49 protein-coding genes and 1 tRNA gene (2 of these 50 cut by a window edge) are annotated in these 57671 nt (G+C 60.9%); 25 read left to right on the forward strand and 25 right to left on the reverse strand.

The genetic code is table 11. The annotated features are described in order from the left end of the window. The 5 genes from CWR53_RS01250 to CWR53_RS01270 form a co-directional block, all read right to left on the reverse strand. Positions 1-562, reverse strand: partial view of a methyltransferase gene (locus tag CWR53_RS01250; RefSeq protein WP_100850619.1) — the 5' end (the start) only. It extends 644 nt beyond the left edge of the window; 562 of the gene's 1206 nt are visible here — the first part of the coding sequence; its start codon is at positions 560-562; its stop codon lies off the left edge, out of view. 113 nt (positions 563-675) lie between these two features. Beyond that, positions 676-1365 carry an ABC transporter permease gene (locus CWR53_RS01255; RefSeq protein WP_078477838.1) on the reverse strand — a complete coding sequence of 230 codons (690 nt, stop codon included), beginning with the start codon at positions 1363-1365 and terminating at the stop codon, positions 676-678. Then, on the reverse strand, positions 1362-2057 hold the full coding sequence (locus CWR53_RS01260) for an ABC transporter permease (RefSeq protein WP_058606101.1): 696 nt from the start codon (positions 2055-2057) through the stop codon (positions 1362-1364). Before CWR53_RS01260 ends, CWR53_RS01255 begins: the two co-directional genes overlap by 4 nt. Before the next feature lie 54 nt (positions 2058-2111). Further along, positions 2112-2864 (reverse strand): ABC transporter substrate-binding protein, encoded by a 753-nt coding sequence (locus CWR53_RS01265; RefSeq protein ID WP_058639938.1) that lies wholly within the window; start codon positions 2862-2864, stop codon positions 2112-2114. An 11-nt stretch (positions 2865-2875) separates the two neighbouring features. Continuing rightward, complete coding sequence (locus CWR53_RS01270; protein WP_058606102.1) at positions 2876-3649, reverse strand: ABC transporter ATP-binding protein; 774 nt, start codon at positions 3647-3649, stop codon at positions 2876-2878. Between the two features lie 638 nt (positions 3650-4287). Here CWR53_RS01270 and gabP point away from each other — a divergent pair. After that, on the forward strand, positions 4288-5673 hold the full coding sequence (gene gabP / locus CWR53_RS01275) for a GABA permease (protein ID WP_078477839.1): 1386 nt from the start codon (positions 4288-4290) through the stop codon (positions 5671-5673). A 664-nt stretch (positions 5674-6337) separates the two neighbouring features. Here the strand turns inward: gabP and CWR53_RS01280 are convergent. The 6 genes from CWR53_RS01280 to CWR53_RS01305 all read right to left on the reverse strand — a co-directional run bounded on the left by CWR53_RS01280 (position 6338) and on the right by CWR53_RS01305 (position 11829). Next, complete coding sequence (locus CWR53_RS01280) at positions 6338-6781, reverse strand: hypothetical protein (protein ID WP_058639911.1); 444 nt, start codon at positions 6779-6781, stop codon at positions 6338-6340. Positions 6782-6868: 87 nt separating this feature from the next. Beyond that, positions 6869-7849 carry a polyphosphate kinase 2 gene (gene ppk2, locus CWR53_RS01285; RefSeq protein WP_058604238.1) on the reverse strand — a complete coding sequence of 327 codons (981 nt, stop codon included), beginning with the start codon at positions 7847-7849 and terminating at the stop codon, positions 6869-6871. A 224-nt stretch (positions 7850-8073) separates the two neighbouring features. Next, positions 8074-8149: transfer RNA gene (locus CWR53_RS01290), tRNA-Phe, on the reverse strand. Between the two features lie 91 nt (positions 8150-8240). After that, positions 8241-8513 carry an oxidative damage protection protein gene (locus CWR53_RS01295; protein ID WP_058639172.1) on the reverse strand — a complete coding sequence of 91 codons (273 nt, stop codon included), beginning with the start codon at positions 8511-8513 and terminating at the stop codon, positions 8241-8243. Then, the gene (mutY, locus tag CWR53_RS01300; protein ID WP_100850620.1) at positions 8513-9577 is read right to left on the reverse strand and encodes an A/G-specific adenine glycosylase; all 1065 of its coding nucleotides are present in this window, start codon (positions 9575-9577) and stop codon (positions 8513-8515) included. Before mutY ends, CWR53_RS01295 begins: the two co-directional genes overlap by 1 nt. Next, positions 9574-11829 carry an AsmA family protein gene (locus CWR53_RS01305; RefSeq protein ID WP_100850621.1) on the reverse strand — a complete coding sequence of 752 codons (2256 nt, stop codon included), beginning with the start codon at positions 11827-11829 and terminating at the stop codon, positions 9574-9576. The genes mutY and CWR53_RS01305 overlap by 4 nt, the downstream gene beginning before the upstream one ends. A 284-nt stretch (positions 11830-12113) precedes the next feature. Here CWR53_RS01305 and CWR53_RS01310 point away from each other — a divergent pair, with 284 nt between their 5' ends. The 7 genes from CWR53_RS01310 (at position 12114) to hisF (ending at position 18507) form a co-directional block, all read left to right on the forward strand. Further along, on the forward strand, positions 12114-13775 hold the full coding sequence (locus CWR53_RS01310; protein ID WP_100850622.1) for an OFA family MFS transporter: 1662 nt from the start codon (positions 12114-12116) through the stop codon (positions 13773-13775). Between the two features lie 359 nt (positions 13776-14134). Further along, positions 14135-15088 carry a transposase gene (locus CWR53_RS01315; protein WP_100850623.1) on the forward strand — a complete coding sequence of 318 codons (954 nt, stop codon included), beginning with the start codon at positions 14135-14137 and terminating at the stop codon, positions 15086-15088. A 294-nt stretch (positions 15089-15382) separates the two neighbouring features. Next, complete coding sequence (gene hisB, locus CWR53_RS01320) at positions 15383-15976, forward strand: imidazoleglycerol-phosphate dehydratase HisB (RefSeq protein ID WP_023532883.1); 594 nt, start codon at positions 15383-15385, stop codon at positions 15974-15976. Beyond that, positions 15977-16615 (forward strand): imidazole glycerol phosphate synthase subunit HisH, encoded by a 639-nt coding sequence (hisH, locus tag CWR53_RS01325; RefSeq protein WP_058604243.1) that lies wholly within the window; start codon positions 15977-15979, stop codon positions 16613-16615. Continuing rightward, positions 16616-16876 carry a DUF2164 domain-containing protein gene (locus CWR53_RS01330; RefSeq protein ID WP_027914086.1) on the forward strand — a complete coding sequence of 87 codons (261 nt, stop codon included), beginning with the start codon at positions 16616-16618 and terminating at the stop codon, positions 16874-16876. It begins immediately after the preceding gene. Between the two features lie 27 nt (positions 16877-16903). After that, positions 16904-17653, forward strand: coding sequence for a 1-(5-phosphoribosyl)-5-[(5-phosphoribosylamino)methylideneamino]imidazole-4-carboxamide isomerase (gene hisA / locus CWR53_RS01335; protein ID WP_058604245.1), 750 nt, complete (start codon positions 16904-16906; stop codon positions 17651-17653). An 83-nt stretch (positions 17654-17736) separates the two neighbouring features. Beyond that, entirely contained in the window at positions 17737-18507 is a 771-nt protein-coding gene (gene hisF / locus CWR53_RS01340; protein WP_058604246.1) for an imidazole glycerol phosphate synthase subunit HisF, read from the forward strand. 39 nt (positions 18508-18546) lie between these two features. On the opposite strand, the gene betA is transcribed toward hisF, so the two are convergent. The 3 genes from betA to betI all read right to left on the reverse strand — a co-directional run bounded on the left by betA (position 18547) and on the right by betI (position 22548). Next, complete coding sequence (gene betA, locus CWR53_RS01345; protein WP_058604247.1) at positions 18547-20238, reverse strand: choline dehydrogenase; 1692 nt, start codon at positions 20236-20238, stop codon at positions 18547-18549. Between the two features lie 145 nt (positions 20239-20383). Beyond that, positions 20384-21856: a betaine-aldehyde dehydrogenase gene (gene betB, locus CWR53_RS01350; protein WP_100850624.1), complete on the reverse strand. Its 1473-nt coding sequence runs from the start codon at positions 21854-21856 to the stop codon at positions 20384-20386. 38 nt (positions 21857-21894) lie between these two features. Beyond that, entirely contained in the window at positions 21895-22548 is a 654-nt protein-coding gene (gene betI / locus CWR53_RS01355; RefSeq protein WP_023533018.1) for a transcriptional regulator BetI, read from the reverse strand. Positions 22549-23080: 532 nt separating this feature from the next. On the opposite strand from betI, the gene CWR53_RS01360 reads away from it, so the two are divergent. Both CWR53_RS01360 and CWR53_RS01365 read left to right on the forward strand, forming a co-directional pair. Beyond that, complete coding sequence (locus tag CWR53_RS01360; protein WP_258313230.1) at positions 23081-25027, forward strand: BCCT family transporter; 1947 nt, start codon at positions 23081-23083, stop codon at positions 25025-25027. Between the two features lie 84 nt (positions 25028-25111). Further along, entirely contained in the window at positions 25112-29764 is a 4653-nt protein-coding gene (locus tag CWR53_RS01365) for a dermonecrotic toxin domain-containing protein (protein ID WP_100850626.1), read from the forward strand. 125 nt (positions 29765-29889) lie between these two features. Here the strand turns inward: CWR53_RS01365 and CWR53_RS01370 are convergent, their stop codons facing one another. The 4 genes from CWR53_RS01370 to gpmI form a co-directional block, all read right to left on the reverse strand. Continuing rightward, complete coding sequence (locus CWR53_RS01370) at positions 29890-30657, reverse strand: divergent polysaccharide deacetylase family protein (RefSeq protein ID WP_100850627.1); 768 nt, start codon at positions 30655-30657, stop codon at positions 29890-29892. A gap of 7 nt (positions 30658-30664) precedes the next feature. Then, the gene (locus tag CWR53_RS01375) at positions 30665-31981 is read right to left on the reverse strand and encodes a S41 family peptidase (protein WP_058604251.1); all 1317 of its coding nucleotides are present in this window, start codon (positions 31979-31981) and stop codon (positions 30665-30667) included. A gap of 76 nt (positions 31982-32057) precedes the next feature. Continuing rightward, positions 32058-33359, reverse strand: coding sequence for a murein hydrolase activator EnvC (locus tag CWR53_RS01380; RefSeq protein WP_100850628.1), 1302 nt, complete (start codon positions 33357-33359; stop codon positions 32058-32060). 120 nt (positions 33360-33479) lie between these two features. Next, positions 33480-35015: a 2,3-bisphosphoglycerate-independent phosphoglycerate mutase gene (gpmI, locus tag CWR53_RS01385; RefSeq protein WP_058604253.1), complete on the reverse strand. Its 1536-nt coding sequence runs from the start codon at positions 35013-35015 to the stop codon at positions 33480-33482. 207 nt (positions 35016-35222) lie between these two features. On the opposite strand from gpmI, the gene CWR53_RS01390 reads away from it, so the two are divergent. From CWR53_RS01390 to secB, 3 genes are read left to right on the forward strand one after another with little or no spacing between them, the layout of a single operon-like run. Next, complete coding sequence (locus tag CWR53_RS01390) at positions 35223-35636, forward strand: rhodanese-like domain-containing protein (RefSeq protein WP_023532978.1); 414 nt, start codon at positions 35223-35225, stop codon at positions 35634-35636. A gap of 1 nt (position 35637) precedes the next feature. Then, positions 35638-35892, forward strand: coding sequence for a glutaredoxin 3 (grxC, locus tag CWR53_RS01395; RefSeq protein WP_023532936.1), 255 nt, complete (start codon positions 35638-35640; stop codon positions 35890-35892). Between the two features lie 41 nt (positions 35893-35933). Further along, on the forward strand, positions 35934-36419 hold the full coding sequence (gene secB, locus CWR53_RS01400; RefSeq protein WP_023532907.1) for a protein-export chaperone SecB: 486 nt from the start codon (positions 35934-35936) through the stop codon (positions 36417-36419). A 103-nt stretch (positions 36420-36522) separates the two neighbouring features. Here the strand turns inward: secB and trmL are convergent, their stop codons facing one another. Beyond that, positions 36523-36984, reverse strand: a complete 462-nt coding sequence (gene trmL / locus CWR53_RS01405) for a tRNA (uridine(34)/cytosine(34)/5-carboxymethylaminomethyluridine(34)-2'-O)-methyltransferase TrmL (protein ID WP_058604254.1) — start codon at positions 36982-36984, stop codon at positions 36523-36525. Here trmL and CWR53_RS01410 point away from each other — a divergent pair. Next, positions 36983-37420 carry a hypothetical protein gene (locus CWR53_RS01410; RefSeq protein WP_058604255.1) on the forward strand — a complete coding sequence of 146 codons (438 nt, stop codon included), beginning with the start codon at positions 36983-36985 and terminating at the stop codon, positions 37418-37420. The genes trmL and CWR53_RS01410 overlap by 2 nt on opposite strands. 299 nt (positions 37421-37719) lie before the next feature. Here the strand turns inward: CWR53_RS01410 and ntrC are convergent, their stop codons facing one another. The 4 genes from ntrC to glnA all read right to left on the reverse strand — a co-directional run bounded on the left by ntrC (position 37720) and on the right by glnA (position 42593). After that, positions 37720-39156 (reverse strand): nitrogen regulation protein NR(I), encoded by a 1437-nt coding sequence (ntrC, locus tag CWR53_RS01415; protein WP_058604256.1) that lies wholly within the window; start codon positions 39154-39156, stop codon positions 37720-37722. Next, positions 39153-40238: a nitrogen regulation protein NR(II) gene (glnL, locus tag CWR53_RS01420; protein ID WP_058604257.1), complete on the reverse strand. Its 1086-nt coding sequence runs from the start codon at positions 40236-40238 to the stop codon at positions 39153-39155. Before glnL ends, ntrC begins: the two co-directional genes overlap by 4 nt. Before the next feature lie 254 nt (positions 40239-40492). After that, positions 40493-41035 (reverse strand): chorismate mutase, encoded by a 543-nt coding sequence (locus CWR53_RS01425; protein WP_058604258.1) that lies wholly within the window; start codon positions 41033-41035, stop codon positions 40493-40495. Between the two features lie 151 nt (positions 41036-41186). Then, positions 41187-42593 (reverse strand): type I glutamate--ammonia ligase, encoded by a 1407-nt coding sequence (glnA, locus tag CWR53_RS01430; RefSeq protein WP_023532915.1) that lies wholly within the window; start codon positions 42591-42593, stop codon positions 41187-41189. A gap of 469 nt (positions 42594-43062) precedes the next feature. On the opposite strand from glnA, the gene thiI reads away from it, so the two are divergent. The 5 genes from thiI to CWR53_RS01455 all read left to right on the forward strand — a co-directional run bounded on the left by thiI (position 43063) and on the right by CWR53_RS01455 (position 48801). After that, entirely contained in the window at positions 43063-44517 is a 1455-nt protein-coding gene (gene thiI / locus CWR53_RS01435) for a tRNA uracil 4-sulfurtransferase ThiI (RefSeq protein ID WP_100850629.1), read from the forward strand. 126 nt (positions 44518-44643) lie between these two features. Further along, a complete protein-coding gene (gene typA, locus CWR53_RS01440; RefSeq protein ID WP_100850630.1) occupies positions 44644-46464 on the forward strand; it encodes a translational GTPase TypA in 1821 nt (606 codons plus the stop codon). Between the two features lie 353 nt (positions 46465-46817). Beyond that, a complete protein-coding gene (locus CWR53_RS01445; protein WP_100850631.1) occupies positions 46818-47402 on the forward strand; it encodes a 2OG-Fe(II) oxygenase in 585 nt (194 codons plus the stop codon). Positions 47403-47408: 6 nt separating this feature from the next. After that, the gene (locus tag CWR53_RS01450; RefSeq protein WP_100850632.1) at positions 47409-48209 is read left to right on the forward strand and encodes a hypothetical protein; all 801 of its coding nucleotides are present in this window, start codon (positions 47409-47411) and stop codon (positions 48207-48209) included. 43 nt (positions 48210-48252) lie between these two features. Beyond that, entirely contained in the window at positions 48253-48801 is a 549-nt protein-coding gene (locus CWR53_RS01455) for a hypothetical protein (protein WP_058604261.1), read from the forward strand. A gap of 438 nt (positions 48802-49239) precedes the next feature. Here the strand turns inward: CWR53_RS01455 and CWR53_RS01460 are convergent, their stop codons facing one another. Next, positions 49240-49644, reverse strand: coding sequence for a YkgJ family cysteine cluster protein (locus CWR53_RS01460; protein ID WP_016712459.1), 405 nt, complete (start codon positions 49642-49644; stop codon positions 49240-49242). Positions 49645-49829: 185 nt separating this feature from the next. Here CWR53_RS01460 and CWR53_RS01465 point away from each other — a divergent pair, with 185 nt between their 5' ends. From CWR53_RS01465 to CWR53_RS01485, 5 genes are all read left to right on the forward strand, one after another. Further along, positions 49830-52280, forward strand: coding sequence for a glycogen/starch/alpha-glucan phosphorylase (locus tag CWR53_RS01465; RefSeq protein WP_100850633.1), 2451 nt, complete (start codon positions 49830-49832; stop codon positions 52278-52280). Positions 52281-52522: 242 nt separating this feature from the next. After that, on the forward strand, positions 52523-53533 hold the full coding sequence (locus tag CWR53_RS01470) for a class 1 fructose-bisphosphatase (protein ID WP_023532920.1): 1011 nt from the start codon (positions 52523-52525) through the stop codon (positions 53531-53533). Positions 53534-53536: 3 nt separating this feature from the next. Next, positions 53537-54133: a DUF924 family protein gene (locus CWR53_RS01475; protein ID WP_100850634.1), complete on the forward strand. Its 597-nt coding sequence runs from the start codon at positions 53537-53539 to the stop codon at positions 54131-54133. Between the two features lie 500 nt (positions 54134-54633). After that, positions 54634-54888 (forward strand): outer membrane protein assembly factor BamE, encoded by a 255-nt coding sequence (bamE, locus tag CWR53_RS01480; RefSeq protein WP_058604263.1) that lies wholly within the window; start codon positions 54634-54636, stop codon positions 54886-54888. Then, the gene (locus tag CWR53_RS01485; RefSeq protein ID WP_058604264.1) at positions 54885-55457 is read left to right on the forward strand and encodes a lipocalin family protein; all 573 of its coding nucleotides are present in this window, start codon (positions 54885-54887) and stop codon (positions 55455-55457) included. The genes bamE and CWR53_RS01485 overlap by 4 nt, the downstream gene beginning before the upstream one ends. Positions 55458-55560: 103 nt before the next feature. Here CWR53_RS01485 and CWR53_RS01490 read toward each other — a convergent pair whose 3' ends face one another. After that, a complete protein-coding gene (locus CWR53_RS01490; RefSeq protein WP_058604265.1) occupies positions 55561-56925 on the reverse strand; it encodes a formimidoylglutamate deiminase in 1365 nt (454 codons plus the stop codon). 143 nt (positions 56926-57068) lie between these two features. Between CWR53_RS01490 and hutC the strand changes: the two genes are divergently transcribed. Beyond that, a protein-coding gene (gene hutC / locus CWR53_RS01495) for a histidine utilization repressor (RefSeq protein ID WP_375335478.1) crosses the window boundary here: on the forward strand, positions 57069-57671 show its 5' portion. Its footprint extends 108 nt past the window's final position; the window shows 603 of its 711 coding nt (coding positions 1-603); the start codon lies at positions 57069-57071; its stop codon lies beyond the right edge, outside the window.

Below are 57671 nucleotides of genomic sequence, written 5' to 3' on the forward strand. Positions count from 1 at the left end.
GCTCGGCGCTGCCAGGGGCCATCACGTCCTGGTGGATGTGTTGCACGGGCAAGTGGTGATGGGCACTGAGCGCTTGGCCGGCGGCCACCAGCTCGGGATCGTACTCCAGGCAGGTCAGGCGCTGGCCGGGTTGCAGCAAACGTCGGCCCAGGTGGCCTTTGCCCGAGCACCAGTCCAGCCAGTGACGCGAGGGTGCGCGGAAGGCGAGGTGACGGGCGAAGGCTTCGATCTGCTGCCATTTGCGGCCAGGCACATTGACGTCAAGCCGGTGCGCGGCGGCGGGCAGCGCACAGGCTGGCAGGTCACCCAGAGCGCTGAGCGTCTGGGCGGCATCAGCCAGCTGTGGATAAGGTGCGGGCAGTGCGTGCGGGTCGACCTCACCCTCGGCATCGGCCAGGGTGTTTTGGCGCAGATGTCGCGCCAGATCCGGGTAGGTGCCTTCCCAATCCAGTCGCAGGCGGGTGAATGGCCTGGGTTTCCACAGCGCCTGATGCTCGATCAAAAACCGATCAAGCGCCTGAAAGCGTTCGAGCAGAAGGTGGCTGTGGAGGGAGGTAGGCATTGGGAGCGCTGTCGATAGAAGGTGTTCAGGCCTTGCTGCCGGCTGAACCCGCTTTCACCCTTGCATCCACATGCTAGGCAAACACGGGCCAGCCGGCTGCGGCCGGTAAAGGATCAGCGCCCTTGGCAGGCGTCCACGCGCAACCAGCGCTCCAGCAGCTTGAAGCCCTGCACCAGCATGAACGAGATCAGCAGGTAGAACAGGCCAGCGGCGAAGAAGATTTCCACCGGCAAGTACGTGCGGGCAATGATGGTCCGCGCCATGCCGGTCAGTTCCAGCAGGGTAACCGTACTGGCCAGTGCGCTGGCCTTGAGCATCAGGATCACTTCGTTGCTGTAGGCCGGCAGGCCGATGCGGGCAGCCCGGGGCAACATGATGTAGATCAGCGTCTTGGCCCGGGACATGCCCAGCGCCCGCGCAGCCTCGATTTCGCCCTTGGGAATGGACTGCAAGGCGCCGCGCAGGATTTCGGCGATGTAGGCGGCGGTGTGCAGGGTCATGGTCAGCACGGTGCACCAGAACGGGTCGCGCAGGTACGGCCACAGCGCGCTGGCGCGCACGGCGTCGAACTGGGCCAGGCCGTAGTACACCAGAAACAACTGCACCAGCAGCGGGGTGCCGCGGAAGAAGAAGATGTAGCTGAACGGCACGGCGCGCACGTACCAGTGCCGCGAAGAGCGGGCGATGCCCAGCGGAATGGCCAGGATCAGGCCGGCCACGACCGCGATGGCCACCAGCTCCAGGGTCAGGGTAGCGCCCTGGGCCAGGCGTGGCAGCCACTTGATGATCACTTCCCAGTTCATTGTTCGGCCCTCGCGAAGCCGCGAGCGGCGCGTTGTTCCAGGAAATGCATGCCGGTCATGGCAATGACGGTCAGGCTGAGGTAGATGCAGGCCGCGACCATGTAGAAGGTGAACGGCTCCTTGGTCACGGTCACGCCGATCTGGGCGTGGCGCATGATTTCTTCCAGGCCGATCACCGACACCAGCGCGGTGTCCTTCATCAGGATCATGAACAGGTTACCCAGGCCGGGCAGGGCGATGCGCCACATCTGCGGGAGGATGATCCGCGACAGGATGCGGCCCTTGGACATGCCCAGCGCCAGCCCGGCTTCGCGGTGGCCTTTGGGGATGGCCAGGATGGCGCCCCGGAACACCTCGGTGGCGTAGGCACCAAAACACAGGCCAAGGGCAATGACGCCAGCGGCAAAGGCACTGAGCTCAAGGCCGGGCATGTGCAGGGCTTCACCCAGGGCGTTCATCAGGCCCACGGTGCCGAAGTAGATCAGCAGCACCCACAGCAGTTCGGGAATACCCCGTACCAGGGTCGAGTAGAAACCGCCAAGCCATTGCAACGGCTTGATCGGGGAAGTCTTGGCCAGGGCGCCGAGCAGGCCCAGCACCAGCCCTAACAGCAAGGCGCACAGCGCCAGTTTTACGGTCATCAGGGTGCCGGCCATCATGGCCGGACCGAATCCGTGCAAGTCGATATTCATGGGCAGGTCATTCTAGGGAGAGGCGCGCCACCGGGGCGCGCCAATCGGGGCGGATCATTCGATGCTGAACGGGAAGTACTTGTCGTTGATCTTCTTGTACGTACCGTCGGCCTTGATTTCGGCCAGGGCCTTGTTCAGGTCGTCGCGCAGCTTGGTGTCACCCTTGCGCACGGCGATGCCGATCTTGTCGCTGTCCATCACCGGCTCGCCCTTGAACTCGTAGTTCATGCCGTCCTTGCTCTTGAGCCACTCGTACTGCACGTACTTGTCGGCCAGGATGCCGTCGATACGGCCGGAGACCAGGTCCAGGTAGGCGTTTTCCTGGGTGTCGTACAGCTTGATGTCCACACCGCTGTAGTTGTCTTCCAGGTAGGTGCCGGCCAGGGTGGCGCGCTGGGTGCCGATGACCTTGCCCTTGAGCGAGTCTTTGTCAGTCTTGAAGTCGACGTTTTTCGGCGCGATGAACTGCAGCTTATTGGAGTAGTACGGGTCGGTGAAGTCCACCGCCTGCTTGCGCTCGTCGGTGATCGACAGCGACGAGATCAGGAAGTCGAACTTCTTGGCGTTCAAGGCCGGGATGATGCCGTCCCAGTCGGAGGTGACGACCGAGCATTCGACCTTCATCTTGGCGCACAGGGCATCACCGATGTCCTTGTCGAAACCGACGACGTTGCCGCTGGCGTCTTTGTTGTTGAACGGTGGGTAGGCGGCTTCGATACCCATGCGCAGTTTTTCCGCGGCCATGGCATTGGCCGACATCACCAGGGTGGCAGCGGCTGCCAGGAGAAACTTCTTGTAGGTGTGCATGTATTGCTCCGTTAGCGGTGGCTGGACATGAATTGCTTGCAACGCGCCGAGGTCGGGTTCTCGAAGACCTGCTGCGGCGATCCCTGCTCTTCGACCAGGCCCTGGTGCAGGAAGACCACTTCACTGGACACCTGGCGGGCAAAGTTCATCTCGTGCGTCACCAGCAGCATGGTACGGCCTTCGTCGGCCAATGCGCGGATAACGTTAAGCACTTCCTGGACCATTTCCGGATCGAGGGCCGAGGTGGGCTCGTCGAACAGGATGACCTTGGGCTTCATGGCCAGGGTACGGGCAATGGCGGCGCGCTGCTGCTGGCCACCGGAAAGCTGGGCGGGGTAGCTGTGGCGCTTGTCGTAGATCCCCACCTTGTTGAGCAGCGCTTCGGCTGCCTCGACGGCTTCGGCCTTGCTTTGGCCAAGTACGCGGCGTGGGGCTTCGATGATGTTGTCGAGGATCGACATGTGCGGCCACAGGTTGAAGTTCTGGAAGACGAAGCCGATTTCGCTGCGCAGGCGGTTGATCTGGCGGTTGTCGGCAGCCATCAGGTCGCCGTTCTTCGCCGCCTTGAGCTTGAGGGCTTCCCCGGCCACGAGGATTTCGCCCTGGTGCGGGTTTTCCAGCAGGTTGATGCAACGCAGCAGGGTGGATTTGCCGGAGCCGGACGACCCCAGGATGGAGATCACGTCACCGTCGCGTGCGGTCAGCGAAATGCCCTTGAGAATTTCCTGCTCGCCATAGCGTTTGTGCAGGTTGCGGATTTCCAGCGCGGGCGTGGCCTGAGCCATGTGCGGTCCTCATGTGTTCGGGTGCGTTCCCAGCTGTTGGCGGCCTTCCTGGCGTGCGCCAAGCTAGCATAGCGGCATTATGACGGCCAACAGGGTCGCCGGGCACTCTGGGCATTGGTGGGGCAGTTTGTCGCATCGTTGCAGCGCAACGTCGCGCAGATGTCCACAAGGGAGGTTGCCCGGCACCAGAGCCATGATGAAAAAAGGCGCGATGGTGCCAGTTTTGACGGGCTCAGGGAAGCGCTTTCGGACCATGTGCCCGTGAAACCTGACTGCCCGGGCAGCCTGTCGAGCCACCCTGGTGCAGCCTTTTTGACCGCCGCCTTGGCCTAGGGTTGTACCGAAGGGTTGCGCCCTGTTTGCCTTGTGATGGTGCGAAGGTGTTACCGAGGGGCACCTTTGGTGCATTTGTAAGTGAGTATTTCGGTAATGAGCGCTTTTGATGGCTAATCGGCCACGCGTTGACGCTTTTTGCCCTAGCCCCCGCCGTTGCTGGTCTTGAGAGTGGCCTGGTCGAGTGCGCGTAGCACATGGCGCGGTTATTGCCAGTCTCCAATCAAGGGTTGCCGCTGTGCATGCTCCAGACGCGAGCCGCGCATCTGCAACCGACGTGATCTACTCCTTGCAAAGGTAGTTTTATGAGCGGCAACAATTCCAATGACCTCGCTCAGGGGCTTAAACAACGGCATGTGACCATGCTGTCCATCGCTGGCGTCATCGGCGCAGGCCTGTTCGTCGGTTCCGGCCACGCCATTGCAGCGGCGGGCCCGGCGGTGCTGCTGGCCTATGCCGCTGCCGGTACGCTGGTGGTGCTGGTCATGCGCATGCTCGGTGAAATGGCAGTGGCTTCGCCCGACACCGGTTCGTTCTCCACCTACGCCGACCGCGCCATCGGGCGCTGGGCAGGGTTCACCATCGGCTGGTTGTACTGGTGGTTCTGGGTGCTGGTCATTCCGCTGGAAGCCAACGCCGCTGCAGCCATCCTGCATGCCTGGTTCCCGGCCGTGGACCTGTGGGCGTTCTCCCTGCTGATCACCTTGGCGCTGACCGTGACCAACCTGTTCAGCGTGAAGAATTACGGTGAGTTCGAATTCTGGTTCGCCCTGCTCAAGGTGCTGGCCATCATCGCGTTCATCGTGGTCGGTTGCGTGGCCATGTTCGGCCTGGTACCCACCAGCCAGGTCAGCGGTGCCAGCCACCTGTTCGACACCCAGGGCTTCATGCCCAACGGCCTTGGCGCCGTGCTGGCTGCCATGCTGACGACCATGTTCTCGTTCATGGGCACCGAGATCGTCACCATCGCCGCTGCCGAGTCCAAGGACCCGGGCAAGCAGATCAGCCGCGCCACCAACTCGGTGATCTGGCGGATCTGCCTGTTCTACCTGGTGTCGATCTTCCTGGTCGTGGCGTTGGTACCATGGAATGACCCGGCGCTGGCCGAAGTCGGCTCGTACCAGACCGTACTCAGCCGCATCGGTGTGCCCAATGCCAAGCTGATCGTCGATATCGTGGTACTGATCGCCGTGACCAGCTGCCTGAACTCGGCGCTGTACACCTCCTCGCGCATGCTGTTCTCGCTGAGCAAGCGTGGCGATGCCCCGGCGATGGCCCAGCGCACCACCAAGGCGGCTACGCCATACGTGGCGGTGTTGCTGTCCACTGCGGCGGCGTTCCTGTGCGTCTTCGCCAACTTCCTCGCGCCGGCCCAGGTCTTCGAGTTCCTGCTGGCAAGCTCTGGCGCCATCGCGTTGCTGGTGTACCTGGTGATTGCCGTTTCGCAACTGCGCATGCGTGCCAAGCGCGAGGCCAGCGGTGAGCAGATCGCGTTCAAGATGTGGCTGTTCCCAGGGCTGACCTGGGCGACCATTGCCTTTATCGTGGCGGTACTGGGGGTAATGGCACTGCGTGAGGACCACCGCATCGAGATCATCGCGACGGCACTGCTGAGCATCGCCGTGGTGGCTGCGGGGCTGCTGGTGCACCGCAAGCGCGAAGCTGGTGGCCAGGCGGCAGTGGTCAAGTAAGGCAGCGGCGACCGCTCGCTTGCCCTCTGGTGCAAGCAGCGGCTCTACGCGGAATCTGCAAGCTTGCACAATGCCATGTAGCGGTCCTTGCCGAGTGGCCGGGCCGGCCGCGGCATATCTGCTCAGAAGCTGAAAACCTGGGGCCGCTGTGCGGCCCATCGCGGCACGAGGCCGCTCCTACAAGATGGCGTCAGCAAGCTATCTGCTGTATGCAGTCGCCATCGGCATGCCTAGCACTTCCCACACAGCAGCCATCGCCATGCATGGCACTTCCTTGAAGCAGAGTGCCATAACCTTTCAAGGCTTTTGACTCAGCGATAGGTTGGCACTGCAAGCCGCTACTGACCCTGCAGCATTGAGGTCATCGGCAGCTCACCAGCTTGTCGTTTTGCCTTGCAGGATCAACTGTATCTGCAGGATAACCCGCTCTTGTGGGAGCGGCCCTCGTGCCGCGATGGGCCGCAAAGCGGCCCCGACAATATCAATTCAGAAGCTGAAATCCTGGGGCTGCCGCGCAGCCCATCAGGGCCGATCAGGCGCCCCGGCAAGGCCCACACATGGGATGGTTTCCAGCTGTGTGCCGGGGAGTCCTTCAAAAAAGCTTCAGCCCTCCCAGCTACTTGCCGGGACGGTTCGCCCTGCGACGAACCGCCCCTGACAGCAATCAACCAAACTGCTTCTGCTGTTGCTGCTGCTTGGCCACCAGCTCGGACGCAGCCAGGTAAGCCTGTTGGAACTCATCGCTTTCCAGCCACGCCATGGTCGTGTCTTCGTCCGCGCCATCGAGCCATGCACGGTAGGCGTTGAATACCATCACGATATAGTCGGTCGCGTGTTCTTCCTTATGGCCCTTGAGCACCAAGGCCAGCAGCGGGTCCACCAGGAACACCGAGATCATCGGCACCAGGCCGCCTTCCTGCGCTTCTTTCATCTTCTTGAACAAAGGGTCGTAACTGGCCGACGCCATGGCCTTGTCGAACACCTGCTCGACGCTGGCGCTATCGCCTGCGCTGGCCTTCACGGCCTGGCCGCTGCGTACCATGCGGTTCTGCTTGGCCTTGGTGGCGGCGCGCTTGGCGCGTTTTTGTTGCTTGGTAGAGGTGGCCATGGGCAATCCTTGGGTGGGGCTTGAAAGTGCGCGTATTGAAGCGCAGTTGCCCGCGAAACCCAAGTGCCATGCACGCACCGGTGGCCGTCAACTGGCGATCGCGTCGTCCTCCTCGAACCCGCGCGATGCCCGGCCGACCAGCAAGGGGTCCGGCGCGTAGGCCACGCTCAAGTCCTTGTCCGGGTAGTCCAGCGAATGCAGGAAGTGGCGGATGCAGTTGATGCGCGCACGCTTCTTGTCATCTGACTTGATCACCGTCCACGGCGCGTCGGCGGTGTCGGTATGGAAAAACATGGCCTCCTTGGCGGCTGTGTAGTCGTCCCATTTGTCCAGGGACTTGATGTCGATGGGCGACAGTTTCCAGTGCTTGAGGGGGTCATCACGGCGCGAGATGAAACGGCGCAGTTGTTCCTCGCGGTTCACCGAAAACCAGTACTTGAACAGCAGGATGCCGCTGTTGCACAGCATCCGCTCAAGGTCCGGCGCCTGGCGCATGAACTCCAGGTACTGAAGGGGCGAGCAGAAATCCATCACCTTCTCGACGCCGGCGCGGTTGTACCAGGAGCGGTCGAAGAACACCATTTCTCCCGCCGTGGGCAGGTGCTGCACATAGCGCTGGAAGTACCACTGGCCTTTCTCCTGCTCCGACGGCTTTTCCAGCGCAACGATGCGAGCGCCCCGGGGGTTCAGGTGCTCCATGAACCGCTTGATGGTCCCGCCCTTGCCTGCAGCGTCCCGCCCCTCGAACAGAATCACCACCCGCTGGCCTGTTTCTTTCACCCAGCTTTGCACCTTGAGCAACTCGATCTGCAGGGCGTGCTTGGCCCTTTCGTACTCCTGTCGACGCAAGCGCTGCGGGTAGGGGTAGCCTAATGGCAAGCGCGCCGATGTGCTGTCTTCGCTGCTGCCCTTGGGGGCGGTGGCGACTTCCAATGCGGCGGGCGCCTGGCTGATCGCGGTAATGGCAGGTTCGGGTTTGCGCGGGCGGGGGCGGCGAGTGCGCGGCTTGGCCTTGGGGGCAGCGTTCTCGAGGGGTGGGGAAGTCTGGAGAGGGGCGTCTTCGCTCATGGAGGTCCTTGCAAGGTGGTTCGAATGTTTACCTTGAATGCTAAGGACGACAGGGGGCTGGCTTTTTGATGTTGGTCAACTTGGCCGGGATGAGTACTGCTGCTCGAAGGCTACCCATGACGAAGGGCGGTCCACCAGCACTTTTCGACAGGCAACAAAAAACCCGCACTGGGCGGGTTTCTTGTGTCGCTTCGGGTAACTTTGCAACCACCAGAAGCTGAAGGTGGTGCCCAGAGACGGAGTCGAACCGCCGACACGAGGATTTTCAATCCTCTGCTCTACCGACTGAGCTATCTGGGCGACGAGGTGAATTAAATAGACTTTCAGACTGCTCGTCAACGACTTTTTGAAAAAAATATTAAATTAATTCCGTCGCTTACGTTCCCCGAGGTCACTGCGAGGGCGGCACGTAGCCTTCTGCCTGGGCGTATTCTTCGCCGGCGAAAAACTTGTCCATCTCGGCCTGGAGGAATTTGCGGTCCTCGCCATTCATCATGTTCAGGCGCTTTTCGTTGATCAGCATGGTCTGGTGCTTCTGCCAGTCGGTCCAAGCCTTCTGCGAGATGTGATCGAAGATGTCCTGGCCCTTGGCCCCCGGATAGGGTGGGCGGTCCAGGCCGGGCAGTTCTTCGTTGTACTTGCGGCACATCACGGTGCGGGTCATCAGGCATCTCCTGCAATCAGTTCGTCGGCTGCGCGTTTGAGCAGCTTCTTCACCGGGGCGGCCAGGCCCAGGCGCGGTGGGGTGGCCAGGTTATACCAGAGCCAGTCGGCCTCGACCATGTGCCCTTCGACCGGGTCGACGTGCACCAGCCAAGGCTCGATGGCCAGCTGGAAGTGGCTGAAGGTGTGGGTCAGGTTGTCCAGGGCGCGGCTGCGGCCCAGGCGCAGGCCGTGCTGGTTGGCCAGGTCGTCGAGCTGGGCGATGTCGTCGAGCTCCGGCAAGCTCCACAGCCCGCCCCACAGGCCACTGGACGGGCGACGGTACAGCAGGATGGCGCCGTCGTCGTTGGCCAGCAGCGGCATCAGCGTGCGCCGCTGCGGTAGCGCCTTGCGCGGTTTGGGCTCGGGGTAGCGGGTTTCTTCGCCGTGCAGGTGCGCCTCGCAGCCGCGCCGTACCGGGCAGAGCAGGCAGGTGGGTTTGCTGCGGGTGCACAGCGTCGCGCCCAGGTCCATCATTGCCTGGGTGTAGTGGTTGGCACGAAGCTTGGGCGTGAAGCGCTCGGCGGAGGCCCACAGTTGGTTGGCCACCTTCGGCTCACCGGGGTAACCGGCCTGGGCGGTGAACCGGGCCAGCACCCGCTTGACGTTACCGTCCAGGATCGGCGCACGAATGCCCATGCTGATGCTGGCGATGGCGCCGGCTGTGGAGCGGCCGATACCGGGCAGCTCGGTGAGCTGCTCGACGCTGCGCGGAAACACCCCGCCATGCTGCTCGACCACGATTCTTGCAGCCTTCTGCAGGTTGCGGGCGCGGGTGTAGTAGCCCAGGCCCGTCCACAAATGCAGCACCTCGTCCTCGGGCGCCTCGGCCAGCGCCTGCACGGTCGGTAGCGCGTGCATGAAGCGGTCGAAATAGTTCAGCACCGTGCTGACCTGGGTCTGTTGCAGCATGATCTCAGACACCCATACCCGATACGGGTTGATGCCCTGTTGCCAGGGCAGATCGTGCCGACCGTGTGCGTCGTACCACGCCAGCACAGCGCTGGAAAACTGCTCGGGTGTCATCGCTTGAACAGCCCCTTGAGCGCGTCTTTGAGTTCCGGGCTCACTTTGTCTCCGAGTTTTTCATCGAGCTTTTCGTCGATCTTGTCTTTGAGGCGGTTGCCTGCGAGTTTGGCAGCGACCTTGCCCATGCCGTCCTTGTCCAGACGGCAGGCCTTGGCGCCCAGCTCCAGTGGGCCACGGCAGCGCAGCGGTACTTCCACACCCACGTATCGCTCGTTGACCTGGCAGGCCGGGTCGGGCATGGCCCGCTGGTCGCCCTCGACGATCACGCCCACGTTGTAGTCCATGCCCAATACCCGCAGGTCCACGTCACCATGGCCGTTGACGGTCAGGCCTGGGATTCGCACCTTAAGGTCAGGGTTGCTGGCCACGCCATTGCGAATCACCACGCTGCCACGCAGCTCCTGGAACGGGGTGTCCTTGCCGCGCGGCTCGCCGCTGAGCGACTTGCGGTTGAGCGTGGCGATGGCCTGGCACAGTTGCTGTTCGAGGTTGGCATTGACCAGCACACCGTCATTGATGGTGAAGTTGGCCGTGCCGTTGAGCGTGTCCACCAGCGCTTTCTGGCTGTTACCGGTGGCGGTCAGGTCGCTGGACAGGGTCAGCAGGCCCTTGACCGGCGGCGTCTTGTCTTTGTCGTCGGTCTTGATGAAGTGCTCGACCGGTACTCGCTGGATGCGGGTATTGACCCCCAGCTGTGGCACGGCGGGGCGCACATCGACCGTGCCCTTGGCCTCGAAGGTGCCGTTGTACAGGTCACCGCGCAAGGTTTGCAGGGTCAGTAGCCCACCCTGGCCATTGGCTGTCAGGCGGGCGTTGCCGATGGGCAGCTTGTCCAGCGTCAGCGAACCGAAGCTCAGGTCTGCCTGCAGGTCGAGGGCGCGCAGACGGTCCACCGGCAGCAGTTTGTCAGTGCTCCAGGCGCCCTGGGTGGGCGCGTCGGGTAGCGGTGTGCTGCCTGCACCGGCCACGGCACTGGCTTCTTGCTGCTGTACCTGGGCCTTGCGCGCAGCAGTGGCGCCCTTGGCCTCTTCACTTTTGGCCGGCAGGTACCGGTCGGCATCGAAGCTGTCGCCCTTCAGTTGCAGGCGCAGGGCTTGCCTGGCGAAATCTTCGATCGCCACGCGCCCGGTGAAGGTGCTGCTGTCCAGTTTCACCGACAAGTCTTCCAGGGCGATGCTGGCAGGGGTGCCTTGCAGGCGCGTGACCAGTTCGAGCTTGCCGAAGGCGGCCGGGTCCTGGGTGGCGGGCAGCGGATGGCCGATACCGCCCAGGAACGTGCGCAGGTCGAACTGCGCAATGGACAGGCCACCACTTAGCTGCGGCGTCTTGTCCAGCTCACGCAGGTTGAGTTCGCCCAGGGCGCGCAGCTGGTTGGCCGACAGTTTCAGGCCGTTCCATGACGCCACGTTGGCGGCCTGGTCGAGCAGCAACTGGCCCTGGGCGGCGAAGGTCACGGTCTTGCCGCCGGTAGGCTCGCCGGAGGTTTCACCCGACAGGCGCATGTCTTCGAAGCTGTAGCGCTTGAGCGCACGGTCCAAACGCAGCTCGCCGGCCAGTTCGGTGCGAGCCTTGATGTTGGGCTGGCTGGCGCTGATGAATGCGCTGGCCTTGAGTGGAATATTGGCGCCTTCGTGCACCGCGCCAGTGCTGAGCTGAATGCTTTCGGCGTTGTAGCTGACGCCGCTGCGTGCGTCGGTGTACTGCACGCGTGCATTGTTCACGGTCAAGCTGTCGATATCGAGCTTGACCGGTCGGTCTGCGCTGGCGGTGCCGGAGCGCTGATCGCTGTTTTCGGTGCCTTGCGCATCCACTGGCGCAGGGGTCTTGCCTTCGGCCGACGCGGGCAATGGCTTGCCGAAGTCCTCCCAGTTGCCATGCCCCTGTTCGTCACGGGTCAGGATCAGGTTCAGCCCTTCGACGCGCACATCGCTCATCTGCACCTCGCGGCGCAGCAGCGGCAGTACCCGCACCGACAAGCCCAGCATCTGCAAGTCGGCAAAGGGCGACTTGGGCGCATTCAAGGTGGCGATGCTGGCGTCATGCAGCTCCAGCCCCAGCCATGGGAACAGGCTCCAGCCAATGTCGCCGTTGAGGGTCAGCTCCACATGAGCCTTGTCGCGCGCCAACTGGCGAATCTCGTCTTTGTAGTCGTTGGGATCGAACAGGTGGGTCAGGGCAAAGCCCAGCGCCACGATGATCAGCAACAACCCGAGAAGCCCTAGGCCCAGGATTTTGCCGAACGCTTTCATGGGCGAGTCCTTAACTATCGGAATGTGAATTCAAGCGCGAGAGTATAGCGCCGCAGCGGCCGTCCCTGTTTATTCGCCTGGATATACCGGCCATTTCCTACATGCCAAGCAGATGCTACGGCTTTCGACAGCGGTGATCATGGCAGTTCAGAAAGATCGGCTACAGCGCCTGACCGTTTCAGCCGAAATAAAATGGGCGATATCAGATTGCTTTCATGTGATCGGATACTGCACCCTTGCGCCGCTTTGCCTGCCTCCACAACTTATAAAAAAGGATCATCTCCATGAGCCGTACCGTGACGGCGGATGCCCTGGCCAGTGCGCCAGGCTTCCTCTCCAAGGAACGCATCATCGCCCGGCCGGGCTTCAACCGCTGGCTGGTGCCCCCGGCTGCTCTGGCCATTCACCTGTGCATCGGCATGGCCTATGGCTTTTCGGTGTTCTGGCTGCCGTTGTCGCAAGCCTTGGGCATTACGGCGCCGGTGGCATGCGCGCCAGACATGAGCTTCATTGCCCGGTTGTTCAGCGCCGAGTGCGACTGGCCCATTTCGATGCTCAGCTGGATCTACACCCTGTTCTTCGTCTTCCTCGGCTGTTCGGCCGCCGTGCTGGGCGGTTGGCTGGAGCACGCCGGCCCGCGCAAGGCCGGGTTGGTCTCGGCGCTGTGCTGGTGTGGCGGCATGCTGATTTCCGCCATCGGGGTGAAGACCCATCAGCTGTGGCTGATGTGGCTGGGTTCCGGCGTGATCGGCGGCATTGGCTTGGGCCTGGGGTACATTTCGCCCGTTTCCACCCTGATCAAGTGGTTCCCGGACAAGCGCGGCATGGCCACCGGCATGGCTATCATGGGCTTCGGCGGCGGAGCCATGGTGGGTGCACCGTTGGCCACGGCGCTGATGGGCCATTTTGGCAACGTGCACGAGGTGGGCGTATGGCAGAGCTTCGTGGTCATGGCCGCGATCTACTTCGTGTTCATGACGGCCGGCGCCCTGGCGTATCGCATCCCGCCCACCGGCTGGAAGCCCGAAGGCTGGAGCGCACCGGCCAAGAAGGCGGGCAACGGCATGGTCACCGATCGCCATGTGCACGTCAGCGTAGCCTGGAAAACCCCGCAGTTCGTTTTGGTCTGGCTGGTGTTGTGCCTGAACGTGTCGGCCGGTATCGGCATTCTTGGCATGGCCTCGCCACTGTTGCAGGAAGTGTTCGCAGGCAAGCTGCTGGGCAACGAACTCACCTTCAGCCAGCTCAATGCCGCGCAATTGGCGCAGATTGCCGCCATTGCGGCGGGCTTTACCGGCTTGTTGAGCCTTTTCAACATCGGCGGGCGGTTCTTCTGGGCGTCGTTCTCCGACTATATCGGGCGCAAGAATACCTACTTCGCCTTCTTTGCCTTGGGCGTTGGCCTGTACAGCCTGATCCCGAACATGGGCCACTTGGGCAACGTGGCGCTGTTCGTGGCGGCGTTCTGCATCATCCTGTCGATGTATGGCGGTGGCTTCTCCACGGTACCGGCCTACCTGGCCGACCTGTTCGGCACGCAAATGGTCGGCGCCATCCATGGGCGCCTGTTGACAGCCTGGGCCGCCGCCGGGGTGCTGGGGCCTGTATTGATCACCTACCTGCGCGAGTATCAGTTGGCGGCTGGCGTCGAGCGTGCGGCAGCGTACGACATGACCCTGTACATCCTCGCTGGCCTGCTGGTGCTGGGCTTCATCTGCAACATGCTGATCCGTCCGGTGGCCGACAAGCACTTCATGACCGATGCGCAACTGGCCGCCGAACGTGCGTTGAGCCACGACAAGGGGGCTGACGGCGCGCGGTCCCTCGAATGGAAGGCCGCACCTGGCAGCCTGCCGCTGGTGCTGCTGGCCTGGGCCGTGGTGGTGGTGCCGTTGGCCTGGGGCGTCTGGGTGACCCTGCAGAAGACCGCCGTATTGTTCCATTGATCGGGCCAGTCGAAGCTTTGCCACGGGGCCGTTGTGCCGGGCTCCGCGGCGTCGATGCTGTAGGCAAGTGCAACAGGGCCCCATCCAGTGGCGTAATGCTGTTCACTCAAGATTGTAGGGGCCGTTTCACGGCCCATCGCGGCACTAGGCCGCTTGTATGGTTAGACTTGAAGGGGTGGTGGGACGCGAAAGCCGATTCTGACTGTCAGCAGCAGTACAGACTGTGGGAGACATCGCCCCACCCCTTCCACCAAAGCGCCGATAAAGAATGCATCGTTTTTGAACGACGATAGAAGCAAGCCAGCGCCTCTTGGTGAAACCCCCTTCAAGCCCTAGAACCATAACGTGAGGAGCCACCCATGGCAATGCAGGTAGATCGGTTAATCGTGGGTGTAGATGTCGCAAAAGCGGAGCTGGTTATTCATCACGACGACCGCGATGAAATTATCAAGATTAAAAACGCTAAGCCAGAAATCAAGAAGTGGCTCAAACAGCAAGCGGCCCACACGGCGATCGCCGTTGAGGCTACCAATGTCTACCACTTGGACTTGGTTGAACTAGCCCACGGGATGGGTTTTCAGGTTTATGTCGTCGACGGATTCCAGTTAAACAACTACAGAAAAGGTGTCGGGGGACGTGTAAAGACTGATCCATCTGATGCTCGACTACTATCCCGTTTCCTTAGGAACGAAGGTAACGAACTCCGGCCCTGGAGCCCTCCGCCAGCCGTCTACGGCAAGCTCCAGAGCCTGCTGCGGCGCCGGGCGGCTTTGGTGACTGCGCGCACTGCGATGACCCAAAGTTGGGCCAACGAAAATCTGCTTAGAGCCGCCTTCGAGACCTTTGTGAAATCGATTGATCGGCTGGACCAGTTGATCCAAAAGAAACTGAAAGAAGTGCTGCGCGAGGCTGGATTGCAGGAGCAAGTTGCACGTTGCCAGGCAGTGGAAGGAATCGGTTTTCTCACCGCCACCGCATTGGTAATGGCATTTGTGAGAGGTGAATTTAAGAGCAGCGACTCATACATCGCCTTTTTGGGGATGGACTTGAGAGTGAGCGATTCTGGGCAGAAGAATGGACGTCGCCGTCTTACCAAGCGCGGCTGCTCGGAGATCCGTCGTCTACTTCATAACGCTGCGATGGCAGCCAGCCGATCGGCGGCATGGAAAGAGCTTTATGAGAAACAGCGCACGGCAGGAAAAGCGACGACCCAAGCACTGGTGATTTTGGCTAGGAAACTTGCGCGGGTGGCGTTCGCCCTGATGAGAAATCAGGACGAATATGTCACCAGAAAGGGGAAACTGGCTTGCTGAAAACCATAGAATCTCCCACGATGCCCAGTGAGCCCGCTAACTCAAGCGTCACGCAGTGTGGGAGCGGCCTTGTGCCGCGATGGGTCGCGAAGCGGCCCTCAATGAACAGCATTACCATCCAGTGGCGGCCCTTTAGGTATCACACGGGCGATCATCCGCTCTCGGTTGTATAGACCTGTAGCGGTATCCGAGCCCGTCATGACTGGGCTTGCCATATGTCTTGCGCGTTCCAAGCAGCGGCCATCTGCGCCTATAATGCAGCCCTTTTCGCCTAATGATTTTGCGGAGCTGGTGATGGTCGAACGTAAGGCTTCCGTCGAGCGCAATACCCTGGAAACCCAGGTCAAGTGCTCGATCAACCTCGATGGCAGTGGCAAGGCCCGATTCGATATCGGCGTGCCTTTCCTTGAACACATGCTGGACCAGATCGCCCGCCATGGGCTGATCGATCTGGATATCGAGTGCAAGGGCGACCTGCATATCGACGATCACCATACCGTCGAGGACGTCGGTATCACCCTGGGCATGGCGTTCGCCCAGGCCATCGGCGACAAGAAAGGCATCTTCCGCTATGGCCACGCCTATGTGCCTCTGGACGAAGCATTGTCGCGCGTGGTCATCGACTTCTCCGGCCGCCCCGGCCTGCAGATGCATGTGCCTTACACCCGTGCCAGCGTCGGCGGTTTCGACGTCGACCTGTTCCAGGAATTCTTCCAGGGCTTCGTCAACCATGCCCTGGTCACGTTGCACATCGACAACCTGCGGGGGCACAACACCCACCACCAGATCGAGACCGTGTTCAAGGCCTTCGGCCGCGCACTGCGCATGGCTGTTACCCTCGACGAGCGCATGGCTGGGCAGATGCCGTCTACCAAAGGGTGCCTGTAAATGCAGACGGTAGCGGTAATCGACTATGGCATGGGCAACCTGCACTCGGTGGCCAAGGCGCTTGAGCACGTCGGCGCCGGCAAGGTACTGGTCACCAGTGATGCAGCGGTGATCCGCGAAGCGGACCGGGTGGTGTTTCCAGGCGTTGGTGCCATTCGCGACTGCATGGCCGAGATTCGCCGCCTGGGCTTTGACAGCCTGGTGCGTGAAGTGAGCCAGGATCGCCCATTCCTGGGCATCTGCGTAGGCATGCAGGCGCTGCTTGAGCACAGTGAAGAAAACGACGGCGTCGACTGCATTGGCCTGTTCCCGGGCCAGGTGCGCTTGTTCGGCAAAGACCTGCAAGAAGACGGCGAGCATCTGAAAGTGCCGCATATGGGGTGGAACGAAGTCAGCCAGAGCGTTGACCACCCTCTGTGGCACGACATCAGCGACCGGGCGCGTTTCTATTTCGTGCACAGCTACTACATTGCCGCCGGCAAGCCCACCCAGGTGGTCGGCCGTGGCCATTACGGCGTCGATTTCGCCGCGGCGCTGGCCGATGGTTCGCGTTTCGCGGTCCAGTTCCACCCGGAGAAAAGCCATACCCATGGCCTGCAGCTGCTGCAGAACTTCGTGGCCTGGGACGGGCGCTGGTAAATGAGCCGTTCGAAGACCAAGGCGCCGATCCTCACGCTGGCCCCCGAGCAGGAGCGTGAAGCGCTCGATACGCTCAAGCGCTTTCTCGAAGACCGTTTCGAGCTGGAGCTGGGGTCATTCGAAGTCGCCGAGGTGCTCGAACTGTTCACCCATCACATTGCACCCCATTACTACAACAGGGCGATCGCCGATGTTCAGCTGCACCTCAAGGAGCGGTTCGAGAGCATCGAAAGCGATCTGTGGGCGCTCGAGAAGCCCTGAAACCCCAAGAACGGACAGGTTCCCAAGATGCTGATTATCCCCGCTATCGATCTGAAGGACGGTGCCTGCGTGCGTCTGCGCCAGGGCCGCATGGAAGATTCCACGGTATTTTCCGATGACCCGGTGAGCATGGCCGCCAAGTGGGTCGAGGGCGGCTGCCGTCGCCTGCACCTGGTCGACCTCAACGGTGCCTTCGAAGGCCAGCCGGTCAACGGTGAAGTGGTCACCGCCATCGCCAAGCGCTACCCGACCCTGCCGATCCAGATCGGTGGCGGCATCCGCTCGCTGGAAACCATCGAGCACTACGTCAAGGCTGGCGTCAGCTATGTCATCATCGGCACCAAGGCGGTGAAGCAGCCTGAATTCGTGGCCGAGGCCTGCAAGGCCTTCCCTGGCAAGGTCATCGTCGGGCTGGACGCCAAGGACGGCTTCGTCGCCACCGATGGCTGGGCCGAAGTGAGCACCGTGCAGGTCATCGACCTGGCCAGGCGCTTCGAGGCCGATGGCGTCTCGGCAATCGTCTACACCGACATCGCCAAGGACGGCATGATGCAGGGCTGCAACGTACCGTTCACCAAGGCCCTGGCAGAAGCCACGTCGATTCCGGTGATCGCTTCGGGTGGCATCCACAACCTGGGCGACATCAAGGCGCTGCTCGAAGCCAAGGCGCCCGGCATCATTGGCGCCATCACCGGCCGCGCCATCTACGAGGGCACCCTCGACGTAGCCGAGGCCCAGGCCTTCTGTGACAACTACCCGAGCATTGGCCAGCGCTAAGCGAGCGCGACAAGGGGGCGCCTGGTGCGCCTCCCGTGTCGTCCCACGCTTGCCGCTTGCAGTTGCTTCCCAGGAGCCCTCTCATGGCTTTAGCTAAACGCATCATCCCTTGCCTGGACGTGGACAACGGCCGTGTGGTCAAGGGCGTCAAGTTCGAGAACATCCGCGATGCCGGCGATCCGGTGGAGATTGCCCGGCGCTACAACGAGCAGGGTGCGGACGAGATCACCTTCCTCGACATCACGGCCAGCGTCGATGGTCGCGATACCACCCTGCACACCGTCGAGCGCATGGCCAGCCAGGTGTTCATCCCGCTGACCGTGGGGGGTGGGGTGCGCACCGTACAGGACATCCGCAACCTGCTCAATGCCGGTGCCGACAAGGTATCGATCAACACTGCCGCCGTGTTCAACCCGGACTTCGTGGGCGAGGCGGCGGACCGTTTCGGTTCCCAGTGCATCGTCGTGGCCATCGATGCCAAGCAGGTATCAGGCCCGGGTGAAACCCCTCGCTGGGAAATCTTCACCCATGGCGGGCGCAAGCCGACCGGCCTGGACGCGGTGGAGTGGGCGAAGAAGATGCAAGACCTGGGTGCGGGCGAAATCCTGCTGACCAGCATGGACCAGGATGGCATGAAGAACGGGTTCGACCTGGGCGTGACCCGTGCCATCAGCGATGCGTTGAGCATCCCGGTAATCGCCTCGGGCGGGGTGGGTAACCTTCAGCACCTGGCCGATGGTATCTTGCAAGGGCATGCGAGTGCCGTGTTGGCTGCCAGCATCTTCCATTTTGGGGAGTACACGGTGCCTGAGGCCAAGGCCTATATGGCAGCGCGCGGAATAGTCGTTCGCTGACTCGAAAAAAAAGGGGCTGCCAGGCAGCCCCTTTGGTGATCAGCCCTGCTTCACTTCACGCATGGGCTTGCCTTTGACCGGCGCATCGTTGGCCACGTAGTACTTGGCGGTGCTGCGCGGCAACGGCTTGCGACCACGGATCTTGTCCGAGATTTTCTCGGCGATCATGATGGTGGTGGCGTTGAGGTTGCCGGTGATGATGATCGGCATGATCGACGCATCCACTACACGCAGGCCCTGCATGCCATGCACGCGGCCTTCGCCATCGACCACCGCCATGTCGTCGGTGCCCATCTTGCACGAGCACGATGGGTGGTAGGCGGTTTCGGCGTGCTCACGGATGAATTTGTCCAGCTCTTCATCGGTTTGCACGTGCGCACCTGGGCTGATTTCGCGACCACGGTACGGGTCCAGCGCTGGCTGGGCCATGATTTCGCGGGTCAGGCGAATACCGTCACGGAATTCTTCCCAGTCCTGCTCGGTGGCCATGTAGTTGAACAGGATGCTTGGGTGCTGGCGTGGGTCCTTGGACTTGACCTGCACGCGGCCGCGGCTAGGCGAGCGCATCGAGCCCATGTGCGCCTGGAAGCCATGTTCCTTGACGCCCTTGGAGCCGTTGTAGTTGATGGCCACCGGCAGGAAGTGGTACTGGATGTTCGGCCACTTGAATTCAGGGCGCGAGCGAATGAAACCGCCGGCCTCGAACTGGTTGCTGGCCCCGATGCCGGTACCGTTGAACAGCCACTCGGCGCCGATGGCCGGCTGGTTCCACCACAGCAGCGACGGGTACAGCGAGACGGGCTGGGTGCACGCGTACTGAAGGTACAGTTCCAGGTGATCCTGCAGGTTTTCGCCAACGCCTGGCAGGTCGTGAACGACCGGGATGTCCAGGCTTTCGAGCAGAGCGCGCGGGCCCACGCCGGAGCGCTGCAGCAGTTGCGGTGTGGCGATGGCGCCGGAGCTGACGATCACTTCCTTGCGGGCACGTGCTTCGACGCGCTCTTCGCTGTCGCCCACCAGGTAACTCACACCAATGGCGCGCTTACCGTCGAACAGTACGCGGTCGCTCAGAGCGTGGGTCACGATGGTCAGGTTGGGGCGTTTCTTGGCCTGGTCCAGGTAACCGCGGGCAGTGCTGGAGCGGCGGCCATTCTTGGTCACAGAACGGTCCATCGGGCCGAAGCCTTCCTGCTGGTAGCCGTTGAGGTCTTCGGTGCGCGGGTAGCCGGCCTGTACGCCAGCCTCGACCATGGCGTTGAACAGCGGGTTGTTGCCAGCCTTGGGCGTGGCCACGCTCAATGGGCCGTCACCACCGTGGTAGTCGTTAGGGCCGATGTCGCGGGTTTCGGCCTTGCGGAAGTACGGCAGGCAGTCCAGGTAGGTCCAGTCTTCCAGGCCTGGCAGCTCAGCCCAGCCATCGAAGTCCAGGGCATTGCCGCGGATGTAGCACATGCCGTTGATCAGCGAGGAGCCACCCAGGCCCTTGCCACGGCCACATTCCATGCGGCGGCCGTCCATGTGCGGCTCCGGATCGGTCTCGTAGGCCCAGTTGTAGCGGCGGCCTTGCAGCGGGAAGGCCAGGGCAGCTGGCATCTGGGTGCGGAAGTCGAAGCGATAGTCAGGGCCGCCGGCTTCGAGCAGCAGCACGGTGGTGCCTGCGTCTTCGGTAAGGCGAGTAGCCAGGGTGTTACCGGCAGAGCCGGCACCAACGATGATGTAATCGTATTCCATGGGGAAGCTTCCTCCGGAAGCAGTTGCGCGTCTGGCGCTGCACCTGGTGCAGCCTGGCCTCACGCGCAAATGGATGAGTGCTGCAAGGGCCGGTCGGTCAACGACCGGCGCTGTCCTGCAGCATGGGCTGGCGTGCTACGGCCGGTCAGAAGACCGAGGCGTAGTCGCCCAGCTCGACCTGTACCGACTTGATGCGGGTGTATTGGGCCAGCGAGCTGATGCCGTTCTCGCGGCCAACGCCCGATTGCTTGTAGCCGCCCACCGGCATTTCGGCTGCCGACTCGCCCCAGGCGTTGATCCAGCAAATGCCCGCTTCGAGCTGGTGGATGATGCGGTGGGCACGGTTCAGGTCGTTGGTGCACACACCGGCAGCCAGGCCGTATTCGGTGTCGTTGGCGCGGCGGATCACTTCTTCCTCGGTCTCGTAGCTGAGGATGCTCATGACTGGGCCGAAGATCTCTTCCTTGACGATGGTCATGTCGTCGCGGCAGTCGGTGAACACGGTCGGGGCCACGAAGGCACCCTTGCCGAAGTCGCCTTCGGTCAGGCGCTCGCCGCCACACAGTACGCGGGCACCTTCTTCCTTGCCCTTGGCGATGTAGCCCAGCACGCTTTCCATGTGCTGGAAGCTGACCAGCGGGCCGAAGTTGGTGTTTTCATCTTCGGGGTTGCCGGCACGGATACGCGCTACGCGCTCGAGAATCTTGGCTTCGAAGGCGGCCTTGTGCTCGGCTGGGATGAACACGCGGGTACCGTTGGTGCACACCTGGCCCGAGCTGTAGAAGTTGGCCATCATGGCGATGTCGGCGGCCTTGTCCAGGTCGGCGTCGGCGCAGATGATCAGCGGCGACTTGCCGCCCAGCTCCATGGTCACTTCCTTGAGCGAGGAGCTCGAGGCGCTGGCCATGACCTTCTTGCCGGTGGTGGTGCCGCCGGTGAAGGAGATCTTCTCGATGCGCGGGTGCTCGGTCAGCCAGCTGCCCACTTCGCGGCCGCTGCCGGTCAGTACGTTGAACACGCCGTCCGGCAGGCCGGCTTCGGTGTAGATCTCTGCCAGCTTGAGGGTGGTCAGCGAGGTGACTTCCGACGGCTTGAAGATCATCGCGTTGCCGGCAGCCAGGGCCGGTGCGGATTTCCACAGGGCGATCTGAATCGGGTAGTTCCAGGCGCCGATACCGGCAGTCACGCCCAGCGGTTCGCGACGGGTGTAGACGAAGGACGATTCGCGCAGCGGAATCTGCTCGCCTTCGATGGCAGGGACCAGGCCTGCGTAATATTCCAGCACGTCAGCGCCGGTGACGATGTCGACGTAGCGGGTTTCGGAGTAGGACTTGCCGGTGTCCAGGGTTTCCAGCATGGCCAGCTCGTCGTTGCGTTCGCGCAGGATGTCCACGGCGCGGCGCAGGATGCGCGAGCGCTGCATGGCAGTCATGGCCGCCCACACTTTCTGGCCGCGCTCGGCGCTTTCGACAGCCTTCTCGACGTCAGCCTCGGTGGCGCGTTGCACGTGGGCAAGCACTTCGCCGGTAGCCGGGTTGATGGCTTCGAAGGTGGCATCGGTGCCAGCGTCGACGTAACCGCCATTGATGTAGAGTTTTTGCGTTCCGAAACGGGCCATAGTGTCCTCGCAAGTGCAATGTGTGAGTAGGCCGGGCGTCACGCTCCTGCCGTGCTGGCAGAGGCCGTGCGCCGTTTTTCAGCAGCGGGGTCGGTGCCCAGTGTGTGCTGCTTGGCCAGTTGTAGATCCATGTATTCGTAAGCGATCCGTATCGCCTGGTCGGTGTCGAAGGCATCCCCCGACAAGGCTCCACGCAGCCACAGGCCGTCGATCAGAGCCGCCAGCCCGCGGGCTGCCTTGCGTGCATGGTAAAGCGGCAGCACGCGGCGAAACTGGCAACACAGGTTGGAGTACAAACGGTGGTCGTTGATCCGTTGCAACCTGTGCAGATCGGGCTGGTGCATGCTGGAAGCCCAGAAAGCCAACCAGGTTTTCATCGCCGGGCCATTCACCTGGCTGGCATCGAAGTTGCCCTCGATGATCACTTTCAGGTGGGCGCGCGGCGCATCGTCCGTCAACGCCTGGCGGCGCGCTCGCACGCCTTCGTTGAGCATGCTCATGATGTAGCCCATCGTCGCTGCGATCAGGCCGTTCTTGTCCCGAAAGTAGTGACTGATGATGCCGTTCGACACGCCTGCCAAACGGGCAATGAGCGCAATGCTGGCGTCCCCCAGACCGACCTGATCGACCGCTTGTAACGTGGCTTCGATCAACTGCTGACGGCGGATGGGTTGCATACCGACCTTGGGCATCTTGCTTTCTCCTCAGGTCTGCGAGCAGACGACCAGCGTCTGACTCGGCGAAGACCAGTCTATTTTGTTTTGATTGAACGTTCAATCAATAAAGAATAAGCTCTGCGACAATTTGTGCCATTGACAGCCCATGTGGCGGCCCCAGCGGCATCGATTGAAACCTTAGGAAATCGCGCAAACCCAGGGCCGGCAAGGCTTTTACGGGGGCGATCGATGAAGGACGCAGACGCCGTCGCAGTGTGGACAACCTGCGACATGCCTCAGGATCGGGCGATATCCCTGTGACCAATGCGCGCACTTTCAACCGTGCGCAGCGTTATGAAGCGGTGGTAGCGGCGTATGTGTTGCAGCGGATCGGTTCGAAACCGCGATTTCCAGGGTGCTTTTATAACACCTGATGCAGTGGGGGTATTCCACCAAATGCTCAGGAAGACCGATTAGCCTCCACTGCCGTTCTGCCCGGAGCCTTCTTGCAATGAGTTCTGCCTCACTAACCAAACCCCCCGCCGAGAGGGTACGGGTCAACCGCGTGGTGTTCTTCACCTCGGCGCTGATGATCCTCGTTCTGACTGCCTTGCTTATCGCTGTTCCTGAAACTGCTGGCCGCGTACTGGGCGTCGCCCAGCAGTGGCTGACGCGCAGTTTTGGCTGGTACTACATGCTGGTGATCTGCGGCTACTTGCTGTTTGTCATCTACCTGGCGTTTTCCGACTACGGCAAGCTCAAGCTGGGCGGCAAGGAAGACCAACCTGACTTCAGCTATGGCGCCTGGGCCGGCATGCTGTTCTCGTCGGGCATCGGTATCTCGCTGTTGTACTTCGGCGCGTCCGAGCCGCTGGATCACTACTTCAATCCGCCTGAAGGCACGCCGGCCAGCCTGGAAGCGGCGCGTCAGGGCCTGCAGCTCACGTTCCTGCACTGGGGGCTGCACGGCTGGGCGATCTACGCCCTGGTGGGCCTGGCCGTGGGTTATTTCGCCTACCGTCACAACCAGCCGCTGGCACTGCGCTCGGCACTTTATCCACTGGTGGGCGAGCGCTGGGTCAAGGGCGCTGCCGGCAACGCTGTGGATATCTTCGGCATGTTCGTGACCCTGCTGGGCCTGGTCACCAACCTTGGGATCGGCTCGATGCAGGTCGCGTCGGGGCTTGAATACCTGTTCGGCATGGACCACAGCAAGACCAACCTGCTGGTGGTGATTCTGGTAATGGCTGGTGTTGCCACAGTGGCAGCGGTCTCGGGCGTGGAAAACGGTATCCGCCGCCTGTCCAACCTGAACATCGCGCTGTTCAGTGGCCTGCTGATCTTCGTCCTGCTGGGCGGCGAAACCCTGCACCTGCTCAACGGCTTCGTGCAGAACGTGGGCGACTACCTCAACGGCATCGTGCTGAAAACCTTCGACCTGTATGTGTATGAGGGTGAGGCGGGCAAGTCCGAACGCTGGTTGGGCCTGTGGACGGTGTTCTATTGGGCCTGGTGGATTTCCTGGGGCCCGTTCGTAGGCATGTTCATTGCCCGGATCTCCAAGGGCCGTACCGTGCGCCAGTTGGTCAGCGGTGTGCTGTTGATCCCGCTGGGCTTCACCCTGGCGTGGCTGTCGATCTTCGGCAATACCGCCCTGGACCTGGTGATCAACCATGGCGCCGTGGAACTGGGCAAGACCGCCCTCGAGCAGCCGTCCATGTCAATCTACCAACTGCTGGAATACTTCCCGGCAGCTAAGATCGTGATCGGTGTGGCCGTGTTTGTTGGCTTCGTGTTGTTCCTGACCCCAGCGGACTCCGGCGCAGTCATGATGGCGAACCTGTCGTGCAAAGGTGGCAAGGTCGACGAGGACGCCCCGCACTGGATGGTGGTGTTCTGGTCGGTGATCATCACCCTGGTCACCATCGGCCTGTTGTTCGCCGGCAACTTCGAAGCCATGCAGACCATGGTGGTGCTGGCAGGCCTGCCGTTCTCGGTGGTGCTGGTGCTGTTCATGTTCGGCTTGTACAAGGCCATGCGGCAGGACGTGGCCATGGAGCAGGAGCGGGCCGAACTGGCCGCACGTGGCCGTCGAGGCTTCAGTGAGCGCCTGACTCAGCTCGAGCTGCAACCGACCCAGGCGGTGGTGCAGCGCTTCATGGACAAGCAGGTAAGCCCTGCGCTGAAGGATGCAGCGGCCCAGTTGCAAACCCAGGGCTTCGACGTCGAGACCCGGGTCGGCCAGTCGCGCAACATGATGGGCCTGCGGGTGATGATGGAAGAAGGCAACCCCTTCGTCTATGAAGTCAGCCTCGACGGTTACATGGCTGCACCGACAGAAGCCCCGGCCGAGGGTGAGCCCGAGGTACGGCAACGCTTCTACCGCGCCGAAGTGTATTTGCACGACGGTAGCCAGGAGTATGACCTGATGGGCTTTGCGCCTGAACAAATCGTGCGCGATGTGCTGGATCAGTTCGAAAGCCATCGGCAGGTGTTGGGGCGGGTCTACAGCTGACGCACGACCTGGCCTAGCAATATGTACGGCCAATGACCACACGTGCGTGTCTACGGTGGGTTTCCCGATTCAAGGAGGCCCACCATGCCCACCGCTAGAGCCGCTTCATACGACTTCAAAGCCCAGGTCAACGCGCAGTTTTCTGGTCGGCCTACCTTACGACAGGTAGCCAGCCGACAGATCATGGGCCTGCTGATCGAGCACTACCCTCTTATCGCCGTTCATCGCCCCACGCTCAAGGATGCCAACCAGCTGAGCCTGGTCAGGGCGAACCCCGATGGGCAAAGCTCAACGATCCTTCCGCTGGTAGACGAGATACTCAAGGCCAAGCTGCACAACCGGGTGCTGGACTTCGCCCCGGTGGCCAACGTCAATCAGTATCTGCTGCTCAACGGCAAACATTTCTTCGCCATCCCCGATCCGCTCGAGACTGCCGAGGGCGATCAAATCGATCTATTGGCTCTGCAACCTGCCTTCGAAGACCTGCTGCTTTTACTGGATGACTACTTCAACGCAGCGCAGGTCGAGTACTGGCGTGCTGTCGGCAGTATGGGGGTCAGCCGTGACCGCTGGCTGCAATTGGTCATGAAGACGGCGCTGCTGCACAACCTGTCACGTCAGGGCTTGAGCGCTCGGCAGCAGGCATGTCTGCGTGGACTCTTGGGCAGCCCCAGTGAGCGGCCGACGGTGTTCATGGTTGAAATGGCACGCCCCTATCAAAACGGCACCGTTAGCCGATTCCTGCCCGATCTTATCGTGCAAGGGCAGTGGGATGAAGGTGAGGCAGTGCTGTGGTGCAAACCGTCCGGCGTGGTCTGGGCGTTCGACACGCTGGATGAGTTTGCGCAGGCCCTGCAGCAGGAATATCCCGGTTTTGTGGACGAGCAAGGGATGGTCTGGCATCGGCACGAGCTCGAAGGGGACCCCTTTGCGCAGCAAACGGCCATGATGCAGGAACTCATGCTGGGGCAAGTGAATGACCTGTACAAGGCGCCATTGACCGACGCCACGGAGTTGGAAAACGGCTACCTTGCATTGAGCGATCCTGCGCAATGGTTCATCGAGGGATATGTCGACCCGTCGGATTTCAATAAAGCGCCGGTAGGTGTATTTCGGGTGGCAGCAGCCGATAGCTTCGCTTGCCAGAGCGCCTTTTTCGAAATTGCCCTGGCCCAAGCCGACTCGGACGGGGCAGGTGCACTGTCCGGGATTCTCGACCTTCACAGCTACACCAGTCAGCAATTGCGAAAGCAGCTGTTGCAGGACCATCCGGATGATGCCAATTACTTTCCCGATGATGTGCTTCTTGAGTTGAGCACTGCCTATGGGGTTCCTGGCGGGGCAGGCACGGGCGCCGGCGACGGCGTTGTGGAAAAGTGCACTATCACGTTGACGGAGTTCGCAATTGGTAACCTGAGTTCGCTCGGGCAAGCGACCATCACCGCCATCAGCCACCGTGAAGATCAGCTGATCATGGATTGGTTGACCGTTGATTACCTCAAGCAGCTTGTCTGGCGAGTAGATATCGGTGCAACTTACCCAGCGTATGTAGTCACCCATCTGGACGACGCGCAGCGCCAACCTGAGCGGGTCAAACGCTTCGCAGGAGAATGGCGAAGCGCATTCCTCAATAGCGCCTTGCTGGCAAGATTGACGCGACAGTTGAGCGAAATCGGTCTGCAGGCTATTTCCGATTATTGCGGCGGTAGGCTGGACGCAGCACAACCGGCCAGCACACTGATGCAATTTGCATTGCGACGTACGCCGGACAGTGAGCAATACGATCGGGTGCATGGCATGTATGTCCTGGTCAATCAAACCCCAGGAACCGTTGTGCTGTACAGGCCCCTCTACGGCGGGAAGGCGGTGCTGGAATTCACCAGTACGGACGCGTTGATGGCTGAGGTGCGCGACGATGCTGAGCTGCAGACCAGCATCCTTGACTGGCTAACGCCTGAAGTGCGCCCGGTCTACGACCACGGCGGGTTCAGCGAGCCTCATCTGGGGCATTCGATCATCGATACCTCGATCTTGCCCGAGCGTGTTGCGCCTGCTCAGTTCTGGGGCAAACCCTGGCTAGATGATGTCGATCTTCAGTTGTACAAAGCCAACCGCGATTTGCTGGTCGATCTGGCCGAGCGCAGCTCGGTCGCCAACGCAGAAAGTCAGTGGGCGATTCTCACTCAAGGTGCCTGGTTGCTGTTCGATGTCGCTTCTATGGTGGTAAGTGGGCCCGTCGGCGCCATAGCCTGGATGGTCCAGACGCTCAATGCCGCGGCAGCCGACGAAAAAGCCATCCGTGAAGGTACGGCGTTCGAGCGCTCGGCTGCCATTGTGGATATCGTGCTTAACCTGGTAATGGCGCTGGGGCATGTGTTCGGACCAAAAACTGCCGCCAAGCCGGTAGAGCTACCCGATGCCATACGCCCTGCAAGGTTGGCGCCGGGGTCGACACTCCCAGTGCTGGCCGATGCCGATGTGCCCACGCAAGGCAAAGTCTACCTTCCTGGGCCGGTCACCAAGCCGCAGGCGATCATGGATTTTTCCTTCTCTGGTGGGGAAGGGTTCAATGCCCTACCGGCCGAAATGCGCAGCAAGGTCTTGGGTTTGCGCGTGCAGATCGATCTGGAACAGCACTCGCCCGCTTCCACCGGGGAGGCCGCAGGTCTTTACACGGTCGATGGGCAACGCTACGCAAAGATGCTGATGGGCACCTTTGCTGTATCGGTCGATGCCGAAGGCGTGCGCATCATTGATGCGCAGGGCAAGCCTGGCCCATGGTTGAAGCGTGTGGGCGGGGCATGGCGTATCGACTCGGGCCAACGCTTGCTAGGTGGCATGCCCAAGAGCCGTCTTCAGCTCGTGCGCGAAGAGAACATGCGCCGCGAAGAGAGCATGCGTGAAGAGGATGCGCGCTTGACGTATGCGCGCGAAGCATTGGCCGCGGCCTATGACCGACATGCTTCTGAAGTGGATAAGACCACCGAAAAACTTGAGGAACTTGAGCGAGTCGAAACGCCCGATAGACAGCAACTGGAAATGATTAGTCTACTGCGTCAAGTCAGGAGGGGGCAGCGCCAGTATGTGTGCAAAGACCTGGACGCGCTCATCAAACATGACAGCGAGCACGACGCTCTGCTCATGTCGAGCGGATCGGTAAGACCTTCCAGTCAGCTCGTCTCGACCACGATAGCTTATCAACGCAGTATCATCCGACGTGGCTTGTTGGCGTCCTGCGAGACGTATTACAACTTGCTGGCGGTCATGATCAATGAAGAGTCCATAGACGCACAGCTTGATGAAATCGCAGTCCTGCCTACCACTGAGGAGGAGCAGCAACGCTACAAGCGATTGACTGCCTCGCTCGAACGCGTGACGCAGTGGATCAAAGACATGCTGGCCTTGGCCACCAAGCTTGATCCTCTACTTGAAAGCACTCGAGCCGACAATGACATTGTGTTCCAGGATGCTGACGGCAAGATCGAAAACAAGCATCTTGAACTGACCAGAATTATTCAACAGCGCCAATTGAACGCCATCGACCTCGAGTTTCGATTGCTTGAAGACCTTGGCGAATTGTCACTTGATCGTCTCCGAAGCGAATCCGAAGAGCAGATCAACATATACAACGAAATGCTGGTTGGACAGGCACTCAAGAGCGCGGGCAGTGCACATGGTGAATTGGCTGGCAGTAGCCTGCCTGTCGAAGAACGAGTCGCTGTGCTCAATGACGTGATCGATGCGTACGAGGAGGCCATTGGCAGGGCGCAATATCTGGCCGGCGCCAAACCTGAAGCTATCCGACTCGATAAGCTCCAGCAGTATCTGGAAGTGCTGCGCCGGTTGAAGCTGTTGGCCAGTGAGGAAATGCAGGCCAATGTTCGTGAGGTCGAGCAGACCAAAGCCTTTGCCCCGCGCGCGCCCGCTTATGCGCCGCGCGGCGGTGTGCGTCGAATGGTCAGGACCAAGCAGGGACGGAACGTAGTGGGTGTCGAGAGCGTCGACGACGCAGGCCTGCCCGTCCTGCAACAAGTGGACAGTCATGCGAAGGTGTTGCGAACCTTTCGCCGGCAGGATAGCCAGTGGCAAGAGGTCGAAACGTCAGGCACCGCCGAACCGTCGCCGGGCCCTGCTATCAAGGTAAGCGAACTGCGTCGACAGGCGCAGAAGCTGATCGACGGCGTTGATACCACGGTTGCGATGGCAAGAAAATTCTTCGCCAAGAATGAGCCCCTGGGATTGGCTACGATTGTCGACGAGCACGTCAAAAACCTCAAAACCAACCTGTCACTGTTGCCCCGAACTGATGCCGAAAATGCGTTAAGAGGACGCGTCGAGCACGCAATCACCGAGCTTGAAGACCATCGTCAGGAGCTGCTCAAGACATATTATTTGACCTGCAAGACCCCTACCTTGAATGCGCTCAAATTCCTTCACGAACTGGGTGAAATTACCATTAGCCTAGCCGATCGCAGGGTGCCGCTGGGGACAAATGACTATCTAGATACCTACGAGATCAAACGGGTATCAGGCAAGCCTCTTTGGGAGGCCCATTTTCATTACCCCGCCGTGGACACGACTGATCTAGAGTTTTCCCGAGGGCACCTGAAATTATGGGAGCAACGTAGGCTTGGGCATCAGGCTGTATTACGGGCCGCAAAGAAACAGCAAGTGCTCTCCATCTACCGTGGCCAGCTACGTAGAGGCGATGTGGAGGGCATCATTCCATTCGGGTAACGATGCTGCTGTGGCCTGTGCTCCGCTCGCTGCCAGGCGGCAGAGTCTAGACGTCAACGACGTGCCTGCACTGGCATGAAGGCACGCAGGCGACCCGGTTCGCGGGCACCCTGCGCGATGCCCGCTCAACGATTGCTGTAACGGCCTTGCTTGCCGTGGGCGGGCATGGCCAGGTTGCTTCGTTCGGCAATCATCTGCTGCAGGTTGATCAGCTTCACACCCTGTCGAGTGAGGTTTGGCAGCTCGCGCTCCAGCACTTCGAGGGTCTGTGGATACGGGTGGCCAATCAGCACTGCCGAGCCCTGTTTGCGCGCCAAGGCGATGCCTTGGTGCAGTTGGCGTGTAATTGCCTCAGGCGTGCGCTCGTCATCCAGAAACACATCCCTGGACACGTTCGCCGTGCCCTGTGCCTGGGCTTGTGCCGCGGCCACGGTCGCAGCGCTGGTGCGGCTGTCGACGAAGAACAGGTCGCGGCGCTGTAGCTCACCCATCAACCAGGTCATGGCGTCGCGTTGTGCCGTCATGCGGCTGCCCATGTGGTTGTTCACGCCAGCGGCATAAGGCACCTTGGCCAGGGCCGCATCAAGACGCCTGGCAAGCTCGTCTTGCGGCACGCCGGGGTGCCAGGCATAGGGCCCGGTGGCCGGGTCCATGGGCATGTGCAGGATGACGGTTTTACCCGCCTTGTGCGCCTGGCGGGCGAAATCGGTGGCATGCGGGGTGTCAGGCATGATGGCCATGGTCACCGGCCCCGGCAGCGCCAGGGTTCGACTGTCGCGTTCGGGGCTTTGGCCGAGGTCATCGATGATGATGCTCATGTAGGCCTGGCTGGTGGGCGCCGCGTGCGCCACGCCCGCCATCAGCCCGATCAGCAGATACAGCAAATAACGCATGGTTGGCTCAGCTGCCTTTGGTGATGTTCAGGCCCTTGAGCAGGCTCAGGGCCTGGCTCAGCTGGAAGTCGTTGTCCTGCGGCCGCTCCTTGCGTTTGCTGCTGCCGGTGGGACGGTCGGCGCCCCCATTGCCATTACCCAGGTGCCCCTGCAGGTCGGCTTCCTTGAAGTTGTCGTTGTCCGCTTCGGCCGTAAGCTTGGCCTGGCGGACCTCGATGTCCGGCACGATACCCTGGGCCTGGATGGAGCGACCGTTGGGGGTGAAGTACAGGGCAGTGGTCAGCTTCAGGGCACGGTCGTTGGCCAGGGGCAGCACGGTCTGGACCGAGCCCTTGCCAAAACTGTCGGTGCCCATCAGCACGCCACGCTTCTGGTCCTGCAACGCGCCCGCGACGATTTCCGAGGCCGAGGCGCTGCCGCCGTTGATCAGCACCACCAGTGGCACACCTTCGCTGGCATCGGCAGGGTCAGCCGAGAAGCGCAACTCGGAATTGGCGATCCGCCCTTTGGTGTACACGATCAGGCCCTTGGTCAGGAAGTGGTCAGCCACTTCTACCGCCGACTGCAACACGCCCCCCGGGTTGTTGCGCAGGTCCAGGATAACGCCACGCAGCTTCTTGCCGTTGTCCTTGCGCAGCTTGGCCAAGGCCTTGCCCACTTCGTCGCCGGTCTTGACCTGGAACTGGGTGATGCGGATATAGCCGTAGTCGTTCTCGAGCAGTTGGCTCTTGACGCTTTTAACCTGAATGACTGCACGAGCAAGGGTCACATCGAACGGCGTACCCCCATCGCGCACCAACGTCAGGGTGATCTTGTCGCCCACCTTGCCGCGCATCTTGTCCACGGCCTCGGTCATGGTCTGGCCGCGTGTCGGTGCGCCGTTGATCTTCACGATCAAGTCGCCCGCCTGCACGCCGGCCTTGGACGCTGGGGTGTCATCGATGGGCGAGACCACCTTGATGAAACCGTCTTCCTGGCCGACTTCGATGCCCAGGCCGCCAAACTCACCGCTGGTACTTTCCTGAAGCTCCTGGAAGTCTTCAGGGCCCAGGTAGGCCGAGTGAGGGTCGAGGTTGCTGAGCATGCCTTTGATAGCGTTTTCCAGCAGCGTCTTGTCATCGACAGGCTCGACGTAAGCCGCCTTGATACGGTCCATGACCTCGGCGAAGGTGCGCAGCTCTTCAAGCGGCAGCGGCGCCTTGGCAGTGACCTCGGTGACGGGCACGGCAGCCGCCTTGGCAGGCTCTGCGGCAATGGCCAGGGGTGCGCCGACCGCCAGGGCGATGGACAGGGCCAGCTGGGTAAGACGGGGCGAGTGCAGCATGTCGAACGAACTCCTGATCCTGTAAACGCTCCCTTCGGAGCATGGGCACAGCACACGCTGCGCCACATAAGTTTGACTAGCCGCGGCACCACTGGGAGGGGTCGGAAGGCCGGCCCTGCTGGCGGATGGCGAAATACAGACCGGCAGCCTCCTGGCCACCGCTATCGCCGACTGTCGAAATAGCTTCGCCCGCCTTGACGACGTCTCCGGCGCTCTTGAGCAGGCTCTGGTTGTGGCCATACAGGCTCAGGTAACCATTGCCGTGGTCGAGAATGACCAGAAGGCCGGCGCCACGCAACCAGTCGGCGAACACCACACGGCCGCCATGGACAGCCCGCACCTGGGTACCGGGGTTGGCACTGATCATCACCCCGTCCCACTTGGCGCGTGAATCACCGCCACGGGCATCCCCGAAGCGTGCCAGCAATCGACCATTGACGGGCCATGGAAGTTTTCCGCGGGACGCAGAAAATGCGCCGCCATAACTGGCACCGTCGCTCGAAACCATGGGGCCGAGGGTCGCGCGGGCCTTGCGAGGTGGCTCGACTGGCTCGGGCGCCTTGTCACGGGCTGCGGCGGCGAGTGCCTCTTGCTGGCGGCGTTTTTCCGCCTCCTGCTGGGCCAGCAGTGCGCGTTGGCGTGCCTGCTCGGCTTCACGCGCCTGGCGGGCCAGGGTTTCCTCGATGGTCTTGAGTACCTTGGAAAGATCGGCTTGGTCCTGCTCGCGGGCGCGCAGCTTCTGGTCGCGGTCCTTCACATCGCCGTTGAGCTTTGCCAGCACCTCGCGGCGCTTGCCTCGTTCGACTTCCAGCGCCTGGCGGCGGGTATCGAGGTCGGCGCGCTGGGCCAGCAATTGCGCTTGCTGGTTGCCGATGTCACGTTCGACACCGGCCAGTTGGCGCAGGGTGTCATTGAAGGCGCGCAGTTGCTCCAGGCGCGCCTTGCTCAGGTAGTCGTAGTAGGTGAGTGTTCGCGCGAATTTTTCCGGGTTCTGCTGGTTGAGCAGCAGCTTGAGGTATTCCTCACGGCCGTTCTGATAGGCCGAACGGGCCTGGATGGCAATCAGCCGCTGTTGTTCAACGCGGGCGCTCTGGAGTTTTTTTTTCTCGGTATCAAGGCGCTCCAGCTCGCCCTCGGTCTTTTTTAGTTGCTGCTGCAGGGCCTCCACCTGCTTCTCCAGGTTGCCGATGTCGGTTTCGGTGGCCTTCAGGTCTTTCTGCACGCCGGCCTTTTCTTCCTGGAGCTTGCCCAAGGTTTTCTTGAGCTCGGCGATGTCCTGGCGGGTGGCGTCCAGTTGCTGCTGGGTCTGTGCGCGCTCGTCGGCGAACGCCGGGGCGAGCAGGCAAGACAAGGCGAGAAGGATCAGGGCGCGAAGCATGGGTTTGGCATACCGGGGATGGAGACTGGCCTAGTATGAATGAGCGGCAGGCTGCACGCTACACGCCACAGGAAAGGGCCGCGAACTGGCCCGTGCTTCTTGTGGCGTGTGGCATGACTGTCAGGCGTCGATCAGGATGGACGTGCCTGTCATCTCGGCAGGCTTCTCCAGCCCCAGCAGCTTGAGCATGGTCGGTGCCACGTCTGCCAGCACTCCGCCTTCGCGGACCTTGAGGTTGCGCTTGCCTACATAGATGAACGGCACCGGCTCGGTGGTGTGCGCGGTGTGCGCCTGGCCGGTGGATTCGTCTTCCATTTGCTCGACGTTGCCATGGTCGGCCGTGATCAGTGCTTCGCCACCGACCTTGTCCAGCGCCGCGACGATGCGGCCCATGCAGCCATCCAGGGCCTCGACGGCCTTGACTGCGGCATCGAACACACCGGTATGGCCAACCATGTCGCCGTTCGCGTAGTTCACCACGATCACGTCATGACGCTGCTGCTCGATGGCTTCGACGATACGGTCGGTGACTTCGGGCGCGCTCATTTCCGGCTGCAGGTCATAAGTAGCGACCTTGGGCGATGGAATGAGGATGCGCTCTTCGCCTTCGAATGGTTCTTCGCGCCCGCCCGAGAAGAAGAAGGTGACATGCGCGTACTTTTCGGTTTCGGCGATGCGCAGCTGAGTCTTGCCATTGTTCGCCAGGTATTCGCCCAGCACGTTGTGCAGGCTGGCCGGCGCGAAGGCGGCCGGCGCCGGGATCTTGGCCGAATACTGGGTCAGGCCGATGAACGCCGCCACTTTCGGCAGACGCGCGCGCGGGAATTCGTTGAAGTCCGGCTCGACGAACACGCGCGACAGCTCGCGGGCGCGGTCGGCGCGGAAGTTCATGAAAATCACCGCATCGCCGTCTTCGACCTTGACGGGCTCGCCGATGCGCGTGGCCTTGACGAACTCATCACTCTCATCGCGGGCGTAGGCTGCTTCGAGACCGGCCAGGGCAGTGTCGGCGGTGTATTGCGCGTCACTGTCTACGATCAGGTTGTAAGCGGCGCTCACCCGGTCCCAGCGGTTGTCGCGGTCCATGGCGAAGTAGCGGCCGATGAGACTAGCGATGCGGCCTTTGCCCAACCGGGCGAACGTGGCATCGAGCAGTTCGATGGAGGACTGGGCGCTGCGCGGCGGGGTGTCGCGGCCATCGAGGAAGGCGTGCAGGTAGATTTTTTCGGCCCCACGCTGCGCAGCCAGCTCAGCCATGGCAACGAGGTGGTCCTGGTGGCTGTGAACGCCACCGTCGGACAGCAGGCCGAGAATGTGCACGGCCTTGCCAGCGCCCGCCGCCGCATCGACCGCACCGGTGAGCACCGGGTTGGTGAAGAACTCGCCGTCACGGATGGCCTTGGTGACGCGGGTGAAGTCCTGGTAAACGACGCGCCCGGCGCCCAGGTTCATGTGGCCGACCTCGGAGTTGCCCATCTGGCCATCCGGCAGGCCGACATCCATGCCCGAACCGGAAATCAGGCCGTGCGGCTGGGTAGCCTGCAAGCGGTCGTACACCGGCGTGTTGGCGGCGTGGATGGCGTTGTACTCAGGGCTTTCGCTGTAACCGAAGCCGTCCAGGATGATCAGGACCAGGGGTTTGGGCGTGCTCGTCATCAATCAAACTCACGGTTGTTCAAAGATGATAAAGACACGCATTTTAGGGCAAATGCGCCGGTGTGGGCGAATAATCGTCCTCAAGCCCGACCGGCGCACCCTCACGGCATTGTGTAGCGGCACTTGCTTCGCGGCCCTGTCAGGCTTTGGTGGCACCGGGCTGGTGTGTATACTGGCCGGCATTTTCAATCGCGTGGAACACCCCAGATGGTTGCTAACCTGATTCAATTCGCGACAAACCACTACCTCCTGGTGGCGATCTTCGTCGTTCTGCTGGCGGCATTGCTGGTCAACGAAATCCGCCGTGGCGGGCAGAGCCTGAGCAATGGGCAACTCACCGCCCTGGTCAACGCCGACAAAGGCCTGGTAATCGATATTCGCCCGGCCAAGGAATATGCTGCCGGTCACATCGTCGGTGCGCTCAGCATCCCCCAGGACAAGCTGGCCACCCGCATGACCGAGCTTGAAAAGCACAAGGACAAGACCCTGATCGTGGTGGACGCGATGGGTCAGCATGCCGGCACCGTGTGCCGCGACCTGCTCAAGGCTGGTTACAACGCTGCCAAGCTCAGCGGTGGCGTTTCCAGCTGGAAAGCCGACAACCTGCCTTTGGTGAAGTGATATGAAACCTGTCATCGTCTATTCCAGCGACTACTGCCCCTACTGCATGCGTGCCAAGTACCTGCTCGAAAGCAAGGGTGTGGCATTCGAGGAAATCAAGGTCGATGGCAAGCCGCAGGTTCGCGCTGAAATGACCCAGAAGGCCGGTCGCACCTCCGTGCCGCAAATCTGGATCGGCAGCACCCACGTCGGTGGCTGCGATGAACTGCATGCCCTGGAGCGCGCCGGTAAGCTCGACGCACTGCTTGCCGACTGATTTTTGCACTGCATTCCCAAACATTAGGATAAGGATCTGCCATGACTGACCAACAGACCACCGGCGCTGCTGCAGAAGACAACAGCCCTCAGTTCTCGATGCAGCGCATCTACGTGCGTGACTTGTCGTTCGAAGCCCCGAAAAGCCCGCAGATCTTCCGTCAGACCTGGGAGCCGAGCGTTGGGCTTGACCTGAACACCAAGCAAAAGGCCCTGGAAGGCGACTTCCACGAAGTGGTGCTGACCCTGTCGGTGACGGTCAAGAACGGTGACGAGGTCGCCTTCATCGCCGAAGTGCAGCAGGCGGGTATCTTCCTGATCAAGAACCTGGATGCCGAGTCGATGAGCCACACCTTGGGTGCGTTCTGCCCGAACATCCTGTTCCCGTATGCCCGCGAAACCCTGGACAGCCTGGTGACCCGTGGCTCGTTCCCGGCCCTGATGCTGTCGCCGGTCAACTTCGATGCGCTGTATGCGCAAGAAATGCAGCGCATGCAGGAAGCCGGCGAAGCACCCACCGTGCAGTGATCGCCCGCACCACGAAAAGCGCCCTTAGTGGCGCTTTTTGTTTGCCTGGCATAAAGCCCCTAGCAGGCCCCCGTGGGCTATTGCGCTGCTGCGTGGCGCTTTGTCAGCTGCCGGCAAACCCGTTCTGACGCCAGGCTTCATAGACCGTCACCGCCACTGTGTTGGACAGGTTCAGGCTCCGGCAGCCGGGGCGCATGGGCAGACGCAGCCGTTGTTCGGCAGGCAGGCTGTCCAGCACTTCGGTCGGCAGGCCGCGGCTTTCGGGGCCGAACAGAAACGCATCGCCTGGCTGGTAGGCCACTTCATGGAAAGGGTGCGAACCTTTGGTCGTAAAGGCGAAGAGCCGTGGCTGGCCCAGGCTTTCGAGGCAGTGCGCCAGGCTCGGGTGGCGCTTGAGCGTGGCATACTCGTGGTAATCGAGGCCTGCGCGGCGCAAGCGCTTGTCGTCCAGTTCGAAGCTGATGGGCTCGATCAAGTGCAGCGCGCACCCGCTGTTGGCGCACAGGCGAATGATGTTGCCCGTATTGGGTGGAATTTCGGGTTGAAAAAGGATGACGTGAAACATGCACGGCTCCAAGCATGAAGATGGCGAGCATTCTACCCCTGAACCGGACGTGCGATCGAAAGCCTTCCCTCGGGTGATGCTTTCATTGGCGATTGTGGGCGTGATGATCGGCTTGATGATTGGCCGTCTGACCGCGCCCGTCGAGCGTGAGTTGCAGCAGGTGAGCGTGGCGCAAGACGGGTTGGTGTTGTGGTTCAACGCAGAACCCAAGCTGCATGGCGAGATTGTGGAAGGCACCGTGGCGTTGCTGTTTCAGGCCAAGGGCCGCCCTCAGCGAGGGCAGCTGACCGTGCGTGGCAAGCCGGTCAGCTGGCGAGTGCAGGACAGTCAGGAGGGCCTGCTGTTGACGGTGGTGGCTGCGCGTACGCTGCAGGGCCACTGGTCCAGTGAAGAAGTATCTGGACGCTGGCGTGTGCAGGTGGACCTGCACGAATAAAAGAGGGGATTCCCGGCCTGCCTGTACCAAGGTCCCCGAAACGTGTACGTGAGCGAATAAAAGAGGGGTCACCTGGCCTGCCTGTACCAGGGCCCCCGAAACTGGAGTTATTTGTCTTATTGCAGGTGCCGTGCCAACTTTTGAACCCTGTTAATGCGGGGTAAAAGGGGAAAACGGCCAGTATGCGCGGCCATTTGTGCCTTCAGGCGGTGCGTGCGGCACAGCAACGGTGCACCTAACGCTCAAACTGAAAAGGGCCGCTAAGCGGCCCTTCTCTGGTGTTCTGCAGCAGTCGACGCCTAGTGGTCTTCACCCTCTTCCTCATCACCACCGGCTACGTTCATGCCCAGTTCCTTGATCTTGCGCGTCAAGGTGTTGCGACCCCATCCCAGCAACAATGCCGCATCTCGGCGCCGCCCTGCGGTGTGCTTGAGGGCCGTCTCGATCATGATGCGTTCGAAACTCGGTACGGCGCTGTCGAGCAGGCTGGTCTGCCCGCGCGCCAGTGCCTGGTCCGCCCACTGGCGCAGCGCTTGCTCCCAGTTGGTAACCGGCGCGGCATCCTGCGGCAGGTTCAATAACTCAGGTGGCAAATCGCCGATCAGTACCTCACGGCTCGAAGCCATTACCGTGATCCAGCGGCAGGTGTTTTCCATCTGTCGCACGTTGCCCGGCCATGGCAGGTTGCGGATGAATTCCTCGGTCTCGGGCTTGAGTACCTTGGGTTCTACCGACAGCTCCTGGGCCGCCCTGGCCAGGAAATGGCGAGCGAGGGCGGGAATGTCTTCACGGCGATCTGCCAACCGAGGGATATGAATGCGAATGACGTTCAGGCGATGGAACAGGTCTTCGCGGAACTTGCCGGCCTGCACCAGCGCCTCCAGGTTCTGGTGGGTCGCTGCAATGATGCGCACATCGACCTTGACCGGAATGTGGCCGCCGACGCGATAGAACTCGCCGTCGGCCAGCACGCGCAGCAGGCGCGTCTGGGTATCGGCCGGCATGTCGCCGATTTCATCGAGAAACAGTGTGCCGCCGTCCGCTTGCTCGAAGCGTCCTCGACGCAGGTTGGCCGCGCCAGTGAAAGCGCCTTTTTCATGGCCAAACAGCTCCGACTCCATCAGGTCCTTGGGGATCGCCGCCATGTTCAAGGCGATGAAAGGTGCGGCTGCCCGCGGGCTGTGCCGGTGCAGTGCGTGGGCGACCAGCTCCTTGCCCGTACCGGACTCGCCATTGATCAGTACGGTGATGTTGGAATGGCTCAGGCGCCCGATGGCACGGAACACCTCCTGCATTGCCGGTGCTTCACCGATGATTTCGGGGGTGCGCGCCAGGTTTTGCGGCACTTCCAACCCTTGCTGCTCCTGGGCGTGCTGGTTGGCACGCTTGACCAGGGCAACCGCTTCATCCACATCGAAAGGTTTGGGCAAATACTCGAAAGCGCCGCCTTGATACGACGCCACGGCACTGTCCAGGTCCGAGTGTGCGGTCATGATGATGACCGGCAGGCGAGGGTGCTGGTCGCGTATCTGCGCCAACAGCTCCAGGCCACTGGAGCCAGGCATGCGGATGTCGGAAATGATCACGTCTGGCTGCTGACGGGCCAGGCGGCCCATGACGCCCTCGGCGCTGTCGAAGCTCTGGGTGGTCATCCCTTCCTGTTGCAGGGCTTTTTCAAGGACCCAGCGAATGGAGCGATCATCGTCGACGATCCATACGGTTTCACTTCGGCTCATGAGGCGGTGGCTCCTTGTTCCAGGGGCAGATAGATTGAGAAGGCGGTGTGGCCTGCGTGGCTTTCACACTCGATCAGCCCCTGGTGCTGGCTGATGATGTTTTGGGTAATGGCCAGGCCCAGGCCGGTACCGTCCGGGCGACCACTGACCATGGGGTAGAAGAGGGTGTCCTGCAGCTCGGCAGGGATGCCGGGACCGTTATCGATGATCTCGACGCGTGCCACCAGGCGATGGCGTACGTGACCGATGGTGAACTGGCGCAGTGCCCGGCTGCGCAAGGTGATGCGGCCCAGGCGCAGCTCATTTTGCGAGCTGATGGCCTGCATGGCGTTGCGCACGATGTTGAGCACCGCCTGGATCATCTGTTCGCGGTCGATCAGCACGTCCGGAAGGCTGGGGTCATAGTCGCGCACCAGGGTGATGCAGCCCTGGCTTTCGGCCTCCACCAAGCTGCATACCCGTTCCAGCACCTCGTGGATATTGGTCATGGCCAGCGACGGCAGCTTGTTCGAGCCCAGCATGCGATCGACCAGGTTTCGCAGGCGGTCAGCTTCCTCGATGATCACGTTGGTGTAATCGCGCAAGCTCTCTTCGGGCAACTGACGCGCCAGCAATTGTGCTGCACCGCGAATACCGCCCAGCGGGTTCTTGATCTCATGGGCCAGGCCGCGCACCAGCATCTTGGTGGTCTCCTGCTTGCTCAGCTGGGCTTCTTCCTTGGTAATGCGCAGCAGGCGATCGCGCGGGTGGACCTCCAGCAAGAGCAAGGTCTGGCCCAGGTGCAGGATTGGTGTGACGGCATAGTCCACCGTGATGGTCTGCCCCGTCAGCGAGGTCAACTGGGCTTCACGCTTGGTGAAGGGGTGCGCCTGCTCCACGGCCTGGCGCAGCGAACTCAACGCTTCGGTGGACTCGGTGAACAGTTCGCTGATGAACTGCCCGTGACTGCGCTGGCCACTGACGGCTAGCAGCATTTCGGCGGCCGGGTTCATGTACTCCAGCCGCAGCTCGGCATTGAGTAGCAGCGTGGCCGTGGTCAGGTTGTCCAGAAGCAGACGGTGTTGTGCATCGCTGATGGTCATGGTGCGGCGTCGACCTCTTTCGGTGCTTGCTGGCAAAGGAGGCGCGCGATGCGCGACACATCCAGTGGTGGCTGTTGGTCTGGAAATGCAAGAAACAAACCAAGGCGCCGAAAAGAGGCAGATTCGGCAGGATCCTGTGAGTTTTCGCCCAGATTCGCACCAGAAGACACTGCATTAACGTTTCAGGTGCCTCATTATGGCTTGAATCGCGGGGCGGCCATGGAATTGCTGCACCATTTTGGAGCATAGGATGTTTAAGACGGATCGCAAAGCTGGCCCGTTGCCCTGATCATGCCCTGCTTCATCAGCGGTGCACTTGGCCGGCTCGCAATAGCGGTGGCCACGCTTCGTGCGCAGGCCTGACCGTCCTGACGCCTGAATGCCGCGAGCTGTTCAAGCAACTGACCTTCTAGCCTGTCCAGCTTCGGGCGAATGACAGTCTGCAGGTCCGCCCTAAGGTTGTCCGGCGCCCGCCCTGCGAGGCGCCATTGGTGAAGCAGGGTGTACTGCACAAGCTTGTTGGCTTCTATCTGGTCGGCAAAAAAGGCTTCGGCATCGTGCGGGGCCAGGCCCAGCCCGGGCGCGGCCACCTGCACGCGCGCCAGCACTGCTTGCTCGCGGTCGGTGGCTTGCACGGGTTGCTCTTTGTCCCATTTGTGCAGGGCAACGGCCTGTGCAATGGCCAGGCGCTGCTCAATGGTATCTAGCAACGGCTCAAGCGCAGGGTGCCGCGGTGAAGCGGCGGTGCAGCCGCTCAAGCTGAACGCGGTGAGCAGGCAAAGCAGTCGATTGCGCATGGGGTGCCTCCTTAGGATGGAGGCTTGATTTTGAGAGGCAAGGGCAACGGATCGAGGTAGGCAACTTCCGAAATGCTTGAAGTCCAAAACGCAAACGGCCTCCCAAGGGAGGCCGTTTCGATCGAGTCATCGGCGCCAGGCGCCGATCAGATCAGCAGCTGTAGTACAGCTCGTATTCCAGCGGGTGAACGAAGGTGCGGACCTTGATTTCTTCTTCGCTCTTGAGCTCGATGAACGCGTCGATGAAGTCGTCGGAGAAGACGCCGCCCTTGGTCAGGAACGCGCGACCTTTGTCCAGCTCTTCCAGCGCTTCTTTCAAGCTGCCGCACACCTGCGGGATGTCCTTGGCTTCTTCAGGCGGCAGGTCATACAGGTTCTTGTCGGCTGCATCGCCTGGGTGGATCTTGTTCTGGATGCCGTCCAGGCCAGCCATCAGCAAGGCCGCGAAGGCCAGGTACGGGTTGGCCGATGGGTCCGGGAAGCGCGCCTCGATACGGCGGGCTTTCGGGCTGCCGACATAAGGGATACGGATCGAAGCCGAACGGTTGCGCGCCGAGTAGGCCAGCATTACCGGTGCTTCGAAACCTGGGACCAGACGCTTGTACGAGTTGGTCGACGGGTTGGTGAAGCCGTTCAAGGCCTTACCGTGCTTGATGATGCCGCCGATGAAGTACAGGGCGGTGTCGGACAGACCGGCATAGCCTTCACCTGCGAAGGTGTTCTTGCCGTCTTTCCAGATCGACATGTGCACGTGCATGCCCGAGCCGTTGTCACCGTACAGCGGCTTTGGCATGAAGGTCGCGGTGCGGCCGTAGGCGTCGGCAACGTTGTGCACGACGTACTTCAGAGCCTGGACTTCGTCGGCCTTCTTCACCAGGGTGTTGAACTTGACGCCGATTTCGTTCTGGCCGGCAGTGGCCACTTCGTGGTGGTGCACTTCGACCAGTTGGCCCATTTCTTCCAGTGCGTTGCACATGGCAGTACGGATTTCGTGGTCGTGGTCGAAGGGTGGCACGGGGAAGTAGCCACCTTTGACGCCTGGACGGTGGCCTTTGTTGCCGCCTTCGATATCGGCACCGGTCATCCACGAGCCTTGCTCGGAGAAGATCTTGAACATCGAGCCGGAGATGTCCGACTGGAACTTCACTTCGTCGAAGATGAAGAATTCAGGCTCTGGGCCGGCGAACACGGTGTCACCGATGCCAGTGCTCTTGAGGTATTCCTCTGCGCGCTTGGCGATCGCACGTGGGTCACGGTCATAGCCCTGCATGCTCGACGGGTCGACGATGTCACAGGTGATGATCAGCGTCGGCTCTTCGGTGAACGGGTCCAGAACGGCAGTTTCGTCCACCGGCATCAGGATCATGTCGGAGGCTTCGATGCCTTTCCAGCCAGCGATGGAGGAGCCGTCGAACATCTTGCCGACTTCGAAGAAGTCTTCGTCCAACGCATCACGCGCCGGCATGGTCACGTGGTGCTGAGTACCTTTGGTGTCCGTGAAACGCAGATCAATCCACTTGACGTCATGATCTTTGATGAGCTGAACCGACTTCGACATGTTGTCCTCCGGATGGTCTAGGGCACGGTTGGCCGCCGCCCTGGAAAAAGGGTGTTGCCGGGCGCGGATAGTCGGCCAAGCTTACCTGCCTCACAAGGGAGCAAATTGCATGCCAGTGCCCGAAAATGGCGAGGTCTGGACAGAAGGGGGCGTTTGTGGGCATCTGGCTGGGGCTGTAGAAGGAAATATGCACCCTTACGATGCGATTTTTTTGAGCTTTGCACCAATTGGGTGCATTGGCTCGGATAGCTGTGAACTGGGCCGTGTTCGACGTATGGGTTCGACTGGATGCAATGCGCCGTCTACCTCTAGCAAGCTGATACCTCCTCAAGCCCCGAAGCGCGGTGTCTGAATCTGGTCTCCTGCTTTTTTCTGCAAGCTTCTGCTCAAAAGTTGGTCAAATCCTGAGCAATTTCCGATATAATTCGCGCCCCTCATTTTCGGCAGGCCCTGCGCGCGCTGTAAACCAATGAAACTTATCGTCAAAGTCTTCCCAGAGATCACCATCAAGAGCCGGCCGGTGCGCAAGCGCTTCATCCGTCAGCTCGCCAAGAACATCCGCAACGTGCTCAAGGATCTGGATCCTGAGCTCGTGGTCGATGGTGTCTGGGACAACCTCGAGGTGGTCACCCGCATCAAGGACGAGAAGGTTCAGCGCGAGATCGTCGAGCGCCTGACCTGTACACCGGGTATCACTCACTTCCAGCAGGTCGAGGAGTACCCCCTGGGTGACTTCGACGACATCGTTGCCAAGTGCAAGCAGCACTTCGGTCACCTGCTGGCCGGCAAGCACTTTGCGGTGCGTTGCAAGCGCGGCGGGCACCACGACTTCACGTCGATGGACGTTGATCGCTACGTTGGCAGCCAGTTGCGTCAGCAGTGCGGTGCGGCCGGTATCACGTTGAAGAACCCGGATGTGCTGGTACGCATCGAAATTCGCAACCAGCGCCTGTTCGTGATCCACAACCAGCACCAGGGGATCGGCGGCTACCCGCTGGGCGCCCTGGAACAGACCCTGGTCCTGATGTCCGGCGGCTTCGACTCTACCGTGGCCGCCTACCAGATGATGCGCCGCGGCCTGATGACGCACTTTTGCTTCTTCAACCTCGGCGGACGTGCCCACGAACTGGGCGTGATGGAAGTGGCACACTTCCTTTGGAAGAAGTACGGCAGCAGCCAGCGCGTACTGTTCATCAGCGTGCCCTTCGAGGAAGTGGTCGGCGAGATCCTCAACAAGGTCGACAACAGCTACATGGGCGTCACCCTCAAGCGCATGATGCTGCGCGCCGCGACGCGCATGGCCGAGCGCCTCGAGATCGATGCGCTGGTGACCGGCGAAGCCATATCCCAGGTGTCCAGCCAGACCCTGCCGAACCTGTCGATCATCGACTCGGCCACCGACAAGCTGGTGCTGCGCCCTCTGCTGGCGACCCACAAGCAGGACATCATCGACCAGGCCAACGCCATCGGGACCGCCGATTTCGCCAAGCACATGCCCGAGTACTGCGGCGTGATTTCGGTGAACCCGACCACCCATGCCAAGCGTCACCGCATGGAGCACGAAGAAAAGCAGTTCGAGATGCAGGTGCTCGAGCGCGCCATCGAGCGCGCCAAGTTCATCTCCATCGACCATGTGATCGATGAGCTGGGCAAGGACATCGAGATCGAAGAAGTGGCCGAGGCATTGCCGGGCCAGATCGTCATCGATATCCGCCACCCCGACGCCCAGGAGGACGAGCCTCTGGCGATCGACGGTATCGAAGTCCAGGCGCTTCCGTTCTATGCCATCAACAGCAAGTTCAAGCACCTGGACCCCACGCGCCAGTACTTGCTGTATTGCGACAAAGGTGTGATGAGCCGTCTACACGCACACCACCTGCTCAGTGAGGGACATGCCAATGTGCGTGTTTATCGTCCGGCATAAGACGCCAGGGCTGTATGGCGGCAGCATCCGCCATCGCCCTCCCGACCTGCGGGCCCGCTGAGCCTCAAACGTACTTATTCGCCGCCTACACTGGCGGCAACCGAATCCTCTGATCGAGATACAGTTGTGATCGAAAATCTGCGTAACATCGCCATCATCGCCCACGTTGACCATGGTAAAACCACCCTGGTCGACAAACTCCTGCGCCAGTCGGGCACGCTCGAGCGTAACGAGCTCAACGACGAGCGCGTGATGGACTCCAACGACCAGGAAAAAGAGCGCGGCATTACCATTCTGGCGAAGAACACCGCCATCAACTGGAACGGCTACCATATCAACATCGTCGACACCCCCGGCCACGCCGACTTCGGTGGCGAGGTTGAGCGTGTGATGTCGATGGTCGACTCCGTGCTGCTGCTGGTCGATGCTCAAGACGGCCCGATGCCACAGACCCGCTTCGTGACCAAGAAGGCGTTCGAAGCTGGCCTCAAGCCAATCGTGGTCATCAACAAGGTCGACCGTCCGGGCGCGCGTCCTGACTGGGTTCTGGACCAGATCTTCGATCTGTTCGACAACCTGGGCGCCACCGATGAGCAGCTGGACTTCAAAGTCGTCTACGCCTCGGCCCTGAACGGCATCGCCGGCCTGGACCACACCGACATGGCCGAAGACATGACCCCGCTGTACCAGTCGATCATCGACAACGTACCTGCGCCTTCGGTTGACCGTGACGGCCCGTTCCAGATGCAAATCTCGGCACTGGACTACAACAGCTTCCTCGGCGTGATCGGCGTTGGCCGCATCGCCCGTGGTCGCGTCAAGCCGAACACCCCGGTTGTCGCCATCGACGCCAATGGCAAGAAGCGTAACGGTCGTATCCTCAAGCTGATGGGCCACCACGGTCTGCACCGCGTCGACGTCGAAGAGGCCCAGGCTGGCGACATCGTCTGCATCAGCGGTTTCGACGAGCTGTTCATCTCCGACACCCTGTGCGACCCAACCGCGGTCGAGGCGATGAAGCCACTGACCGTTGACGAGCCAACCGTATCCATGACCTTCCAGGTCAACGATTCGCCGTTCTGCGGCAAGGAAGGCAAGTTCGTCACCAGCCGGAACATCAAGGACCGTCTGGACAAGGAACTGCTGTACAACGTGGCCCTGCGCGTTCAGGAAACCGATTCCCCTGACAAGTTCAAGGTATCGGGCCGTGGCGAGCTGCACCTGTCGGTACTGATCGAAACCATGCGTCGCGAAGGCTTCGAGATGGCTGTGGGCCGTCCGGAAGTGATCATTCGTGAAGTCGACGGCGTCAAGCAAGAGCCGTTCGAAAACGTCACCATCGACATCCCTGAAGAATCCCAGGGCAAGGTCATGGAAGAGATGGGCCTGCGTAAGGGCGACCTGACCAACATGGTTCCGGATGGCAAGGGCCGTGTGCGCCTTGAGTACAACATCCCTGCCCGTGGCCTGATCGGTTTCCGTAACCAGTTCCTGACCCTGACCAACGGTGCAGGCATCCTGACCTCGATCTTCGATCGCTACGACACCATGAAGTCGGGCCAGATGTCCGGCCGTCTGAACGGCGTGCTGGTGTCGGTCGAGACTGGCAAGGCGCTGACCTATTCCCTGGAAACCCTGCAGGCGCGCGGCAAGCTGTTCGTCGAGCACGGTCAGGAAATCTACGGTGGTCAGATCATCGGCCTGAACAGCCGCGACAACGACCTGGGCGTGAACCCGACCAAAGGCAAGAAGCTCGACAACATGCGTGCTTCGGGCAAGGACGAAGTCATCGCCCTGGTACCGCCAGTGCGTCACACCCTGGAACAGGCCCTGGAATTCATCCAGGACGACGAGCTGTGCGAAGTCACGCCTAAGTCGATCCGTCTGCGCAAGAAGATCCTGGACGAAGGCGAGCGTACCCGCGCGGCCAAGAAAGCCAAGAACTGAGTAGCTCAGGCTGAATGAAAACGCCCCCGATCGAAAGGCCGGGGGCGTTTTTTTATGTCCAATTCTGAGTCAATGCAAAAATAGGTGTTGCCTTTGATGTCTCGCGTGCGCTGTTCTTTTATCTTTATGCTCAGAAAATACTTACGACAACGGTAGGCGTTTAGGTAGGTGTCAGACCGAAAAATTAGTTTTATGCAGTGGAATACATAAATCGTTATTAGAACCAAATACTCTATCTGAGCTAGGGTAAGGTAAAGGCAGCCGCTGAGTACCTGCTTCCATGTGTGCGAAAGTCTAGAGGTGTTTTAGCTTACAGTCTCCAATCGCTAATTTGAGATCAGGAGATTGAAATCATGGCGGCATTGAATGTTTGCAAAGATATCTGTGTGATTGATAATGGCATAGCGGACGAAGAGCACACGAAAATACTCAAGCTCCTCACTGGCGCAACGTGGCGTTATGGCTGGCCCTATCCTTATGCTCCCCTTGATCGGCCATGTTGGCATAGTTTTATTGCTGGTACTCGCAGGAACGAGTTGGAAGATTGTGAACAAGAATTACGAGAGCGAACAGACTGGGGTTTCCTGGCGGATATCTGGGCGCGTATCAAAGCTGCGCACATGCCCTCGGCGACACTATTAGGTGTGTACGCCAATGGTCAAACCAGCAGTCAGGATGGTCCTATTCATCGTGACAATACAGTCGAGGCACCAGGGAAAACCGTAATGCTGTTCTGCAGTGAGTACTGGGCCACTTGCTGGGGCGGGGAGTTGGTGTTCTACGACGCTGACAAAGAAAGTATCGTCCTGTCGATACAGCCCAAGCCGAGGCGGGTTGTCGTTTTCAATGGGGAAGTGCCGCATGCCGCTCGGGCACCTGGTGTGAGTTGTAACCGGCTACGTATGAGCATCGCCTTCAAGACCCTCATAAGGGAGTAGCGAAAGATGGCCAAAACACTAGAAATTATCTTGGGCTACGTTGAGAAACCGGTGGCAGTGGGTGCAGCATCTACTTCCCTGACGGATCAGTACAATAGCGACAAGTCAGGGTTTGCTCTCGTGAACCAGAGTGCCCAGGCTGGCGCTGCGGTCGCAGGTGTAACATCAATTGTGAAACTGACTGCGGGTTTTACGCCCTTTCTCAATATCAAGGCTAATACGCTTGCGGCGACTACAGTATTTCTAAAAATTACTGCTCATTACAAAACTGACAAGAATTTTGACAAAGGTGACGTCCTGAGCCTTGTTGGGAATGTTGCGGGGATTGTCGGTAGCGTAAGCCTGCTCGCTGGAGCTGGCACTCCCGCAGCCATTTTTACTGCTGTAGGCGTTGGAGCTAATGCGTTGGGGATTCTGAATTCCGATGCGGCAAAAAATTTGTATCACTCTTTAATCGCCCCTGTCCTGCAAAAGCATTTCGTTGCAAACACGAATGCCATCTATCCTGATTATTGGGTGGCTCCGGATTTTGCCCTTGCATCCCTCGTCCAAGTCAGCGCAATCTATGCGGGTCGAGTTGCGGTAGCCCATTGGAATTCGGACACGCAGAGCGTAGTGGCTGGAAGTGATCATTTGCATCTCTATCAAATATCTGCGGGTGGCGGGGGTGGGTATTTTGAGCCGGATGGTGGGGGTGGGCCTATCATATTTCCATTGCCGGAGTACCCTGGGTGGAGTGTTGATATAGGTCCTATAGAAATTGTTCCGCCTGGGGGAGGACTAGGTGGAGTTGATAGATACCATTGAAGTGCTTCAATAGTCTGTTTGTTAAGCGTAATGGGAGGAGCGTGTGCATTCTTTTTCCGGTTTCGTTAAACTGCTCAAGTCGTCCTCTCCATTAAAGTGCGCCCAATTGCTCACGGTTGTTGTGGTTACGATGCTGGCGGGTGTTGCGCTTTATTTCAGTCAATTGATGGTTTATACAGCTCCAGATGCGTCTAGATTGATGGTCATAGAGGGAAGGGTGTCCGGTTATCCGGACAGCTGGGAGCATAATCGTTCGCTGGTGCATTTTGGCGTAGCGTACAAACTGGATGGGAAGCGTGAGGGTAAACCTATCTATACCTATCGGGAGCTGTATGAGGCGTCGAGGCTTCGTATCAACACAAAAGTTGTTCTCACGGTAGAGCGTGTGGATGAAGGCAGCAGGGTGCGTGAACTTGCCACATTGGACGGACGAATACTCTACGACGATCGGCTTGGTCAACAGGTCGTGCTTTGGAATAACGAATCGATTCGATCCACGGTAATTTTGGGTTGCTTGGCATCAATAGGAACTGCCGTAGCTGCGGTCGTCATGCTTGCACGTCATCAGCGCGGGATGGGCCTTCAGAGTTGACTTGGATTCTGGGCCATTTTCGCTCCTCCTGCAGGTGTAATGAAAACGCCCCCGTTCGAAAGACCGGGGGCATTTTGTTTGTCCAGTTTCAAGTCAACCCGTGGATAACATGCCGAGGCATGAGTGGCCATTTCCCTCTATTCGACGTTTTGAAGGTGCTTCAGGTTTCAATAGCTATTCGCGGACTTCACGACTAAGACTGGTGTCATGGCAGTGAAAATATCCTGATTGAGGCGTAACAAAAGATGGCCGCAACGCTGGAAATTATCATGGGTTACATCACGTCGGCGGCGGAGCTGCTACCTCCCTGGTTGTCAATCACGACAGCGAAAAGCTGAGGCTCGCGCTGGTCGATCAAAACGCCCAGGCCGAATCCACAGTCAGCAGTGGAAACCTGTGGGGGCAGGCTTACGGTGAGAGGTCGGCGTATGCAACGGATTACCGCCCAACCACCTTCGGCTTGTAAGCACAATACCCCGGCCGTGGCCCGACCTTCGGATGGTTGCGGCAGGTGTCGGGGCGCTTGTCATAAATGGTGCACAGCCGGCTCTTACGATCCAGATACATGCAATCGTCGTTGCTCATGCGCGTCAGGGTGAAGATGCCTGACTTCTGGTTGAAGCGTTCGATGATGCCTTCTTTCTGCAAGCGCTTGGCCACGTTCTTGGGCGGCTCGTCTTTTTCGAATTCATCCACCACGCCGATGCGGATCAGGTCCTTGATCTTGACCTCCACCGGCAAGGTGCAGCAGGTTGAGTGGCAGCCGCCGCACATGTGGCTGGCATAGCGCTGCCAAGTCTCCAGGCGGTCGACTTCGGCAGCGGCGATCAGGGTCGTTTTCATCGTTTTATGAGGTGGATCACGGTGTAGGGCGCGCGATGATACCGGAATTGTTCAATTTATGAACAATTTTATGACCGGTTGCACGCTGCCGCGCAAATACTCGAACACTGGTGATTGCGGCCGGTCGAAGCGTCTAGGCTCAACATTTGCTTTCTGCTCTTGTCCACTTGCCCCGAGGATGACGCATGTCCCAGGAACCCAAAGCGCGTGACGCTGAAGTCGCGGATTTTCGCGCCGCAGTGCTGGATAAACTTACCTATGCCGTCGGCAAGGACCCGGAGCATGCTTTCGACCATGACTGGTTCGAAGCCATCGCCCTGGCCGCGCGCGACCATATGGTCGATCACTGGATGGACCATACCCGGCAATCCTACCGACGCAGCCAGAAGCGGGTGTACTACCTCTCCTTGGAGTTCCTGATCGGTCGCCTGCTGTATGACAGCCTGAGCAACCTGGGCCTGCTGGACATCGCGCGCGAAGCGCTGGACGGCCTGGATGTGGACCTGGAGCGCATTCGCCTGCTCGAGCCCGACGCGGCGTTGGGCAACGGCGGCCTGGGCCGGCTGGCGGCATGCTTCATGGAAAGCATGTCGACGCTGGGCATTGCTGCGCATGGCTACGGCATCCGCTACGAGCACGGCCTGTTCCGGCAGGCGATGGTGGACGGCTGGCAGCAGGAACAGACGGAAAACTGGCTGGATTTCGGTAACCCATGGGAGTTCGAGCGGGCCGAAGTCATCTACCCCATCAGTTTTGGTGGCAGCGTCGAAACGGTCAGCGACACGCATGGCAACCAGCGCCAGGTGTGGTCACCCAGCGAAACCGTCCGGGCGGTGGCGTATGACACGCCGGTGGTCGGCTGGCGAGGCTCCAGCGTCAATACCTTGCGCCTGTGGCGTGCACGGGCGCTGGAAGAGCTGCACCTGGAGCGCTTCAACGCAGGTGACCACCTGGGCGCCGTTGCCGAGGTGGCGCGCGCCGAAAGCATCTCCCGCGTGCTGTACCCGGCCGACAGTACCGAGGCTGGCCAGGAACTGCGCCTGCGCCAGGAATACTTCTTCGTGTCGGCATCGCTGCAAGACCTGCTGCGTCGGCACCTGAACATGCACGATAACTTGCTAAACCTGCCCGATGCGGCGGCCATTCAGCTCAACGATACCCACCCCTCCATTGCTGTGGCCGAGCTGATGCGGTTGCTGGTCGATGAACATCAGATCCCCTGGGATACCGCCTGGGGACTGACCGTGGGCACCTTGGCCTACACCAACCACACCTTGCTGCCCGAGGCCCTGGAAACCTGGCCGGTGGCATTGATGGAGCGCATGCTGCCCAGGCACATGCAGATCATCTACCTGATCAACGCCTACCATATCGACTCGTTGCGGGCCAAAGGCATGCACGACTTCGACGTGCTGCGTGCTGTGTCCTTGATCGAAGAAGACAACGGCCGGCGGGTGCGCATGGGCAACCTGGCCTTCCTGGGCTCGCACAGCGTCAACGGCGTGTCGGCCCTGCACAGCCAATTGATGAAAAGCACGGTCTTTTCCGAATTGCACAAGCTGTACCCGCAGCGAATCAACAACAAGACCAACGGCATCACCTTCCGCCGCTGGCTCTACCAGTCCAACCCCCAGCTGACCCGCATGCTGGTGGAGGCATTGGGCCCGGAACTTCTGGACGACCCTGAGCGGCTGCTGACCGGGCTGGTTCCGTTCGCCGACAAAGCCAGTTTCTGCAAGCAGTTCGCGGCGCAGCGGCTGCACAGCAAGCGTGCATTGGCGAGCATCATCCAGGACCGGGTGGGCGTTACGGTGAACCCAGAGGCGATGTTCGACGTGCAGGTCAAGCGCATCCACGAGTACAAGCGGCAATTGCTCAACCTGCTGCACACCGTCGCGTTGTACCAGGCCATTCGCCACGACCCGGGTACGCACTGGGTACCGCGGGTCAAGATCTTCGCGGGCAAGGCGGCGGCCAGCTACCATCAGGCCAAGCTCATCATCAAGCTGACCAACGACATCGCGCGCGTGGTCAACAACGATCCCACCGTGCGCGGCCTGCTCAAGGTGGTGTTCCTGCCCAATTACAACGTCAGCCTGGCTGAAAGCATCATCCCGGCCGCGGACCTTTCCGAGCAGATATCCACTGCCGGTTACGAGGCCTCGGGTACTAGCAACATGAAGTTCGGCCTCAATGGCGCCCTGACCATCGGCACCCTCGATGGCGCGAACGTGGAGATGAGCGAGCAGGTCGGCCCCGACAACATGTTCATCTTCGGGTTGACGGCGCAGCAGGTCGAGGCGCGCAAGCGCGCTGGCGATTTTGGTGCCTCTGCTGCCATCGCGGCCTCCGGGCGCTTGAACGATGTGTTGCAGGCCATCCGCAGTGGCGTGTTCTCCTCGGACGACCCTTCGCGTTACACCGGTCTGATCGATGGCCTGATTGGCTACGACCGCTTCATGGTCTGCGCCGACTTCGATGCCTATTGGGATGCTCAGCAACGGGTGGAAGACCTGTGGCACCAGCCGCAGCAGTGGTGGCGCATGGCTGTGCTGAACACGGCACGCATGGGCTGGTTCTCGTCGGACAGGACCATCCGCGAGTACGCGACCGAGATCTGGAAGGCACTGGACTGACACAGGGACGGCCAGGGGGGCACCGCTCTCTGGCTCGTCAGCGTTGCCATCTGTAGCGAGCACAGGCTGGCCGGCGCCAGGATGGGGCCGGCAGCCCGGTGCCCGACCATCGACCTGGCGAGCGCTGAACTCCCGATCCATTGTGCCGTCTGACAGCCGTGGCGAGTCTCATCGCTCGCTAGCCCGCCGCTCTCCCTGTAAACTGCGTGGGTTTTCCATCCCCAATCCTGTTGGAGCCATACATGTCCCGCGTTACCCTTAGTCGCTATCTGATTGAGCAGACCCGCAGCAACAATACCCCTGCCGATCTGCGCTTCCTGATCGAAGTGGTGGCGCGTGCGTGCAAGGAAATCAGCCACCACGTGTCCAAGGGCGCCCTTGGCGGCGTGCTGGGCAGCATGGGCACCGAAAACGTCCAGGGCGAAGTCCAGAAGAAGCTGGACGTGATCTCCAACGACATCCTGCTCGAAGCCAACGAGTGGGGCGGTCACCTGGCCGGCATGGCGTCCGAAGAAATGGACAATGCCTACCAGATTCCGGGCCGTTACCCCAAAGGTGCCTACCTGCTGGTCTTCGACCCGCTGGACGGCTCCTCCAACATTGATGTCAACGTGTCGGTCGGCACCATCTTCTCGGTACTGCGTTGCCCCAACGAGTACCTGAGCCAGAACGAAACCCTGAACGAAAATGCCTTCCTGCAGCCGGGTACCGAGCAGGTGGCGGCCGGCTATGCCATCTATGGCCCGCAAACCATGCTGATCCTGACCCTGGGCAACGGCGTCAAGGGCTTCACCCTGGATCGCGAATTGGGCAGCTTCGTGCTGACCCACGAGAACATCAGTATTCCGGAAACCACCGCCGAATTCGCCATCAACATGTCCAACCAGCGTCACTGGGAAGCCCCGGTACAGCGCTACGTGGGCGAGTTGCTGGCAGGCGAGACCGGCCCGCTGAAAAAGAACTACAACATGCGTTGGATCGCCTCGATGGTGGCCGACGTACACCGTATTCTGACCCGTGGCGGCCTGTTCATGTACCCGCGCGATGCCCGTGAGCCGAGCAAGCCGGGCAAGCTGCGCCTGATGTATGAGGCCAACCCGATGTCGTTCATCATCGAACAGGCCGGTGGCGCGTCCACCAACGGTTACGACCGCATCCTCGACATTCAGCCAGAAAGCCTGCACCAGCGGGTGTCGGTGATCCTGGGCTCGAAGGAAGAGGTCGAGCGCGTCACCGCCTACCACAAGGAGTAAGTCATGCTCGCACCTTGGCAGCCTTTGCTGGAATGGTGGTTCGGTTGGGGCACCAGTGCCCAGGCCGTGGCTGACGAGAAGAGCGCCCAATGGTTCGGCAAGCATCACGACGCCGAGGCTCAGGCGCTGTTCGGTGAGCTTGTCGAACAGGCGTTGGCTGGCGGGCTCGACGAGTGGCAGCAAAGCCCTCAGGGCTGGCTCGGGCTTCTGCTTCTGCTCGATCAGTTGCCACGCATGATCTACCGCGACACGCCGCGTGCGTTCGAAGGTGATCGGCGTGCGCAAGTGGTTACCCTGCAAGGATTGCAGAAGGACTGGGATTACCAGTTGCTCCCAATCCAGCGGGTATTCGTGCTGCTGGTGCTCGAACATGCCGAAGTGCTGGACTGGCAGAACATGTCCGTCGAGCGCTACCAGGTGCTGCTCGATGAGCAGCCTGAAGCCAACCGTCGGTTGTTTGAAGGTTTTCTGGATTATGCCCAGCAGCACCAGCGGGTGATCGAGCGGTTCGGCCGGTTCCCGCACCGTAATCTGGTGTTGGACAGGCCAAGTACCAGTGAAGAAATGGACTTTCTGCTCGAGCCCGGTTCCAGGTTCTGAAGCGGCGTTCTGCGTCCAATGCCTGAAGCTGTCCATCATGGGCTAATGGGATTGACTTGAGGCCATTGGGGCCGCTGTGCGGCCCATCGCGGCCGGTCCGGCGCCCCGGCGAGGCCGCTCCTACACCAACCACGTAGCGCCTGAATTGACGGGTTCGCAGCTGGGGCCGCTTTACGGCCAGTCTGGCATACCGGTAAAGCCGGTCCCGCCACGTTCTGCGGCCTCGCCTATTCATCAGGCATCACGCGGTCGGTGTAGGAGCGGCCTTGTGCCGCGATGGGCCGCACAGCGGCCCCAATAGTGTCCGCTATTTCAGACCCGGCCCAAGCATGTAAAACCTCATGCAGAACACCCCCAGCTCTCGGCGGCTCATTCGAACAAGCCGTCTTCCCGATCAGCGGTAGCAGTCATGAACAGGTCCACCAGGGAACCTGGGAGGCATTTTCCCGTCGAAGGGCACTGCAGGCCACTCGCCTGCTCCCTCGTTCAGGAGTGTCTTCATGTCGTTGCGTTCCCTCGCCCTGTTGTCGCTGTGTGTCGTGCTTGTCGCCTGCAGCAAGATCAATCAGGAAAACTATTCCAAACTCAAGGCCGGCATGAGCAAGGCCGACGTCGAGCAATTGCTCGGCACGCCGACCGAGTGCTCGGGCGCTTTGGGCATGAGCAGTTGCACGTGGGGGGACGAGCGTAGCTTCATCAGCGTGCAGTACGCGTCGAACAAAGTCTTGATGTATTCCGGGCAGGGCCTCAAATGAGGGCTGTCGGTCTGCTGTTGGGCCTGTGCCTGACCCTCTTGCTCGGCGGGTGCGCGGGGTCGATGAACGACCCGCTTGCACCGAAGACCGCGGGGCAGGTGGACCTCAAGCGTTACCAGGGCAAGTGGTACGAGCTTGCACGCTTGCCCATGCGCTACCAGGCCGGCTGCGAACAGTCCGAGGCCCATTACAACCTAAGGCCCGACGGGTCGTTCGGTCTGCTGAACCGCTGCCGCACCCTGGGTGACGAGTGGTTGCGTGCCGAGGGCCGCGCCTATATCGAGGCGCCAGGGCATACCGACAGGCTGTGGGTCGAGTTCGATAACTGGTTCACACGGCTGGTCCCGGGCGTTGCCAGGGGCGAATACTGGATCTTGTATGTGGACGAGCGATACCGCACCGCGGTCGTCGGCAGCCCGGACCGCAAGTACTTGTGGATTCTGTCACGCACGCCCAGCTTGCCGGCCTGGGAGCGCGAACACTTGCTGGCCAAGGCCCGCCAGCAGGGCTACGACACCAGCCGGTTGATCTGGCGAGCTTCCGATCAGCAGATCGTCAAGATGCACTGAGGACGTTGCAGGCGTGGTGGGCTGAAAGGAACGTCAAGCCTACCGGGTTCTCCTGTACTGCCTCAGCTTGAATCGCGGTCGCCACTACGCGGCCTCGATCCCTTCATCCCAAAAGCTGCCGCAGCACCTGAGCGAATGCCACCCGGCTTTGCTCCTCTTGCAGATGATGGCCTTGGCGTACCACCCACTGTCCATTGACCATCACGTCGCGCACCTGCCGATCGCCGCCGGCAAACAGCCACCGATTGAGAATGCCGTCGCCATCGGCTGTGGCGATGTAGGGGTCCTGATCATCAAGCACCAGCCAGTCGGCGCGCTTGCCTACAGCCAGTTCGCCAATGGGCTGGCCCAGCGCCTGTGCACCCCCTGCCCACGCAGCGTCAAGCAAGGTGCGCCCGACCATGGGTTGATCGTGGCGATGCAAGCGGTTACGCCGTTGGTCGCGCAGGCGTTGGCCGTATTCCAGCCAGCGCAGCTCTTCGACCACGCTTAGCGAGACATGGCTGTCCGAACCAATCCCCAGGCGCCCGCCCTGCGCAAGGTAATCCGCAGCCGGGAAAATGCCGTCGCCCAGGTTGGCTTCGGTCGTCAGGCACAATCCCGCCACGGCGCCGCTGCGGGCCATGGCTGTCACTTCGTCGGGCTGGGCGTGGGTGGCGTGTACCAGGCACCAGCGCTCATCCACGGCCACGTGTTCATACAGCCATTGCAAGGGCCGCAGACCGCTCCAGGCCAGGCAGTCATCGACTTCTCGTTGCTGCTCGGCAATATGAATGTGCACCGGGCATTGATCGTCACTGGCCGCCAACACCTCGGCGATCTGCCCAGGCGTCACGGCCCGCAGCGAGTGAAAGCACAAGCCCAGCCTCTGCGCCGGTTGCGCGGCCAGCAGCGGCGCCAGTCGCGCCTGCAGTTGCAGGTAGTGGTCGGTGGACTGGATGAACCGGCGCTGGCCATCGCTTGGCGTCTGGCCGCCAAAGCCTGCATGGCTATAGAGCACCGGCAGCAGGGTCAGACCGATACCGCTCTGCGCGGCCGCTGCACTGATCCGGCGAGACAACTCGGTCGGGTCTGCATACGCATTGCCTGCCTGGTCGTGGTGCACGTAATGGAACTCCGCCACCGCGGTATAGCCCGCTTTGAGCATCTCGATGTAGAGCTGGCGGGCGATGACCTGCAATTGCTCAGGCGTGATCAGCCCGACCAGGCGGTACATGAGGTCGCGCCAGGTCCAGAAACTGTCGTTAGGGTCGCCGGCAACCTCGGCGAGCCCGGCCATGGCCCGCTGGAACGCATGGGAATGCACATTCGGCATACCGGGCAGTACGGGGCCCGCCAGATGCTCTGCGCCGTCGGCGCAAGCGTCGGCTTCAACGCGCGTCAGGTACCCATCCACGCCGACGTCGAAGCGCACATCGCGGGCCCACCCTGAGGGCAACAAGGCACGTTGGGCAAAATAGGCGGGCATTGCAGGCTCCTGTTCTTGTTAGGTTGTATATACATATACAGGCGTTTGCCTGCCGGGTAAACTCCGGCAAGCTAATGCTCATTTCTTATGCACAAGGATTCCTGGCCGTGCCGACACCTCCTGTCAACGCGCTGGTTGCCCCCATGGGCGAGGGCCCGGCGCCGCTGTACGCGCGGGTCAAACAGATGATCAAGCAGCACATCGATGACGGTAGCTGGCCGCCGCATCACCGTGTGCCATCGGAAAGCGAACTGGTCAGCCAACTGGGCTTCAGCCGCATGACCATCAATCGTGCCCTGCGCGAGCTCACAGCCGAAGGGCTGTTGGTGCGCATGCAAGGTGTCGGCACCTTCGTAGCCGAACCCAAAGGCCGCTCGGCGCTGTTCGAAGTAAACAACATCGCCGATGAAATCGCCGCGCGTGGGCATCGGCATAGTTGTCAGATCGTGGTGCTTGCCGAGGAAGCGGCAGGTTCCGAGCGAGCGCTGGCCTTGAACATGCGCGAAGGCCAGCGGGTGTTTCATTCGCTGATCGTGCATTTCGAGAACGATACCCCGGTGCAGATCGAGGATCGCTACGTCAACGCGGCCGTGGCGCCCGAATATCTGCTGCAGGACTTCACCCGTCAGACGCCTTATGCCTATCTGTCCCAGGTAGCCCCGCTGACAGAGGGTGAGCATGTGGTCGAGGCGATCCTGGCAGAGCCCGAGGAGTGCCAGCTCCTGCAAATCGAACGCGGCGAGCCA

Origin of the sequence: Pseudomonas sp. SGAir0191 (genome assembly GCF_002812565.2) — a bacterium.
GTDB lineage: Bacteria > Pseudomonadota > Gammaproteobacteria > Pseudomonadales > Pseudomonadaceae > Aquipseudomonas > Aquipseudomonas parafulva_B.

Excerpts from the sequence above, each read along its gene's own strand:
- CWR53_RS01255 (WP_078477838.1), bottom strand. The coding sequence starts at position 1,365 with ATGAACTGGGAAGTGATCATCAAGTGGCTGCCACGCCTGGCCCAGGGC.
- CWR53_RS01260 (WP_058606101.1), bottom strand. The coding sequence starts at position 2,057 with ATGAATATCGACTTGCACGGATTCGGTCCGGCCATGATGGCCGGCACC.
- CWR53_RS01265 (WP_058639938.1), bottom strand. The coding sequence starts at position 2,864 with ATGCACACCTACAAGAAGTTTCTCCTGGCAGCCGCTGCCACCCTGGTG.
- CWR53_RS01270 (WP_058606102.1), bottom strand. The coding sequence starts at position 3,649 with ATGGCTCAGGCCACGCCCGCGCTGGAAATCCGCAACCTGCACAAACGC.
- gabP (WP_078477839.1), top strand. The coding sequence starts at position 4,288 with ATGAGCGGCAACAATTCCAATGACCTCGCTCAGGGGCTTAAACAACGG.
- CWR53_RS01280 (WP_058639911.1), bottom strand. The coding sequence starts at position 6,781 with ATGGCCACCTCTACCAAGCAACAAAAACGCGCCAAGCGCGCCGCCACC.
- ppk2 (WP_058604238.1), bottom strand. The coding sequence starts at position 7,849 with ATGAGCGAAGACGCCCCTCTCCAGACTTCCCCACCCCTCGAGAACGCT.
- CWR53_RS01295 (WP_058639172.1), bottom strand. The coding sequence starts at position 8,513 with ATGACCCGCACCGTGATGTGCCGCAAGTACAACGAAGAACTGCCCGGC.
- mutY (WP_100850620.1), bottom strand. The coding sequence starts at position 9,577 with ATGACACCCGAGCAGTTTTCCAGCGCTGTGCTGGCGTGGTACGACGCA.
- CWR53_RS01305 (WP_100850621.1), bottom strand. The coding sequence starts at position 11,829 with ATGAAAGCGTTCGGCAAAATCCTGGGCCTAGGGCTTCTCGGGTTGTTG.
- CWR53_RS01310 (WP_100850622.1), top strand. The coding sequence starts at position 12,114 with ATGAGCCGTACCGTGACGGCGGATGCCCTGGCCAGTGCGCCAGGCTTC.
- CWR53_RS01315 (WP_100850623.1), top strand. The coding sequence starts at position 14,135 with ATGGCAATGCAGGTAGATCGGTTAATCGTGGGTGTAGATGTCGCAAAA.
- hisB (WP_023532883.1), top strand. The coding sequence starts at position 15,383 with ATGGTCGAACGTAAGGCTTCCGTCGAGCGCAATACCCTGGAAACCCAG.
- hisH (WP_058604243.1), top strand. The coding sequence starts at position 15,977 with ATGCAGACGGTAGCGGTAATCGACTATGGCATGGGCAACCTGCACTCG.
- CWR53_RS01330 (WP_027914086.1), top strand. The coding sequence starts at position 16,616 with ATGAGCCGTTCGAAGACCAAGGCGCCGATCCTCACGCTGGCCCCCGAG.
- hisA (WP_058604245.1), top strand. The coding sequence starts at position 16,904 with ATGCTGATTATCCCCGCTATCGATCTGAAGGACGGTGCCTGCGTGCGT.
- hisF (WP_058604246.1), top strand. The coding sequence starts at position 17,737 with ATGGCTTTAGCTAAACGCATCATCCCTTGCCTGGACGTGGACAACGGC.
- betA (WP_058604247.1), bottom strand. The coding sequence starts at position 20,238 with ATGGAATACGATTACATCATCGTTGGTGCCGGCTCTGCCGGTAACACC.
- betB (WP_100850624.1), bottom strand. The coding sequence starts at position 21,856 with ATGGCCCGTTTCGGAACGCAAAAACTCTACATCAATGGCGGTTACGTC.
- betI (WP_023533018.1), bottom strand. The coding sequence starts at position 22,548 with ATGCCCAAGGTCGGTATGCAACCCATCCGCCGTCAGCAGTTGATCGAA.
- CWR53_RS01365 (WP_100850626.1), top strand. The coding sequence starts at position 25,112 with ATGCCCACCGCTAGAGCCGCTTCATACGACTTCAAAGCCCAGGTCAAC.
- CWR53_RS01370 (WP_100850627.1), bottom strand. The coding sequence starts at position 30,657 with ATGCGTTATTTGCTGTATCTGCTGATCGGGCTGATGGCGGGCGTGGCG.
- CWR53_RS01375 (WP_058604251.1), bottom strand. The coding sequence starts at position 31,981 with ATGCTGCACTCGCCCCGTCTTACCCAGCTGGCCCTGTCCATCGCCCTG.
- CWR53_RS01380 (WP_100850628.1), bottom strand. The coding sequence starts at position 33,359 with ATGCTTCGCGCCCTGATCCTTCTCGCCTTGTCTTGCCTGCTCGCCCCG.
- gpmI (WP_058604253.1), bottom strand. The coding sequence starts at position 35,015 with ATGACGAGCACGCCCAAACCCCTGGTCCTGATCATCCTGGACGGCTTC.
- CWR53_RS01390 (WP_023532978.1), top strand. The coding sequence starts at position 35,223 with ATGGTTGCTAACCTGATTCAATTCGCGACAAACCACTACCTCCTGGTG.
- grxC (WP_023532936.1), top strand. The coding sequence starts at position 35,638 with ATGAAACCTGTCATCGTCTATTCCAGCGACTACTGCCCCTACTGCATG.
- secB (WP_023532907.1), top strand. The coding sequence starts at position 35,934 with ATGACTGACCAACAGACCACCGGCGCTGCTGCAGAAGACAACAGCCCT.
- CWR53_RS01410 (WP_058604255.1), top strand. The coding sequence starts at position 36,983 with ATGCACGGCTCCAAGCATGAAGATGGCGAGCATTCTACCCCTGAACCG.
- trmL (WP_058604254.1), bottom strand. The coding sequence starts at position 36,984 with ATGTTTCACGTCATCCTTTTTCAACCCGAAATTCCACCCAATACGGGC.
- ntrC (WP_058604256.1), bottom strand. The coding sequence starts at position 39,156 with ATGAGCCGAAGTGAAACCGTATGGATCGTCGACGATGATCGCTCCATT.
- glnL (WP_058604257.1), bottom strand. The coding sequence starts at position 40,238 with ATGACCATCAGCGATGCACAACACCGTCTGCTTCTGGACAACCTGACC.
- CWR53_RS01425 (WP_058604258.1), bottom strand. The coding sequence starts at position 41,035 with ATGCGCAATCGACTGCTTTGCCTGCTCACCGCGTTCAGCTTGAGCGGC.
- glnA (WP_023532915.1), bottom strand. The coding sequence starts at position 42,593 with ATGTCGAAGTCGGTTCAGCTCATCAAAGATCATGACGTCAAGTGGATT.
- thiI (WP_100850629.1), top strand. The coding sequence starts at position 43,063 with ATGAAACTTATCGTCAAAGTCTTCCCAGAGATCACCATCAAGAGCCGG.
- CWR53_RS01445 (WP_100850631.1), top strand. The coding sequence starts at position 46,818 with ATGGCGGCATTGAATGTTTGCAAAGATATCTGTGTGATTGATAATGGC.
- CWR53_RS01450 (WP_100850632.1), top strand. The coding sequence starts at position 47,409 with ATGGCCAAAACACTAGAAATTATCTTGGGCTACGTTGAGAAACCGGTG.
- CWR53_RS01460 (WP_016712459.1), bottom strand. The coding sequence starts at position 49,644 with ATGAAAACGACCCTGATCGCCGCTGCCGAAGTCGACCGCCTGGAGACT.
- CWR53_RS01465 (WP_100850633.1), top strand. The coding sequence starts at position 49,830 with ATGTCCCAGGAACCCAAAGCGCGTGACGCTGAAGTCGCGGATTTTCGC.
- CWR53_RS01470 (WP_023532920.1), top strand. The coding sequence starts at position 52,523 with ATGTCCCGCGTTACCCTTAGTCGCTATCTGATTGAGCAGACCCGCAGC.
- CWR53_RS01475 (WP_100850634.1), top strand. The coding sequence starts at position 53,537 with ATGCTCGCACCTTGGCAGCCTTTGCTGGAATGGTGGTTCGGTTGGGGC.
- bamE (WP_058604263.1), top strand. The coding sequence starts at position 54,634 with ATGTCGTTGCGTTCCCTCGCCCTGTTGTCGCTGTGTGTCGTGCTTGTC.
- CWR53_RS01485 (WP_058604264.1), top strand. The coding sequence starts at position 54,885 with ATGAGGGCTGTCGGTCTGCTGTTGGGCCTGTGCCTGACCCTCTTGCTC.
- CWR53_RS01490 (WP_058604265.1), bottom strand. The coding sequence starts at position 56,925 with ATGCCCGCCTATTTTGCCCAACGTGCCTTGTTGCCCTCAGGGTGGGCC.